General features: G+C 46.9%; 48 protein-coding genes, 1 tRNA gene, 2 pseudogenes and 2 other annotated features (1 of these 53 running past the window's edge). Of the genes and pseudogenes, 9 read left to right on the forward strand and 42 right to left on the reverse strand.

What is annotated here, in order from left to right:
* Positions 1 to 596: pseudogene (locus J2S00_RS02900) on the reverse strand (DDE-type integrase/transposase/recombinase); the annotation flags it as partial.
* Between the two features lie 188 nt (positions 597 to 784).
* Between J2S00_RS02900 and J2S00_RS02905 the strand changes: the two are divergent.
* Positions 785 to 2917, forward strand: a complete 2133-nt coding sequence (locus J2S00_RS02905; RefSeq protein ID WP_307335235.1) for a sigma 54-interacting transcriptional regulator — start codon at positions 785 to 787, stop codon at positions 2915 to 2917.
* A gap of 125 nt (positions 2918 to 3042) precedes the next feature.
* On the opposite strand, the gene nhaC is transcribed toward J2S00_RS02905, so the two are convergent.
* From nhaC to J2S00_RS02925, 4 genes are all read right to left on the reverse strand, one after another.
* Complete coding sequence (gene nhaC / locus J2S00_RS02910; protein WP_307335237.1) at positions 3043 to 4494, reverse strand: Na+/H+ antiporter NhaC; 1452 nt, start codon at positions 4492 to 4494, stop codon at positions 3043 to 3045.
* 20 nt (positions 4495 to 4514) lie between these two features.
* Complete coding sequence (locus tag J2S00_RS02915; RefSeq protein WP_307335239.1) at positions 4515 to 5900, reverse strand: aminotransferase family protein; 1386 nt, start codon at positions 5898 to 5900, stop codon at positions 4515 to 4517.
* 92 nt (positions 5901 to 5992) lie between these two features.
* Positions 5993 to 7537 carry a bifunctional GNAT family N-acetyltransferase/carbon-nitrogen hydrolase family protein gene (locus tag J2S00_RS02920; protein ID WP_307335240.1) on the reverse strand — a complete coding sequence of 515 codons (1545 nt, stop codon included), beginning with the start codon at positions 7535 to 7537 and terminating at the stop codon, positions 5993 to 5995.
* A complete protein-coding gene (locus J2S00_RS02925) occupies positions 7524 to 8624 on the reverse strand; it encodes a C45 family autoproteolytic acyltransferase/hydrolase (RefSeq protein ID WP_307335242.1) in 1101 nt (366 codons plus the stop codon). The genes J2S00_RS02920 and J2S00_RS02925 overlap by 14 nt, the downstream gene beginning before the upstream one ends.
* A gap of 335 nt (positions 8625 to 8959) precedes the next feature.
* Between J2S00_RS02925 and J2S00_RS02930 the strand changes: the two genes are divergently transcribed.
* Positions 8960 to 9706: an arginase family protein gene (locus J2S00_RS02930; protein ID WP_307335243.1), complete on the forward strand. Its 747-nt coding sequence runs from the start codon at positions 8960 to 8962 to the stop codon at positions 9704 to 9706.
* A gap of 155 nt (positions 9707 to 9861) precedes the next feature.
* Here the strand turns inward: J2S00_RS02930 and rplT are convergent, their stop codons facing one another.
* The 17 genes from rplT to J2S00_RS03015 all read right to left on the reverse strand — a co-directional run bounded on the left by rplT (position 9862) and on the right by J2S00_RS03015 (position 29183).
* Positions 9862 to 10212, reverse strand: a complete 351-nt coding sequence (rplT, locus tag J2S00_RS02935; protein ID WP_307335245.1) for a 50S ribosomal protein L20 — start codon at positions 10210 to 10212, stop codon at positions 9862 to 9864.
* A 110-nt stretch (positions 10213 to 10322) separates the two neighbouring features.
* A complete protein-coding gene (rpmI, locus tag J2S00_RS02940; RefSeq protein ID WP_307335247.1) occupies positions 10323 to 10520 on the reverse strand; it encodes a 50S ribosomal protein L35 in 198 nt (65 codons plus the stop codon).
* 16 nt (positions 10521 to 10536) lie between these two features.
* Positions 10537 to 11100 (reverse strand): translation initiation factor IF-3, encoded by a 564-nt coding sequence (infC, locus tag J2S00_RS02945; RefSeq protein WP_307336015.1) that lies wholly within the window; start codon positions 11098 to 11100, stop codon positions 10537 to 10539.
* Positions 11101 to 11224 (reverse strand) — a sequence feature (ribosomal protein L20 leader region).
* A gap of 66 nt (positions 11225 to 11290) precedes the next feature.
* Positions 11291 to 13228, reverse strand: coding sequence for a threonine--tRNA ligase (gene thrS / locus J2S00_RS02950; RefSeq protein ID WP_307335249.1), 1938 nt, complete (start codon positions 13226 to 13228; stop codon positions 11291 to 11293).
* Between the two features lie 470 nt (positions 13229 to 13698).
* On the reverse strand, positions 13699 to 14628 hold the full coding sequence (gene ytxC, locus J2S00_RS02955; RefSeq protein ID WP_307335250.1) for a putative sporulation protein YtxC: 930 nt from the start codon (positions 14626 to 14628) through the stop codon (positions 13699 to 13701).
* Positions 14629 to 14695: 67 nt separating this feature from the next.
* Positions 14696 to 15310 carry a 3-isopropylmalate dehydratase small subunit gene (gene leuD, locus J2S00_RS02960; RefSeq protein WP_307335252.1) on the reverse strand — a complete coding sequence of 205 codons (615 nt, stop codon included), beginning with the start codon at positions 15308 to 15310 and terminating at the stop codon, positions 14696 to 14698.
* Positions 15288 to 16727 carry a 3-isopropylmalate dehydratase large subunit gene (leuC, locus tag J2S00_RS02965; protein WP_307335253.1) on the reverse strand — a complete coding sequence of 480 codons (1440 nt, stop codon included), beginning with the start codon at positions 16725 to 16727 and terminating at the stop codon, positions 15288 to 15290. Before leuC ends, leuD begins: the two co-directional genes overlap by 23 nt.
* A gap of 76 nt (positions 16728 to 16803) precedes the next feature.
* A complete protein-coding gene (gene leuB, locus J2S00_RS02970) occupies positions 16804 to 17889 on the reverse strand; it encodes a 3-isopropylmalate dehydrogenase (protein ID WP_370875824.1) in 1086 nt (361 codons plus the stop codon).
* On the reverse strand, positions 17889 to 19457 hold the full coding sequence (locus tag J2S00_RS02975; RefSeq protein WP_307335257.1) for a 2-isopropylmalate synthase: 1569 nt from the start codon (positions 19455 to 19457) through the stop codon (positions 17889 to 17891). Before J2S00_RS02975 ends, leuB begins: the two co-directional genes overlap by 1 nt.
* Positions 19444 to 20472 carry a ketol-acid reductoisomerase gene (ilvC, locus tag J2S00_RS02980; protein WP_307335259.1) on the reverse strand — a complete coding sequence of 343 codons (1029 nt, stop codon included), beginning with the start codon at positions 20470 to 20472 and terminating at the stop codon, positions 19444 to 19446. The genes J2S00_RS02975 and ilvC overlap by 14 nt, the downstream gene beginning before the upstream one ends.
* A gap of 66 nt (positions 20473 to 20538) precedes the next feature.
* Positions 20539 to 21069: an acetolactate synthase small subunit gene (ilvN, locus tag J2S00_RS02985; RefSeq protein ID WP_307335261.1), complete on the reverse strand. Its 531-nt coding sequence runs from the start codon at positions 21067 to 21069 to the stop codon at positions 20539 to 20541.
* Positions 21066 to 22790, reverse strand: coding sequence for an acetolactate synthase large subunit (gene ilvB / locus J2S00_RS02990; RefSeq protein WP_307335262.1), 1725 nt, complete (start codon positions 22788 to 22790; stop codon positions 21066 to 21068). Before ilvB ends, ilvN begins: the two co-directional genes overlap by 4 nt.
* Before the next feature lie 72 nt (positions 22791 to 22862).
* Positions 22863 to 23119 (reverse strand) — a binding site (T-box leader).
* Between the two features lie 21 nt (positions 23120 to 23140).
* Complete coding sequence (gene ilvE, locus J2S00_RS02995; RefSeq protein ID WP_370875825.1) at positions 23141 to 24022, reverse strand: branched-chain-amino-acid transaminase; 882 nt, start codon at positions 24020 to 24022, stop codon at positions 23141 to 23143.
* 566 nt (positions 24023 to 24588) lie between these two features.
* On the reverse strand, positions 24589 to 25806 hold the full coding sequence (locus J2S00_RS03000; RefSeq protein ID WP_307335264.1) for a NupC/NupG family nucleoside CNT transporter: 1218 nt from the start codon (positions 25804 to 25806) through the stop codon (positions 24589 to 24591).
* A 183-nt stretch (positions 25807 to 25989) separates the two neighbouring features.
* Positions 25990 to 27060 carry an ABC transporter permease gene (locus J2S00_RS03005; protein ID WP_307335265.1) on the reverse strand — a complete coding sequence of 357 codons (1071 nt, stop codon included), beginning with the start codon at positions 27058 to 27060 and terminating at the stop codon, positions 25990 to 25992.
* Between the two features lie 14 nt (positions 27061 to 27074).
* Entirely contained in the window at positions 27075 to 27995 is a 921-nt protein-coding gene (locus J2S00_RS03010; protein ID WP_307335266.1) for an ABC transporter ATP-binding protein, read from the reverse strand.
* A gap of 3 nt (positions 27996 to 27998) precedes the next feature.
* The gene (locus J2S00_RS03015) at positions 27999 to 29183 is read right to left on the reverse strand and encodes a COG1470 family protein (protein ID WP_307335267.1); all 1185 of its coding nucleotides are present in this window, start codon (positions 29181 to 29183) and stop codon (positions 27999 to 28001) included.
* 168 nt (positions 29184 to 29351) lie between these two features.
* Here J2S00_RS03015 and J2S00_RS03020 point away from each other — a divergent pair, with 168 nt between their 5' ends.
* The 3 genes from J2S00_RS03020 (at position 29352) to J2S00_RS03030 (ending at position 32731) form a co-directional block, all read left to right on the forward strand.
* Positions 29352 to 29939 carry an RNA polymerase sigma factor gene (locus J2S00_RS03020; RefSeq protein ID WP_307335268.1) on the forward strand — a complete coding sequence of 196 codons (588 nt, stop codon included), beginning with the start codon at positions 29352 to 29354 and terminating at the stop codon, positions 29937 to 29939.
* The gene (locus J2S00_RS03025; protein WP_307335269.1) at positions 29936 to 30733 is read left to right on the forward strand and encodes an anti-sigma factor; all 798 of its coding nucleotides are present in this window, start codon (positions 29936 to 29938) and stop codon (positions 30731 to 30733) included. Before J2S00_RS03020 ends, J2S00_RS03025 begins: the two co-directional genes overlap by 4 nt.
* Before the next feature lie 99 nt (positions 30734 to 30832).
* Positions 30833 to 32731 carry a methyl-accepting chemotaxis protein gene (locus tag J2S00_RS03030; RefSeq protein ID WP_307335270.1) on the forward strand — a complete coding sequence of 633 codons (1899 nt, stop codon included), beginning with the start codon at positions 30833 to 30835 and terminating at the stop codon, positions 32729 to 32731.
* A 110-nt stretch (positions 32732 to 32841) separates the two neighbouring features.
* Here J2S00_RS03030 and J2S00_RS03035 read toward each other — a convergent pair whose 3' ends face one another.
* From J2S00_RS03035 to nrdR, 5 genes are all read right to left on the reverse strand, one after another.
* Positions 32842 to 34113, reverse strand: a complete 1272-nt coding sequence (locus J2S00_RS03035) for a Glu/Leu/Phe/Val family dehydrogenase (RefSeq protein WP_307335271.1) — start codon at positions 34111 to 34113, stop codon at positions 32842 to 32844.
* A 187-nt stretch (positions 34114 to 34300) separates the two neighbouring features.
* Positions 34301 to 34376 (reverse strand) — tRNA-Ala (locus tag J2S00_RS03040).
* 97 nt (positions 34377 to 34473) lie between these two features.
* Positions 34474 to 35409, reverse strand: coding sequence for a primosomal protein DnaI (gene dnaI, locus J2S00_RS03045; RefSeq protein WP_307335272.1), 936 nt, complete (start codon positions 35407 to 35409; stop codon positions 34474 to 34476).
* Between the two features lie 3 nt (positions 35410 to 35412).
* Entirely contained in the window at positions 35413 to 36984 is a 1572-nt protein-coding gene (locus tag J2S00_RS03050; protein WP_307335273.1) for a replication initiation and membrane attachment family protein, read from the reverse strand.
* A 37-nt stretch (positions 36985 to 37021) separates the two neighbouring features.
* Complete coding sequence (gene nrdR / locus J2S00_RS03055; RefSeq protein WP_307335274.1) at positions 37022 to 37480, reverse strand: transcriptional regulator NrdR; 459 nt, start codon at positions 37478 to 37480, stop codon at positions 37022 to 37024.
* A gap of 156 nt (positions 37481 to 37636) precedes the next feature.
* Between nrdR and J2S00_RS03060 the strand changes: the two genes are divergently transcribed.
* Together J2S00_RS03060 and J2S00_RS03065 are read left to right on the forward strand one after the other, a co-directional pair.
* Positions 37637 to 39250, forward strand: a complete 1614-nt coding sequence (locus tag J2S00_RS03060; protein WP_307335275.1) for a Na/Pi cotransporter family protein — start codon at positions 37637 to 37639, stop codon at positions 39248 to 39250.
* Between the two features lie 183 nt (positions 39251 to 39433).
* Positions 39434 to 40291: a metallophosphoesterase gene (locus tag J2S00_RS03065; RefSeq protein ID WP_307335277.1), complete on the forward strand. Its 858-nt coding sequence runs from the start codon at positions 39434 to 39436 to the stop codon at positions 40289 to 40291.
* Positions 40292 to 40315: 24 nt separating this feature from the next.
* Here the strand turns inward: J2S00_RS03065 and J2S00_RS03070 are convergent, their stop codons facing one another.
* The 12 genes from J2S00_RS03070 to citZ form a co-directional block, all read right to left on the reverse strand.
* A complete protein-coding gene (locus J2S00_RS03070) occupies positions 40316 to 40708 on the reverse strand; it encodes a cytosolic protein (RefSeq protein WP_307335278.1) in 393 nt (130 codons plus the stop codon).
* A 169-nt stretch (positions 40709 to 40877) separates the two neighbouring features.
* Complete coding sequence (locus tag J2S00_RS03075; protein ID WP_307335280.1) at positions 40878 to 41915, reverse strand: glyceraldehyde-3-phosphate dehydrogenase; 1038 nt, start codon at positions 41913 to 41915, stop codon at positions 40878 to 40880.
* Between the two features lie 104 nt (positions 41916 to 42019).
* The gene (locus tag J2S00_RS03080) at positions 42020 to 42598 is read right to left on the reverse strand and encodes a lytic transglycosylase domain-containing protein (RefSeq protein WP_307335281.1); all 579 of its coding nucleotides are present in this window, start codon (positions 42596 to 42598) and stop codon (positions 42020 to 42022) included.
* A complete protein-coding gene (gene coaE, locus J2S00_RS03085) occupies positions 42595 to 43197 on the reverse strand; it encodes a dephospho-CoA kinase (protein ID WP_307335283.1) in 603 nt (200 codons plus the stop codon). The genes J2S00_RS03080 and coaE overlap by 4 nt, the downstream gene beginning before the upstream one ends.
* Positions 43198 to 43240: 43 nt before the next feature.
* A complete protein-coding gene (gene ytaF, locus J2S00_RS03090) occupies positions 43241 to 43897 on the reverse strand; it encodes a sporulation membrane protein YtaF (protein WP_307335285.1) in 657 nt (218 codons plus the stop codon).
* A 74-nt stretch (positions 43898 to 43971) separates the two neighbouring features.
* Positions 43972 to 44820, reverse strand: coding sequence for a DNA-formamidopyrimidine glycosylase (gene mutM / locus J2S00_RS03095; protein ID WP_307335287.1), 849 nt, complete (start codon positions 44818 to 44820; stop codon positions 43972 to 43974).
* An 11-nt stretch (positions 44821 to 44831) separates the two neighbouring features.
* Positions 44832 to 47465 (reverse strand): DNA polymerase I, encoded by a 2634-nt coding sequence (polA, locus tag J2S00_RS03100; RefSeq protein WP_307336017.1) that lies wholly within the window; start codon positions 47463 to 47465, stop codon positions 44832 to 44834.
* A 33-nt stretch (positions 47466 to 47498) separates the two neighbouring features.
* Positions 47499 to 48914 (reverse strand): two-component system histidine kinase PnpS, encoded by a 1416-nt coding sequence (pnpS, locus tag J2S00_RS03105; RefSeq protein WP_307335289.1) that lies wholly within the window; start codon positions 48912 to 48914, stop codon positions 47499 to 47501.
* Entirely contained in the window at positions 48907 to 49602 is a 696-nt protein-coding gene (locus J2S00_RS03110) for a response regulator transcription factor (protein WP_307335290.1), read from the reverse strand. Before J2S00_RS03110 ends, pnpS begins: the two co-directional genes overlap by 8 nt.
* 166 nt (positions 49603 to 49768) lie before the next feature.
* A complete protein-coding gene (gene mdh / locus J2S00_RS03115) occupies positions 49769 to 50710 on the reverse strand; it encodes a malate dehydrogenase (protein ID WP_307335292.1) in 942 nt (313 codons plus the stop codon).
* 14 nt (positions 50711 to 50724) lie between these two features.
* Positions 50725 to 52026, reverse strand: a complete 1302-nt coding sequence (gene icd, locus J2S00_RS03120) for an NADP-dependent isocitrate dehydrogenase (RefSeq protein WP_307335294.1) — start codon at positions 52024 to 52026, stop codon at positions 50725 to 50727.
* Between the two features lie 82 nt (positions 52027 to 52108).
* Positions 52109 to 53218: a citrate synthase gene (gene citZ, locus J2S00_RS03125; RefSeq protein ID WP_307335296.1), complete on the reverse strand. Its 1110-nt coding sequence runs from the start codon at positions 53216 to 53218 to the stop codon at positions 52109 to 52111.
* Between the two features lie 306 nt (positions 53219 to 53524).
* On the opposite strand from citZ, the gene ytvI reads away from it, so the two are divergent.
* Complete coding sequence (ytvI, locus tag J2S00_RS03130; protein ID WP_307335298.1) at positions 53525 to 54637, forward strand: sporulation integral membrane protein YtvI; 1113 nt, start codon at positions 53525 to 53527, stop codon at positions 54635 to 54637.
* A 59-nt stretch (positions 54638 to 54696) separates the two neighbouring features.
* Here the strand turns inward: ytvI and J2S00_RS03135 are convergent, their stop codons facing one another.
* Positions 54697 to 54957, reverse strand: a complete 261-nt coding sequence (locus J2S00_RS03135; protein WP_307335299.1) for a hypothetical protein — start codon at positions 54955 to 54957, stop codon at positions 54697 to 54699.
* A gap of 214 nt (positions 54958 to 55171) precedes the next feature.
* Here J2S00_RS03135 and J2S00_RS03140 point away from each other — a divergent pair, with 214 nt between their 5' ends.
* Positions 55172 to 56128, forward strand: a complete 957-nt coding sequence (locus J2S00_RS03140) for a cache domain-containing protein (protein ID WP_503128582.1) — start codon at positions 55172 to 55174, stop codon at positions 56126 to 56128.
* On the opposite strand, the pseudogene J2S00_RS03145 reads toward J2S00_RS03140, so the two are convergent.
* Positions 56094 to 56450: pseudogene (locus J2S00_RS03145) on the reverse strand (S-methyl thiohydantoin desulfurase domain-containing protein); the annotation flags it as partial. The gene J2S00_RS03140 and the pseudogene J2S00_RS03145 sit on opposite strands and share 35 nt — an antisense overlap.
* 63 nt (positions 56451 to 56513) lie before the next feature.
* Positions 56514 to 57671: the 3' portion of a thiourocanate hydratase gene (gene ertB, locus J2S00_RS03150; protein WP_307335301.1), read on the reverse strand. Its footprint extends 483 nt past the window's final position; only the last 1158 of its 1641 coding nucleotides appear in the window; its start codon lies off the right edge, out of view; it ends in the stop codon at positions 56514 to 56516.

Below are 57671 nucleotides of genomic sequence, written 5' to 3' on the forward strand. Positions count from 1 at the left end.
TAGCCTGTGACAACATCCACAACCGTTAATGTGTAGGCGAAGTGACCGATGGCTGAACCTCCATTGTGTTCGACCAGATCGATTTCAAGGGCACCAGGCTTTTGTTCATCCCAGTGGTAGGTCTCTATTGGCACTTGTGAACGCAAGTGAGATAACGCCTTGGATTGAGAGAACGTTTTCTTCTTGGGCTTAGGCGAACGCCATATTTTAATTCGTCGGGCGAGTGTGGCACGGCTAATGCGTCTCAACTCTTCACGGATTTGATCAGAAAGCACCAGTTCACCATGTCGAGCCAGATGTTCTGCCGTGGCCAAAAGGACAGGGTGTAGTCGTTCGGCACACGGGTAATCTAGGGCTTCCCACACTTTTTGAATGATAGGCATGGACTGTTGATATTGTTTAGGGTTTGCCCGTTTGATGACCTTAGGATGGAACAAGGTGGTTTTACTGTTCAAGACTTGAAGGGCATGTTTGCGGTGATACCCTGTCATCTTGACCACTTCATCTAGAATCTGAGATTTTTCCTTTCGTGTTTTCGCTTTTAAATAGCGTTCTCGCATGTTAAACATATACTCTTTACGTGTAGCTAATGACATTCTAACATCAATCCCCTCAGTAAGATTTAGATGTGAGTGATCAAAAATCCTTTCGGTAATATTTTAACTGAGTGATTGCGCTATATTTACAAACTTTTTGCCGCAGTATATCATATTCCCAAACTTAGTTTAAATTAAAAAAATATATAACAGTGAGACAATATTGGAGGGAAGGGAGTGACAACACATTGTTTCCCATACCACCAGGCATTATCCGCCCAATTGTGAAACTATCCTTGGATCAACCAGAGATTGATTGGCAGGGTCAAAGGCCAAATATAAAAGAACCTTTAATTTTTCTAGAGGAAAAAGGAACCATTGTTGCCTACGTACATTTAAAAGACTTGCCAGTTTCACTTGTGGAAGAATCCCGGATTACAGTCAATCAACTAAAGAAACATGCACGTTCCATTGCAGAACTGTATATTCTGACTGAGACACTTCATTTCCCGGCTTTATTCCAAACACTAGGCAAAGAATTGGCCTTATTCAAAGATGAACGGGGTAAGATAACCGGTTACGTGTTGCGGGAAGATTTACTTTTGGAATTGTTTAAACAAGAAAATCGTGAAACAAACTTTTTAAGAGTGTTGCTTGCCTCTATCCCAATGGGAATATTTATCATAGACAGCCGGGGCACAATTGTTAATTATAATGAAACGGGGCTGAAGATGATTCGTGCCTCAGCTGCGCAAGTGTCGAATAAACCCGCAGACATGATCTTTGATGCTAAGCATTTGAACAAAGTCTTCTTAACTGGCGAACCGATCTTAAACCAGATCCATATCACAAACGATTTTGGCATTCTTGTCGACTACAGTCCCATTATTAATAACGGTAAAGATGTGGAAGGTTTAATTATTATTGTTCAGGATTTGCCTGCGGTAGAACAAATGGCTATGGAACTGGAGGCGGTTAAGAGCATTAATAAAGATCTGAACGCCGTGTTGTCAAGCATTTATGATGAAATTTTAGTCGTCGATGCAAAAGGGACTATTCTCCGTCACAGCGACAGCCTCATTCCCCGGTTTAGGGACGCTAACTTGAGCGGCAAACTCATTGGAAAAAATATTATTGATCTTGAAAACAAGGGGTTGTTGGCTCCCTCCGTAACAAAGGCTGTAATGGAGAAAAAGGAACGGGTGTCAGTCGTTCAGGAAACACCAAGCGGGAAAAAGGTGCTGGCTGTCGGTAATCCAATCATTGATGACAACGGAAATATCGAACGCATCATCATTGCTTCACGGGATATTACAGAGACGACACGCTTGCGCAGTGAACTGCGTGAGATGAAAAAGCTTTCTGCCCGCTACAAGCGGGAATTAGAGCAGATGAAAATGAGAGAACAGTTAAACAAAAAGCTGATCTACTGTAGTAAAAAGATGGAGGAAGTTGTCGCACAGGTTCAGAAAGTCGCAAAATTTTCATCTACTGTCCTTATCCAAGGGGAATCAGGGGTCGGCAAAGAAGTGATTGCCCAGGTCATCCATCAGCTTGGCCCACGAAAAGAAAAGCCGTTTTTAAAAATAAACTGCGGCGCCATCCCCGAGACGTTATTGGAGAGTGAGTTATTCGGCTATGTCAAGGGAGCGTTTACGGGTGCAGACCCCAAAGGAAAGGATGGCTATTTCAAGCAAGCTGACCAAGGGGTCTTATTCCTGGATGAAATTGGGGAGCTGCCTTTACACCTGCAGGTGAAATTGTTGCGCGTTTTGCAAGAGCGGGAAGTTACTCCCATTGGAAGTACGGAAACTTATCCAGTAGACGTTCAAATTATTGCCGCTACTAACACCGATTTAAAAGCGTTGGTAGCCAAAGGCAAGTTCCGTGAAGATCTGTTTTACAGACTGAATGTGATTCCAATTTACGTGCCGCCTCTCAGAGAACGCCTTGAGGATATTCCGCTGTTGGCATTTCACTTTTTACGCCAGTTAAATAAGCGGTATCATACCTATTATCACCTGACGCCGGACGCCCTCAATTTGTTGGAAGCATACACCTGGCCCGGAAATATACGTGAATTACAAAACATTATTGAAAGACTTGTCGTTACTGCTGACGATGAAGAAATTGACGCAGAAGTCGTCAGTCAGGTGTTGAAACTGAACGAGTCCGCAGTTAATGTTAAGCCCGTCATTACCAATATTATGCCTCTCAAAGAAGCGTTCGACGCGGTTGAAGAACAACTAATTACGCAGGCCATGAAATTATATAAAACGACAACAAAAGCAGCAAAAGTGCTGGGGATAAGCCAATCTTCCGTCAGCCGTAAGTACCAAAAAATATTGGAAAAAAGCTTTGTTGAAAGAAGCGGTGAATAAAGAGCAGACGATCACATTCCACGGTCATGCTACACTTGTAACGTTTGGAAAGTAGGAATATTGTCTAACCCCCTTTGGATGTGACAGGATTGTGTTCATCCCAAAGGGGAGATGTTGCATGTCATTTATTTCGCCTGAACCAGCTCATTACTGTCGGCCAGCACCGTTCCTTCTTCAGCCCCTGCTGGAAGCCGGTCAATTTTAATATTCAAATAGCCGTAAACAAGAGCAATCAGCGGACTAATGTAGGCCAGAAAAGCATAAGGTGCATAGGCAAAAGCGTGGACACCAAGCACGGCAAACATAAACATTCCACATGTGGTCCAAGGAATGAGAGGAGAGGTCATCGTCCCGGCGTCTTCTAACGTACGGGAAAGCACCTTCGGGTGCAGCCCTCTCTGTTTATACTCATTTAAATACATGCGCCCTGGAATGACAAGGGACATATACTGTTCACAGCCAACGCAATTGGATGCAAAACAAGTGGCTACTGTGGAAGCGATTAAACTACCCGTCTTTCGCACCCCTCTTAACACAAACTTCACAATCACTTCTAATATCTTGGCTTTCTCCAGAACCCCGCCGAATGACATGGCAATCAGCACGAGCGCAATGGTGCTCATCATGCTCTCTATTCCACCCTGATTTAACAGCTCATCTGTCATATCAAGTCCTGTCTGTATCGTGAAACCGGTGTGCATGGCGGCAATCGCTTCTTCCACGGGGATTCCCTGAACGAAGACAGCACAAAGGGCACCAACAATCGAACCCGCCATTAAACCGGGAATGGCCGGAATTTTGAAAACAAGCATGGCCACAACCAACAAGGGGGGAATTAACAAGAATGGCGATATGACAAATTCTTCTGAGAGAACACCCTGAATCAAGGCCACGTTAGATAAATCTGAACCTTGTCCGAAATACTTAAAGCCAAGAAACCAGTACAACAGGAGGGCTATTACCAGAGCCGGAACCGTTGTATAGACCATGTTGCGGATATGATCAAAGAGTTCTACTCCCACCACGGCTGGTGCTAAATTGGTTGTCTCGGAAAGGGGGGACATCTTGTCCCCAAAATAGACTCCAGAGATGATCGCTCCAGCCACCATGGGTAAGGGAATCCCCAAACCTTGCCCAATGCCCATCAATGCGATGCCGATCGTCCCGGCAGCAGACCATGCATTGCCAGCTGCCAAACTGACCACACAACTAATCACACAAGCAGCCAACAGATAGTATACGGGAGAAACAATCTCCAGTCCGTAATAGATCATGGTGGGAACGATTCCTCCGGCTATCCATGACCCTATGATGCTCCCGATAATCATGAGGATAAGGACCGCTTGAAGAGCTAAGCCGATGGTTTTGATCATGCTTGCTTCAATGGACTTCCAGCTGTGACCCAGTCTCACAGCTATAATGGCTGCCACGATAGTGCTTAACAAGAGCGGAACATGCGGATCGGCATCATAAACTGCGATACCAACGGCAAGGGATACAATCATAAATAGAACAGGAACCAACGCCATCCCTATGGACGGCTTTTTTACCCTTTCACTACTTCCCTTCTCGTTCATGACATGATTCCTCCCTTCCTTCACATCAAATCCTGTTTGCAGGCAGCGATCGAATCATCTATGATCTGAATCATGGTTTCGATTTCATCTTTGTTAATCGTCAGCGGCGGGGAAATGGCGATGATATTGTGGCCTTCATTTGCACGCAGTGCTCTGAGGATCAGCTTGCGGTTGAAACATTCTTCAACAACTTTCACCGCGGCCTTGACAGTTGGATCAAAAGGTGTCTCGCTGTCCCTGTCGGCAAAAAGCTCAAAACCAGCCAACAAACCAATGACCCTAGATTTGGCAACAATAGTGTGTTTATCTTCCAAATATTTCAACCCTTTTTTCAGCTCCTGCTCCATATTTTTTACATTCTGCACAATCTGCTCGCGTTCAAGAATCTCAATGTTTTTTAAACCCACTGCACAGGCGGTAGAATGGCCGCTGTAGGTAAACCCGTGGGCCAGAACATCATCATACTCGACTAGCGTATCCCTGATGCTTTGCTTGATCAGCACCCCTCCTAATTGGGCATAGCCACTGGTGACACCTTTGGCAAATGTCATCAGATCAGGAACAACGCCCCAGTGTTCGACACCAAACATGGTCCCGGTGCGTCCAAAACCGCATATCACTTCATCGGCAATGAAGAGAATATTGTATTCATCACACAGTTTGCACACAGCTTGTAAATATCCTTCCGGAGGAATATAAACACCACCCGAACCTTGAACGGGTTCCAAAATGACAGCGGCAATGGTATCAGCGCCTTCCTTTTCCACAATATACCGAATACATCCCTCATAGTTGGGATCGCTTCTCTCCCCTAATTCACAATGGGTCAAATGGGGCTTGGCGTGGAAAACACCAGAAATCTGTGAACCTGAGAACTCATGGAAGGCTGGCACGTTCGTCGCCGTCTGGGCAGCGATGGTGACACCGTGATAACTGCGTTCTAAGGCAATGATTTTTGTTTTTTCAGGTTTTCCTTTTAACTGCCAATAGAACCGGGCCAGTTTAAAAGCGGTATCATTTGATTCTGATCCGCCTGAAGTATAGAAGACTGCATTTAAATCACCGGGGGAGAGTGAAACAAGCTTTTCAGCCAACCGGATTGCGGGCTCATTGGAATAACTGACAAACGATGAGCTAAAGGCTAATTTGGACATTTGTTCTTTGGCGGCCTCAGCCAGTTCTTTTTGGCCATGCCCCAAATTAACATTCCAAAGCATAGAGATGCCGTCGATATATGACTCACCCCTGATATCAGTGACGTATATCCCATTTCCCTCGGAGAAAATTAGTTTCGGCCCTTGTTCCACATGCGTTTTTGGCACTGTTGTGGGATGAAGAAAATACTTTTTGTCCCATTCAACCAATTCTTGGTATATCGTTTGTTTAAGGGAAAATTGGTCAGTCATATGAAAAAGACCTCCTTAATAAAAAATGAAGTGTAGAAAGATGAAAAAATTTCCTTGTAACCGGCCAGACAAATCTCCCGCCACTTTTTTTCTCACCTGGTATAAACTTCATAAATTTGTATCCGCCGGTCTTTTAACGGTGTGACGGAGCCGATTTCACGGTTACGGCGCAGTATCTCCAAATCCACTTCCCCTGTGACCATTGTTTTTGTATTGGGCTCACATTCTGCGACAATACCTGTGCTGGGAAAGGAAAAATCACACGGTGAATAAATGCCAGATTGCCCGTATTGTTCTTGCACCTGAGGAATGTAGTTGAGATTCCCCACGGCTGCTGATGTGACAACAAATACTTGATTTTCTATGGCCCGTGCCTGAGCACAGTAGCGTATACGCCAATAACTTTGCTGATTATCGGCAGCAAAAGGAGTGAAGATCATTTGCGCTCCTTGTTCAGCAGCGATACGGCCCAACTCTGGAAAGTGAATATCATAACCGATTAAAATCGCTATTTTACCGCAATCCGTATCAAATACACGGGCATCATCTCCACCTTGAACCCCCTGCCATTTGCGTTCAGCTGACGGGATATGCAGTTTGTATTGTTTGTCAATTGTACCGTCGCGCCGGAAAAGAAAAGCCACATTATAAAGGGAATCTTTTTCTAAAAGATAATGGGAACCCCCGATAATATTGACACTAAACTTCACGGCCAGTTCTGAGAATAATGCGATATATGCCGCCGTATGCTCCGAAAGTCTCTCAACTTGCTTGCTCCAATTTTTTTCCTGCGAACAGGAAGCTAATTGCATGGTAAACCCCTCAGGAAAGACTATAAAATCAGAGCGAATATGAGAAGCGGCGCGAATATGATATTCACATTGTATTGCAAATTCATCAAACGAACTGACCGGCTTCATGAGGTATTGGACACTGGAAATGCGCACCGGCAAAGAACGTCTGTAATTTCCTGCTTGATAGGTTGACCGTGGCAGATAGTCCTCATTATGCCATTCCATCAAGGTCGCATTTTGACAAGATTCATGGTCAGCAGGCAAGTAGTTGGGCATCACTTTTCTAAATACAAAGCCGTTCATCAGTTGAAAGGTGATCACAGGGTCATATATTTTTTTCTTTATCACTTGTTCCACATATTCCTCTGGTGTCAATTTATCGGCATACTTATGGTAATTGGGCATACGCCCGCCAAACACAATGCTTTTCAAGTTCAATTTCCGGCAAAGTTTGCGGCGTGCTTCATAAAGACGACGACCGATTTTCATATGCCGGTACTCTGGGTGGACAACCACCTCAATTCCGTATAAATTGATTCCGTTGGGATTATGATTCCGAATAAAACCATCCCCTGAGATTTCTGCTAAGGTGTGATCCTCGCCATATTCATCAAAATTAACAATAAGGCTTGAACAGGAACCAACAATTTTTCCATCATACTCAACACAAAACTGCCCTTCAGGAAAAATGCGTACCTGGCTTTCATATTGCTCTTTTCTAAACGCTACACCCGGAATGCCATAGGCTAAGTTAGCAAGCTCCACAATCTCGTCCACATCGTCAAGTCTCATATTGCGGACAATGATTTTTTTCTCAAGCCTGGACAAGTCAATTTCCGTCATGCTGTGATACCTCCTTATAGCGGTCTATAGCTGGGTTACCGACACAAAGCAGCATTCTCTTCTTGGTGAGATTCATGATAATGGAAAAAACAGTTTGTGTACGGCGGTGCTCAGGGGCTCGTTCATTGGCATAGTGATTGATTGAGTTGGGATAATTGAACAGATCAGAAAACCAAACTTTAAAACATTCCTCATCAATCCTGTCTTTGTTTGTCAGAGTCATGCGAATGAGCTGCTCGGCACGGCTTTTACGAATCAGGGAATCTTCGTGCTTAAATTCATTCAGATCGGCCAGATGTTGTTTTAAAGTGGGTGTGCAAATGTGATTGGTATGGACAAGTGTTCCGTCAGGGTTTGTTATCACTTCAATGCCGAAAGGTGAGACTTCGATGTTGGCTGCCATTGTTTTTCCGCCGCCTTCATCGATAGCGATAAGGAAGTTTGCAGCAGAGGCCATTTGTCCGCCTTTAATGTTGGCTATTGCTTCATGCAATGACCAGGAATTTAACACAGCCCTTAATCCTAGGTGAATGGGAACTTGTTCAGATTTTTTGTCAGTGATAAGTGCATTTAAACACACACCAATCCCCGCCGAATTGCAGCCGATCTTGCCTATGATCCCCCCTTCCGTGACCATGGTAATGTCCGGCTTTCCTTCTTGCTTGATGTGAAGCAACAACAGACTCTCTTTCTGGCTGGATTTCCAGTCCCAATTCTGACCGAGCAGCGTTTGATCAGCAGCAGGCGGTGTGACGGCAACCGCTGTACATCCATCTGCAAAACTTAAATCTTTTCTTCCTGTCAGCGCAATTTCACTGCGTGCATTGAGCGCTAAAATGTCTTCAAAATCAACACCTGCCCCAATGGCCACTCCTTCCATTTCCTCCAGTAACTGCCGGTCATATTTTTCAATGGCAGCGAGATGAGCAAGGGCTCGCGCTCTTGCTTCCTGCCAACTGATACGGTGATAGCCGTAAAACAGTTTTTCATATGTTTGCAGACTTTGCTGAATTTGTTTGGCTCCTTCACGCCCATGCTTCTCCCCGATTTCCCGTGGAGTTCCTTTTAATTCCAAACGCTTAATCATAATTAATAAACGTCCTTTCTGATCATGTTTAATTTGTTTTTTGTGAGTTACTTGCATTTTTTGTGCCAACTTAATTCACCACGGCAATAAAAGAAAAAAGAGGAGATGAACCCCTCCCTGACCGAATAAATTATGCAAAAATTCATAAGTTATGCGACTATGAATAACATCACACTTCCATCTTTTTACATAGATAAATGACAGGGGTTAGTCTTCCTGTCCTCTTTTAAATTACTTCCCTCAAAAATCACTCTATTTTGACGATTAATCTTATTAGATACCAAAGACTTTATATAGGCTTCAGTGTTCAAATCTCACCAAAGGGAGCGTGAGTGATGATGAGGTTTGATGTGACCGTATTAAACTTTGATGGTACGTATCACGATCAACCTCATCTTCTACAAAACAAGCATCGTTGGATTGACTTAAGTGACCTTACACAAACCAACATGTATTGTCCACAAGAAACATTAGCAGAGATCGCTAAACGTATGGACCTAGAAAATCAGTCCTGTCTGACATTTATCGGTAGCGGCAATTATCATTATGTCACATACCTTTTCCTGCAAAACATGAAAGAGCCCTGTGACCTTGTTTTGTTTGACCATCACCCGGATACTGGCCGCCCCTACCCTCTCCTATCTTGTGGCTCATGGGTAAGCAAAGCACTGTCTCAACTTCCGCTATTGCAACGAGTAGTCATTATCGGCCTACATCCTAAGTACAGCACCTTTATCCCACCTCAATATTTTAACCGAGTGCGTGTCGTGTCTACCGCTAACCTCTTTAAGAGTTCTGAAGCCAAAATACTACAGTGGATTAAAACAGATAAAGTTTATATCAGCATTGACAAAGATGTTTTGGATCCGGCTTTTGCTGCAACCAATTGGGACCAGGGGAATATGAGCTTATCTTCCTTGCTCGAGATGCTGGAAACGATCAGTCGTTACAAACAGATCTTGGGTATCGATGTTTGCGGCGAACTGCCCTATAACCCACTGGGTGATATGGCCTATACACAGGCGGTACGCAAAAATGAACGAGCCAATCAAGCCATCATGGACATCGCCTCCAGCTTCTAAGCAATCTATTTTTTAAATTGACCAGCGCACTCTGGAGATGAAAAATAGAGTTGGTTGAGTTCAAAAAAGAACTGAACCGATTAAAAGACAAATAGCGCAACCCGATGATCATTCAGGTTGCGCTGTTAACACCTCTAAAGGGATTATGGTTGTTTTTACTCTCCTTTGGCCTTGCTGACCAGTTGGGCAAAGGCTTCCTTGTCGTTTACGGCAAGGTCAGCCAGCATTTTGCGGTTAATGTCAATGCCAGCCTGCTTCAGTCCATGCATAAAGCGGCTGTAAGACAAACCGTGTTGGCGAGCCGCCGCATTGATACGCGTAATCCACAATTTGCGGAAGTCACGCTTTCTTTGGCGACGGTCACGGTAAGCATACATTAAAGATTTCATCACTTGTTGGTTAGCTGTTCTAAATAAACGGTGTTTGGAACCGAAGTAACCTTTGGCTAATTTTAAGATCTTTTTACGACGACGACGGGTAGTATATCCACCTTTTACTCTTGGCATCGTCCATTCCCTCCTTAATTACACTCAAGTCTTATATACGAATCACGGGTTCTGACGTATATGCTTTGTGACTTATATTAAAGTGAATAAGATTGATCAACGCCGCTCTCCTACAGGTTGTAAAGCACATCTTTCAACCGTTTGTAGTCACCTTTGCTAACCAGGGCAGGTTTGCGCAGCTGGCGCTTGCGCTTCTGTGTTTTACTGGCAAAAAGGTGGCTGGTATAAGCGTGGGAACGCTTCAGTTTACCCGTTCCGGTTCTTTTAAAACGCTTGGCAGCGGCACGTTTGGTTTTCATTTTTGGCATGATAAAATCCTCCTTCTTATTTCTCAGTCTTGGGGGCCAAGAACATAATCATGTTGCGGCCATCCATGGAAGGCTTTTTCTCAACAACCCCCACATCGGCAATATCTTCAGCCAGGCGCTCCAACAGCTCGCGTCCCAGTTCCGCATGGGTAATTTGACGTCCGCGAAAGCGGATCGTACACTTCACTTTATCCCCTTTACTCAAGAACTTTTGTACATTGCGCATTTTGGTGTTGTAATCGTGTTCTTCAATATTGGGGCTAAAGCGTACCTCTTTAACATTGATCACCTTTTGTTTTTTACGCGCTTCCCGCTCCCGTTTTTGTTGTTCAAATTTATATTTGCCGTAATCCATAATCCGGCAGACAGGGGGCTTGGCCTGAGGCGCGACATTTACCAGATCAAGGTTGGCGTCCTGAGCCATTTGCAGTGCTTTTTTAATTGGTACAATCCCCACTTGATTCCCATCCACGTCAATGAGACGCACTTCACGCGCGCGAATGTTCTCATTCACTAAATGTTCCTTGCTAATAACCCTCACACCTCCATCAAGATTCAAGGACCAAACAGCTTGCTCCATGCCCATTAAAAAATGCGGGTACAAGTCACCCGCATTTAATCTTCTCAACGCTAATCGGTCGTTCATGAACCTGCCAACATTTCCAGTCGATCAGGTGAGAAGCGGGTCGCTTCTGCTTGTTGTGTCCATATATCGTTACAAATGAGATATTACCATGTTTGCCTGGCACCTGTCAAGGTTTTTGGCTGGTCTATCTTTTGTTCTTAATCTCGTCCGCCAGCATGTCAATCACTTCTTCAACAGGGCGGGCACCAATGTCCCCTTCGGCACGCTTGCGAACAGCCAACGTTTTGTTTTCAATTTCCCTGTCACCGATCACAAACATGTAGGGAATCTTTTGCAGCTGGGCTTCCCTGATTTTATAGCCGATCTTTTCGTCCCGGGCGTCCACTTCAGTGCGGATGCCTGCTTCCCTTAATTGCTCTGCCACTTTTTCAGCATAGTCCACGTGGAAAGAAGCAATAGGTAACAGTTTAGCCTGTACGGGAGCCAGCCACAAGGGGAAGGCCCCTTTATAATACTCCAGCAGAAAGGCCACAAAACGCTCCATTGTACCGACCACCCCACGGTGAATCACCACAGGGCGATGAGGCTGGCCATCCTCACCGATATACTCCAGTTCAAACCGGTTGGGGAGATGGAAGTCAAGCTGAATGGTGGATAATGTTTCATCTTTTCCTAAAGCTGTGCGTACCTGAACATCTAATTTGGGGCCGTAAAACGCAGCTTCCCCTTCAGCCTCCACATACTCATAACCCAGCTCGTCCATTGCTTCTTTCAGCATTTTTTGTGCCTTTTCCCACATTTCATCATTCTGAACATATTTTTCTTTGTTTTCCGGATCACGGTAGGAAAGGCGGAAATAATAGTCCTTTATGCCAAAGTCAGCATAAACCTGGTTCATGAGCTGAACGACCCGGGTAAACTCAGATTTGATCTGGTCGGGACGGCAGAAAATGTGGGCATCGTTCAGAGTCATGGAGCGAACCCGCTGCAAGCCCGTCAAAGCTCCTGACATTTCGTAGCGGTGCATGGTTCCCAGTTCGGCAATGCGCAACGGCAATTGACGATAACTGCGTAACTCCTCTTTGTACACCATCATGTGATGAGGACAGTTCATTGGTCTTAACACCAATTCCTCATGGTCCATCTGCATCGGCGGATACATATCTTCTTGATAGTGATCCCAATGGCCTGAAATCTTGTACAACTCCACATTGGCCAGGTGGGGAGTGTAGACATGCTTGTAACCCCATTTTTCTTCCAAGTCCACAATATAACGTTCAATAATGCGCCGAACCGTGGCACCATTAGGCAGCCATAAGGGCAACCCTTGTCCTACTTCCTGGGACATGGTAAAAATCTTCAACTGTTTACCTAATTTACGGTGATCCCGTTCTTTAGCCTCTTCAAGTTGTTTAAGGTACTCTTCCAATTGTGTTTGTTTAGGCCAGGCCGTGCCATAAACCCGCTGCAGCATGGGATTATCGGCATCTCCACGCCAGTAAGCGCCCGAAACACTTAACAGCTTAAAAACCTTCAACTTGCCGGTAGAAGGCACGTGCGGTCCCCGGCACAGGTCAAAAAATTCCCCTTGCTCGTAAATAGTGATTTCCTCATCCTCGGGAAGATCCCGGATCAGCTCCAGCTTATACTGATCGCCAATCTGTTCATACAAACGCAAAGCTTCTTCCCGGGACACGACGCGCCGCTTGACAGGGAGGTCTTCCTGTACAATTTTCTTCATTTCGGCTTCAATTTTGGCAAAATCATCCTGTGAGAGAGATTCTGGGAGATCCATATCATAGTAAAAACCGTTGTCAATCACAGGACCGACACCCAGTTTAACCCTGTCGGATCCGTAGAGGCGCTTCACTGCTTGAGCCATCAGGTGAGCCGTGCTGTGCCGCAAGACTTCCAATCCCTCTTCAGAGTCAACGGTAACAACTTCAACTTGATCCCCCTCTTGAACTGGGGTGTACAGATCAACCAGCTTGCCGTTCACTTTGCCGGCAATGGCCTTCTTTTTTAAACCAGGGCTGATCGCAGCAGCCACATCTTCAATGGTGCTGCCCTGTTCCACTTCCTTTTGTGCACCATCTGGCAAAACGACAGATACTGCAGACACTACCCTTCACTCCTCACTTTAATTTGTTAGACTTGATCCGCTATGACCACAAATCCGGGTGCAAACAAAAAACTCGCCCCCTCTCAAAGGGACGAGTGCTGGTCGTGGTTCCACCCTAATTCCATGAAACAAGCCCAGCTTATGTACGACTGACCGCTGATCTGCCAAATCTTTACTAAGGCTGTGTTTCATGCTCTTCATCATAACGGGATGGCCCGGCTGCAGTTACTCTGACCCACTTAGGTCATTTCTCCACAGCAGCTCCGGAGGGGGTAAACCATTCTGTTCTCTTAGGAGCTTCCAGCCGTGGCTCCATTCTCTGGCAAGAGAGGGGAGAATGATTCATGTCCTCCTCATCGCTGTTCAGTTGATCAAACGCTGAGGCATAACGTTCAATTTAATTCAATATTATAAAGGTCCCTCAGGAGAACGTCAAGCTTTGGGCCTTGAATCATATTATAGGTCGTCAATTAACCCTGGGTGTAGCGTTGCGTCTCCCTTTTCCACCGTTCACACTGTTCACAACCTGTGCAGACCCTTATCCGCTCACCAAAAATGTGCTGTAAGGTGCGGATCACCGCTTGGTCAGGATGCAGGGTGTGCAAAACGATGCGACGGGGCAGATAACTCATAAGAGCACTGATAATTAATTCATCCTGGTTGGTAAAAGAGCCCGTCCATTCCGCCAGGCGCTCCATCAGCTCCTCCTGGGTTACGAGCTTCCCTTCGTCATCAAATACATGAAAGTGACGCTGGCCGGTATGCACCACATGTAACAGGGCACATTTGGGCATTTGGGAAGTCACAAACAAGCGCAACAATTGGATAAAGCGCTCATACTCCTGGTCAAGCACATATTCATCAATGGCGTATTCAACAGCTTCCTGCAATTGCTGGTGGTAGGCCTTCAATCTAAACTGGAAAAAGCCTTGCAGATGAAGTGTATCCGCCTCGCTCAGATAGATATAGACCTGCTGGTAAATCAGTTGTTTGCGTTCCTCAACTTTGACTTCATGAGGCCATTCTAACTGTTCCTCTTCCTCAGCTGTATTTAACACTTGATCACAGTAGAGATAAAGACGGCTGAGCTCTTCCAACTGCCGATATCCGTATGTATGCTGAATAAGGTCTACAAGTAAGTAATCCTCCATTTTATCAACTAAAAAATCGGACACAAGAGAACTAAACACGTGCTGCCACACCCGGCGGGCTTCCTCAGCAGACAATGTCTCCGGCAACTTACAGCAATGTATGGTCAGATCTTGTTGCGTATAGTCAAACTGCACGTCAAACTCCAGCTGCTCCAACCACCTGACCGACTGGTACATATCCTCCACAAACAACATCCATTCCTTTTTCCAAAGGGATTGATGTCCGGATTCAAATCGGATTGAAAACACCAGTTCACCCCCTCACCAATACACTTGTTTCTACCTAGTGTATGGTTAGAGGGGGTGAACTATACATCTAAAGTCCGTGGATCAATTGGTAAGGTTTACGTTTGGTTTGTTCATAGTGTGCAATCTGTTCGGCATATAACTCCGTTACACCTATGTCATCCAATCCTTTTAGCAACATCTCGCGGCGGTAGGGATCTGTGGTGAACGAAGTTTTCCATCCCGCTTCATCGCTGATCTCCTGCTTCTCCAAGTCGACGGTCAAGGTGTAGCCTTCTGTGTCCAGTGCCCGCTTAAACAAAAGATCAACTTCCTGTTCATCCAAAGCAATAGGCAAAATCCCGTTTTTAAAGCAGTTGTTGTAGAAGATATCCGCAAAGGACGGTGCAATAATCACCTTAAACCCGTAGTCAAGGAGAGCCCAGGGAGCATGCTCCCGGGACGATCCGCAACCAAAATTGTGACGGGTCAGCAAAATGCTGGCCCCCTCATATCTCGGTTCATTCAAGGTGAAGTTGGGATTGGGCGATCCGTCATCCAAGTAGCGCCAATCATAGAACAGGAACTGGCCAAATCCGGTGCGTTCGATCCGTTTTAAAAATTGTTTCGGAATGATCTGGTCCGTATCCACATTCACTTTATCCAATGGTGCCACTAAACCCTTATGCCGAATGAGGGGCTCCATGGCGATCCCTCCTTCTTAAATCTAGTTCACGCACATCCACAAAATGGCCGAAAACAGCCGCTGCTGCCGCCATGGCCGGGCTGACCAAATGAGTTCGTGCCCCTCTTCCCTGGCGGCCCTCGAAATTACGGTTAGAGGTGGAGGCACACCGTTTGCCAGGTGGTACCACATCGGGGTTCATACTTAAGCACATGCTGCAGCCCGCTTCTCTCCACTCAAAACCGGCCTCGATAAAAATATGGTGCAATCCTTCTTCCTCTGCTTGCCGCTTCACTTTTTTGGAACCCGGGACGACCAGCGCCGTCACACCTGGTGCCACCTTGCGTCCTTTGACAATGTGGGCCGCTTCTCTTAAATCCTCAATACGGGAGTTGGTACACGAACCGATAAACACATAATCAATGGGGATCTCGGTGATTTTTGTTCCCGGCTGAAGCCCCATGTATTCTAAAGCCTGAGCGGCGGCCCGCTGCTGAACTTCACTCTCAAAATCGCTGGGATCAGGAACAACACCGCTGATCCCTGTGCCCATACCCGGGTTAGTGCCCCAGGTGACTTGCGGCTCAAGGTTACTCACATCAAAGGTCACTTCTTTGTCAAACACGGCTCCGTCGTCGGTGGCTAATGCTTTCCATTCCTCCACGGCTTGTTCAAAAGCCTCTCCTTTTGGTGCATACAAGCGTCCATGAAGATATTCAAAAGTGGTTTGATCAGGAGCGATCAAGCCGGCTCTGGCGCCAAATTCAATGGACATGTTACAGATGGTCATGCGCTCTTCCATGGTCATGTTTTCAATCACAGGCCCCGCGTATTCCACTACATAACCGGTGCCAAAGTCAACCCCATACCTGGCAATCAGTCCTAAAATGACATCCTTGGCCATCACACCCAGTCCCCGTTCGCCTGTAAAATTGATTCTCATCGTCTTGGGGCGCTTTTGCCACAAACATTGAGTGGCCAATACATGCTCCACTTCACTGGTACCAATGCCGAAAGCCAAGGCACCAAAAGCACCGTGGGTGGAGGTGTGGCTGTCCCCGCAGACAATGGTTTTACCCGGCAAGGTGAGGCCCAGCTCAGGTCCGATCACATGCACTATGCCTTGCTCTTCACTGTGCAAATCGGCCAAAGGAATGCCAAACTCCTTACAGTTCTCTGTTAATGTTTTCATTTGTTTAACAGCAATTTCATCCCTGGTGGAAAAGGGATCATCGGTCGGCACATTGTGGTCCATGGTGGCAAAAGTCTGCTCAGGCCGGCGTACGCGTCGCCCGGCCAGACGCAATCCTTCAAAGGCCTGGGGTGATGTCACTTCATGGATCAAATGCAAATCTATATAGATCAAACTGGGTTTATTCTCTTCTTCCACAACCACATGCTGTTCCCAAATTTTATCGATCATTGTTTTGGGACTCAACTCTGTTCACCTCTCTTGACAGTCATTTTCATCCGTTCCTTTTCGAACCGTTCCCTTCATCACGGATATATTTCTATCAGACCGAAATTTCCTGTTTCAGATAGGCACGCACTTTTTCGCCCATTTCAGTTGTGCTCAAGGCAGGCTCTCCTTCTTGAGCCAAATCACGGGTGCGGTAACCATCATCCAATACCTTGCGGATGGCCTGTTCGACAGCCTGAGCTTCCTTCTCCAAATGAAAAGAGTATTTTAACATCATCGCGACTGATAAAAAAGTTGCCAGCGGATTGGCCAGATTTTGCCCGGCGATGTCCGGAGCCGAGCCGTGTACCGGTTCGTACAAGCCCGGTCCATCTTCACTCAGACTGGCTGAAGGGAGCATGCCCAATGACCCGCTTAACATAGCCGCTTCATCACTTAAAATGTCTCCGAACATATTCTCTGTGACCACGGTGTCAAACTGGCTCGGTTTTCTGACCAGCTGCATGGCCGCATTATCAACCAGCATATGCTCCAGTTTAACATCGGGATATTCCTTTCCGATCCGATCGGCGGTTTCTCTCCACAAGCGACTGCTATCCAATACATTGGCTTTATCCACTGAGACCAAATGTTTCTTTCTGACACGGGCAATTTCAAATGCTTTTCTCAGCACACGTTCGATCTCAGCCTCGGTGTAATACAAGGTATCTACGACGGCCAGCCCCTGATCTGTTTGTTTGCGTCCTCTGGGCTGACCGAAATAGAGCCCTCCCGTTAATTCACGAATAATCATCAGGTCGACGCCTTCCAGCACTTCCGCTTTCAGGGATGAGGCATTGGCCAGAGCCGGGAAAACAATCACGGGGCGCAGATTGGCATATAACTGCAGTTCTTTGCGCAAACCCAACAGACCGGCTTCAGGTCTTTTCTCACCGGGGCCATGGTCCCACTTGGGTCCACCCACAGCACCAAGCAAGATGGCGTCACTTTCCCGGCAAAGTTGGAGTGTTTCTTCAGGCAGGGGCGTGCCCGTTTTATCCAGGGCACACCCTCCAATATCGGCATACTGGAAATGGAAAGTATGGCCGAACTGTATACCCACTTCTTCGAGAAGTTGAACAGCTTCCCCGGTCACTTCAGGTCCTATTCCGTCTCCTGGCAGAACGGCGATTTGCTTGATCAAAGGGCTTTCACTCCTTTTGTCTCTTCCCGTTGTTCAGTACGGTATTGCATATATTGTTCTTTGAACAGGATGCGGTTGACAGCATCCAGATAAGCTTTTGCTGAAGCTTCCAGCACATCGTGCGCAATACCCCGGCCGCTGGATGTTTGCCCATGATAATTCACTTTGACATATACTTCAGCCAGCGAATCGATGCCACTGGTCGTAGACTGGATGCGGTAATCTAGCAGCTTAACTTCATTGTCCAACACCCGTTCAATGGCATTGTACAGGGATTCAACGCTGCCTTTGCCTGTAGCTGACTCCTGCACGACCTCACCACTGGGCAATTTGATGCCTACCGTGGTGGTGGGTACCACATGAGAACCATAGGCCACTTGTAAAAATTGCAGCTCATATCTTTCTTCTTTGCCCTGTACATTGGTATTCATCACCAGGGTGAGGATATCGTCCTCAGTCACTTCTTTCTTTTTGGCCGTCAAATCTTTGAAGGCTTTAAACAGCTTCTGGAACGCTTCCTCGGACAATTGAAGCCCCATTTCCTTACACTTCTCTTTAAAAGCGTGACGGCCGGAGTGTTTGCCCAGCACCATCCGGTTGGAGGATAAACCGACCAATTCAGGTTCAATAATTTCATAGGTTAACTTATTCTTCAGCACACCATCCTGATGAATCCCCGACTCATGGGCAAAGGCATTGGCTCCAACCACTGCCTTGTTGGGCGGGACAGGCATACCGGTCAGTTTGCTGACCAGCTGGCTGGTGCGGATTGTTTGAGCCAGATCTAAGCTGGTCTCGGCTTGATAATGGTCTCGCCGGGTATACAAAGCAACGCCAATTTCTTCTAAAGAGGCATTACCAGCCCGTTCCCCAATGCCGTTGATCGTGCCTTCAATTTGCTGTACACCCTGTTCAATGGCGGCCAGCGAGTTGGCTACAGCCATACCAAGATCATCATGGCAGTGGGCAGACAACTTCACCCTGTCAATATTGGGTACATTGTCCCGAATATACCGGAACATAGCTCCGTACTCCTGGGGGTGCATGTAACCCACTGTATCCGGCAGATTGATCACACAGGCTCCAGCATCAATCACCTTAGTAATAATCTCAACCAAAAAGTCCCAATCACTGCGGGTGGCATCTTCGGCGGACCATTGCACTTTGGGGAAGAAGCGCTTGGCATACTTTACGGCCGAAACAGCTGTTTCGATCAATTCGTCCTCCGTCATGTTCAGTTTGTATTTCATATGGATGGGGGAAGTGGCAATAAAGACATGCAAGCGAGGATCCACACCATCCTTCAGCGCTTCCCAGGCAGCATCAATGTCACTTTGAACAGAGCGGGCCAACCCTGTCACGGAACAATTTTTGATTTCCCTGGCAATATGCTGTACTGCTCGAAAATCTCCTTCGGAGGAGGCTGGATAACCAGCCTCCATAATATTGACACCATAACGTTCCAGCTGATAGGCAATCTCCAGTTTTTCATTAAAATGAAGATTGACTCCGGCAGACTGTTCACCGTCTCTCAATGTGGTGTCAAAAATATCAATTTTTCGCACTCGTCACCACATCCTTCAACACACCTTTTCCTTTAACAAAAGGCATTTTCTCCCTCAACTGGCGTCCCACCTGCTCAATAAGATGTTCATTTTCACGACGGGTTAAAGCATTAAACATGGGGCGGTTGGCCTGATTTTCAAGTACCCAGCCCTTGGCAAACTGACCAGACTGGATTTCTTCCAAAAGCTTTTTCATTTCCTGTTTGGTTTGCTCATTAATGATGCGCGGTCCGGCTGTCAAATCTCCCCACTGGGCGGTGTCAGAGACAGAGTAGCGCATCCCTGCCAACCCCTCTTCATATATCAGGTCAACGATCAATTTCATTTCATGCAAGCATTCGAAATAGACAACCTCGGGCTGATATCCTGCTTCTGTCAATGTTTCAAACCCAGCTTTGATGAGGGCCGCTAAACCTCCGCACAGCACGGCCTGCTCACCAAACAAATCGGTTTCTGTCTCTTCCCGGAAGGTGGTTTCAATCACCGCGGCCCGGGTACAGCCAATCCCTTTGCTGTAAGCCAAGGCAATCTCTTTCGCTTGACCGGTCACATCCTGATAAACGGCAATCAGACCGGGAACCCCGCCGCCTTCCTGGAACACGCGGCGCACCACGTGGCCGGGACCTTTAGGAGCAACCAAAAAGACATCCACATTGTCAGGCGGAACCACCTGATTAAAGTGAACATTAAATCCATGAGCAAAAGCAAGCGCCTGATTTTCTCTTAAGTAAGGTTTGATCTCCTGTTCGTAAACCTGAGGCTGGCTTTCATCAGGCAGAAGCAGCATGACAATATCGGCTTGTTGGGTTGCTTCAGAGACGGAATAAACTTGGAAGCCATCTTCTTCCGCCTTTTCCCAAGATTTACCTCTGCGCAAACCAATGACCACATTGATCCCATTATCCCTCAAGTTTTGAGCGTGGGCATGCCCCTGGGAACCATAGCCAATAACGGCTACTGTTTTTCCTTGTAATACATCCAATTGAACATCTTGATCATAATACATCTTTGCCATTTGTCATCTCTCCTTTTTGTTCATTTTTCCTCTTCAAACATGTATGTGAATGAAGTAATAGAACCACTAAATCAGGGAAAGGGCATCATGCTTGATGCGGGTCACTTCCCGCTCCCGTTCTCCGCCCCGTTTAAAGGCGGTCACCCCAGTGCGGGCCAGTTCCTTAATGCCATAGGGTCGCAATAACTCGATCAATGCTTCGATTTTTTCCGGGTTGCCTGTGGCCTGGATGGTCACACTTTCCAGGCTGACATCGATGATCGAAGCGCGGAACGGTTCGATTAGGTTGGTCAGCTCAGTTCTTTTCTGCAAAGGACTGAGCACCTTGATCATGACCAATTCCCGCTCCACAGAAGGTTCATTGGTAATGTCGATCACTTTAATCACATCAATTTGCTTGTGCAATTGCTTGATGATTTGTTCATTTGTGCGTTCATCTTCCACATTGACCACAATGGTCATCCGGGATAGTCCTTCTGTCTCCGTCTTGCCCACGGTAATACTGTCAATGTTAAAACCGCGGCGTAAAAACAAGCCTGTAATCCGGTTCAACACACCCAAATGATCATTGACAATGACACTTAAAATGCGTCTCATGGCTTAATCCCCTCCATTTCATGGATCCCTTTGCCCGGTGCTATCATGGGATATACATTTTCATCAGGTGTCACCCGGCAATCAACCAACACAGGACCAGGAGTGTTCAAAGCCTCTTCAATGGCTGCCCTGGCTTCTGCTTCCGTTTCAGCTCTAAGCCCTTTGATCTGATAAGATTCGGCCAGCTTCACATAGTCAGGCTGATTGGGGATAAGTGACTCAGAGTAACGTTCCTTGTAGAAAAGTTGCTGCCATTGTCTGACCATTCCTAAAGCGTAATTGTTGACAATGATCACTTTGACAGGCAGATCATAATCGGTGAGGACGGAGAGCTCTTGCAAGGTCATCTGAAAACCGGCATCACCAACCACGGCCAAAACAGTTTTATCACGCATCCCCAGCTGTGCGCCGATCGCTGCTGGAAAACCAAAGCCCATGGTGCCCAGTCCGCCTGAAGTAACCCAGCGATGGGGCTCCTTGAAGGTGTAGTATTGAGCCGTCCACATCTGATGCTGGCCCACATCTGTGGTCACCACCGCCTCGCCTCCGGTCAGTTCATGAATCATTTCTATTAACCGCTGGGGTTTTAATGTTTTATGGTCTTCGGTATACCATAAGGGATATTCTTTTTTCATTTGGTTCAGATGCTGCCACCACTGGGCGGTGTCTCCGGGGGCCAAATCTTCCTCTAGTAGCATCTTAAGGGTTTCCCTGGCATCCCCTACTACCGGAATATCGGTCTCAACCACCTTGCCGATTTCGGCCGGGTCAATATCCACATGGGCCACTTTGGCAAACTTGGCAAAATGTTTCGGATTGCCTGTTAAGCGGTCGTCAAAGCGGGCTCCGAAATTGATAATCAAATCGGCTTCATACAAAGCCATATTGGCCACGTAAGTGCCATGCATGCCGCCCATCCCCAGGAACAAGGGATGATCGCCCGGGAAAGATCCTAGTCCTAAGAGTGTATTGACAACCGGCATGTTAACCCGTTCGGCAAAACTTCTCAGCTCTTGATGAGCCTTGGCATGAAGAACGCCAGCCCCAGCCAGGATAACTGGTTTTTTAGCCTGCTTGATGGCCGCCACAATTTTTTGAATCTGCAGCCGGTTAGGGCTTACTGTCGGTTGATACCCTCTGAGAGACACCTCTTCGGGATAGTTAAACAGCCCTTCCTGATTGGAGATGTCCTTGGGGATATCAATGAGCACTGGTCCCGGCCGTCCCGTGCCGGCGATATGAAAAGCTTCCTTGATGATCCGCGGCAGGTCATCAATCGATTTCACTTGGTAATTATGCTTAGTAATCGGCATGGTAATCCCAACAGTCGGTGCTTCCTGAAAAGCATCTGTACCCATTACAGTAGTGTTGACCTGCCCGGCAATCACCACAATAGGCAGTGAGTCCATCATGGCATCGGTCAAACCAGTGACCATATTGGTAATTCCAGGACCGGAGGTAGCAATGACCACAGCCGTTTTACCAGTTACCCGGGCATATCCTTCGGCAGCATGAATAGCACCCTGCTCATGCCGGGTCAAAATATGACGGATTCCCGCATCATACAAGGCGTCATAAATGGTTAAGACGGCCCCTCCGGGATAACCAAAAATAACCTCCACTCCCTCTTTTTTTAAGGCCTCAACCAGCATAAGTGCCCCTGACATCCTCTTTTGGCTGCTATGAGCAGCCGCCTCTTCCGCTTGCAACTTTACGCTCATATTCATCCCCTCTAATCTGTTTTTGACGAATAAAAAAACCTTTTCCTCCCCACAGCAAGACCATACGGTCAGGCAAGGGATGAAAAGATTTCCTTTCCATGGTACCACCCTTCTTCACATTGCCCTTGCGGACAATGCCTCATGAACGGAAGATCCAATTGCTCCGTCCCTTTTAGTAACGAGTGCAGTGCACCCGGCCTCACCTACTCTCTGTTCAGTGAGACGCTCAGAGGTGAGTTCATCCTAAGTGTGTACCACCGGTTTTCAGCTGCCCCGGCTCTCTGTAGATACACGGCCTTAAGACTACTTTTCCCCTTCAACGCTTTACATTATAAAGTTATCATAAGTGTTTATCCTACCTGGTATTTTTGCTGTGGATAAACCTTAACGCCATCAGTGACCACTAACTCACGGAAGGCTTGCAACAGGGTCTGAGTATGTGGCCCAGGCTGACCATCTCCAATGACCCGGCCATCAACCTTGACAACTGCAATCACCTCAGCTGCGGTTCCGGTCAAGAAAACTTCATCAGCGGTATAAACATCATACTGGGTAAAAGGCTCTTCCTTAACCACATAGCCTTTTTCCCTGGCCAACTCAATGATGGCATTGCGGGTAATTCCTTCTAATGCCCCCAGATAGGTTGGCGGTGTGTACAGCACCCCATTTTTGACCAAAAAGATGTTGTCACCGGAACACTCCACCACATACCCTTCTGTATTGAGCATCATCGCTTCTTTGACCCCGGCCAGATGAGCTTCAATTTTAACGAGAATGTTGTTTAAATAGTTGAGTGACTTTATCTTGGGGCTTAAAACATCGGGACGGTTGCGGCGGGTAGCCACTGTCACAATTTCCAGTCCTTTTTCATAATATTCCTTAGGATATAAAGCCAACGCTTCAGCAATGACAATGACCTGGGGCCTGCCACAGGTGAAAGGGTCCAAACCGAGATTGCCTTTCCCCCTGGAGACAACAAGGCGTATATAAGCATCCTCCAGTTGGTTTTTGCGTAACGTTTCGCAGATGATCTGCTCCATCTCTTCCATGGTGTAGGGAATCTCCAGCATAATCACCTTAGCCGAATTGTACAAACGCTCAAGATGCTCCTTCAGCTTAAACACATTGCCAGAGTAGGCTCTTATTCCTTCAAACACACCATCGCCATATAAAAAAGCATGATCATAAACCGATACCTTAGCGTCTTCTTTGGTGACAAACTCACCGTCCATAAAGATCCACTGACCCACTTTTGGCACACTCCCTTTGAGGAAATTTTTTGAACTGTCATGTTGTATAAAGATTGCTGCAACGACGTTTCAAAAAAAGACAAAAACCCTGCAAATAAGTCATAACGTCCCTCCCGCTACGTCAGAACCTATCCGCAGAGGCTTTTGTCCTCACGGTGTACACCATGTTCCATGGTGCTGATATCGCTTGGACCAGACCTGTAAACTTATCTGACACATCGAGGCATCAGACAAACTTACAGCGGAACCCTAGATATCCTCCTGACCATTCTATATCAGTGCTTTGTTTTTTAATTTTGATAGCTATTTTAATACCAGGTGATAGTGGAGTCAAGACTATTTTTTTGACTTTTTCGATTTAATCAAAAACTTGAAAACGCTTACTCCTTTGTGGGGCTTGCGATTATGGAATTATAAACTTTTTGTAAAACATAAAAAAACTGATGCATCACCGCTCAACCACCGAGTGAATGGCCAACTAAAGCTATGTTAAAAAGGGCTGTCCCCTCTGTAGACAGCCCTTGTTCACTATGTTTCAGTTTAAATTACTATCCAATCAGCATGCCGGCAATAGCCCCGCTCAACAATGAAGCCAGCGTACCGGCCAAAATGGCCCTGAGCCCCAGACGGGCAATATCCGGACGACGGTTGGGAGCTAGTCCACCAATCCCGCCCAGCAAAATACCAAGCGAGCTCAGATTGGCAAATCCACATAAAGCAAAACTTAGAATGGCCACTGTTTTCGGTGTCAGTTCCGCCATCACTTCTGAAAAGCTGACGTAGGCGACAAATTCATTAAGCACAATTTTTTGTCCGAGAAATGAACCGGCTGATACCGCTTCAGCCCAAGGAACACCAATAGCAAAGGCAATGGGGGCAAAAACATAACCCAAGATCAGTTCCAAGGTAAGCACTGGAAAACCAACCCAACCGCCAATGGTCCCCAAGATCCCGTTAACTAAGGCAATTAAGGCAATGAAGGCCAACAGCATAGCCCCCACATTCAAAGCCAGTTTTAAACCAACAGAAGCTCCCCGGGCAGCCGCGTCAATCACATTGGCAGACTCCTTGTCTTTTTCCAAATCCACTTTATCGTCGGAAATCTGCTGCTTGTTCACTTCCGGCATCACCATTTTGGCCATGATCAGGCCCGCAGGCGCAGCCATGAAACTGGCCGCCAGCAAATATTCCAGGGGGATGCCCAAGGCGGCATAGCCGAACAGAACGGACCCGGCAACAGAGGCCAGTCCGCCGGTCATCACCGCAAACAGCTCAGATTGGGTCATTTTTTCAATATAGGGCCTAACCACCAGCGGTGCTTCCGTTTGTCCCACAAAAATATTAGCCGCCGCACACAGGGATTCGGGACGGCTGGTCCCCAGCACTTTGGCCAAAGCACCCCCGATAATTTTGATAAACCACTGCATGACACCCAGGTAATACAACACAGAGATTAAGGAAGAGAAGAAAATGATAATGGTCAGTACTTCAAAGGCAAAAACAAATCCGTTGTATTCGTTAAACAAGCCGCCAAACAAAAACTCCGATCCTTCCCGGGCAAAATCCATAATGTTGGAGACCCACTCCGTAATCCCCAAAAAGATTGCCCGGCCAAATTCCCATTTTAAGACAATAAAAGCAAATGAAATTTGGATGGCTAATCCACCCAAGATGGTGCGCAGGTTAATGCGCGTCCTGTTAGCAGAAAACAGGAAAGCGATTGCAAAAATAACAATAATACCAAGTAAACCCCAAATATAGTTCACACAAAACACCCTTTCGGTAATAATAAGTGGGACAACATTTATTTTTCCATATTTAGCATCAGTTATGCAATACTTTTTCTGCAATCATCGGGAAATTGCTCCACAGAAAAAGCGAAGACCCTGGCCAAGGTTCTTCGCCAAAGAGACTTTTTTGCTAATCTGCTATGGATGCCTTGCCACATGCTATCTAGCACGGATGTCTTGCCTCATAAATGAAACATACGAGAAGGCAAAGCAGAGCATGGTCACCGCGATCAATGCGGTCACCTGTGGCCAAACCAGCATTAAACTTTGCCCCAGCGGAAGGGGTGTGGGCAGGGCGCCGTACACTTGTTCCATGGTGAGCGGCCCCAGGCTGCGAATGGAAGGCACCAGCAGGGTCGTTGTTGCTTCACTAAACAGGTGATTGGGAGATAATCGTAACAAGGCTTGCACCAACTGAATTTGTTGGGCAGTAGCAGACGCCTCCGGTGCCAGGCCAGTGCTGCCCCGGGCTAAGCCGATCATATTGACAATCAGTTGGTAAAACACAGAGAAAAACAGCCATACGGCAATACTGGCCAAGGCAGAAGTGGCCGCCTGTCTGAAACGGATGGAAAACAGAATGGCCAAATTTAACCAGAAGGCCACATAGACCACACTGAGAATGAGGAAAGCAAGCATGCGTAAAAATTCCTCTGGTGTGGGCGGAATGCCAATCATCATTAATCCCAAGCCCATGACCAGGAAGCCCAGTCCGAAGAACAGAAGGCCAATCATCATTAACGCTCCGACAAATTTGGCATTAATGACATAATCTCTGGGAACCGGCTGAGCCAAAATGCGAATTAATGTCCGTTTGTTTAGCTCTGAATTGACCGCATCAAAGCCCAAGGTAATTCCTAGCAAGGGGCCTAAAAACCCAACAAAAGTAATAAACGGGGGCAATGTGCCATCAGAGACTGTGAACAATTTCAGAAAAACAAATCCCACATCAGAGCCTTCCCCGGATACCGCATCCCTGATGCTCATCAAAGCGGTATATAACGAACCCATGCAGGTTAACAAGAGAATCGCCAGTAAAATGACATACCTCCAGCTGCGCATATGATCTGTCACTTCTTTTTGAACCAATACCCAAAAGGGATGGGGCGTCTCTTTGTCAAGCTGCGGTTTTATACCCATTTCTTCTTTCTCTGTTTCGTTACCCCTTCTAAACGATTTTAAGAATATCATCTTATCAGCTAACCACTGTTTAAGGTTGGGGCGAGTCACTCGTATCCCCTCCCTTAAAAATAGCGGCGGTAAATCTCATCAAGGCCATAATCCTTGGTAAAGAGATGCTGCAGTCGGGCGCCGTTCTCCACAACAGTCCTGGCGATCTCAGCGCTGACATCCCGTTCACAGGTCACTTCCCACTGGTCTCCCTCCGTTTCTGCACTGATGACGCCTGGTACTGACAGCACCTCTTCCCGGAGCTGATCGGATGCTGGTGAACATCTGAGAAAGACAACCAGCGGTTCATCCTTAAACATCTCTCGAGCCAGTTGATCAATGGGACCAACCGCCATCAGGCGCCCGCCCACAAACAAGCCCACCCGGTCACAAATCTGCTGCACCTGATACAAATGGTGTGAGGACAAAAGGACCGTCATATTTTCATTCCGGCTTAAAGACTGGATTAAGGCCAGCAGTTCTTGCATCCCCTCCGGGTCAAGCCCCAATGTGGGCTCATCAAGCACAATCACTTCCGGTTTTTTCATTAACACATCGGCCAATCCCAGCCGCTGTCTCATTCCCCGGGAGTAAGTACCCGCTTTTTGATGGGCTGCGTGGGCCAACCCTACTCTGTCTAGCAGGATTTCCGCTCTTGAGCGGGCCTCCTTGAGCGGGATGCCGTTTAATTGGGCGGTGAGGAGCAGGTTTTCCAGCCCTGTCCGCTCATCGTAAAAGCCAAGATCATCGGGTAAGTAGCCCACTCGCTGTTTCACTTCCATGGGATAGCGGATTGAATCAATCTGACAGACACGTACGGAACCGGAAGTGGGTTCGATTAAACCCAGCATCATCAAAATAGTAGTCGTTTTTCCGGCTCCGTTTGGCCCCAAGAGGCCAAAGATTTCCCCCTGTTCCACAGACAGATCAATATGGTCAACAGCTGTATAATCGTCATATATTTTCGTCAATCCTTCAAGTTCAATCACACCCATGGGTTATCGCCTCCCGTATGTTTTAAACAGATAACCAATACCCCCGATAACCCCGGCTATAATTAAAATGCCAATCCAACCCCACAACAATGGTGTTTTAACCGTTGCCCTGAAGGATGCAGAGTTGGACACTTCCGGTGCGCTGGCATCAATATTTAGCACATAGTCCCCGGCCAAGGCATTTTGATCTGCTGTCACCGTTGCCCGCACCCGGGCTGACTCTCCTGGCGGCAACACATCAATGCGTTCCGGTTCAAAGCTGACCTCCCAGTTGACCGGAGCAGATGCCTCCAAGCTGATATCTCTCAAATCAGCCGTACCCTGGTTGGTCACTTCCAGTTCAATTGTTTTGCTTCTGCCAGCCGTGATATCAAAATTTAACCGTTCACTTGGCGTGCTGACCACCAGATCATATGTCCCCGTAATGACCACTTCCAATTCCAAAGTGGCTTTTGTGCCACTGGTGGCCGCCGTGATTGGAATAGTGTAAGTGCCATCTGTGATACCCTCAGGCGGATTCACCTCAATGTTAATATCTTGCACTCCATTGGGATCTACATTGACTGAGGTGACATGCTGGCCCCCTGACTCAAAGCGCACCTGCCATCCCCGGGGCGCGTCTGCCGATAAGGAATAAAGCTGCTCACTTGCCGTCCGGTTACGCAAGCTGGCTTTAAACGTAAAGTTGGAATCGGCATGTCCTTCCATATTAGGCTGCTCACTGGTTAGTTCTGTCCGATAAGTCCCTTCTTCGGTCACATCCACCGTAATGGGCAACACGGCTCGCACATTGCCGGAGCCTGAACCCACCAAACGGAATTCATACTCCCCCTTGTCAATTTGCAGCGGCACATCCACTTGCAAATAGACCGTTTCACTTTGACCGGGACGCACAGACAGTCGCTTAATATCCCGTCCGTCCGCGGTCAAATGATAGTTCCAATCATCAGCTAACCCTTCAATTCGGAAGGTCACAAACTGAATACCGGAGCCATTGTTAATCACCTCAATCTCATAGTTGAGCGACTCTCCAGGAGTCACCGACACCCCTGGGTAAGGCGTAAACAGTTCCAGTGCCGGCTGTGCCAAAGCACTCATCTGGCCCAGCCCAATCAGGCTCACCCCCAGCACCGTGATCAGCAACAAGCGTAAGCCACGTCTGTTATTCACTCTTCTCGCCCAATGCATCGTACGTTCCCCCCTGTGTCAATTTCATTTATCACTATAACTACGAACAAAACTGGCTAATGGATTTGTCTAAAAGCATATTTTCGTGAGAAAAAATGTTCTATTTTCAAACCACAGCAAATTTGGTACATAAAAAATAGAGAGGCTGAAAGCTTTGGGGGGAAGGACATGGGGAAAACAAAGCACGAACTGCTATTATTAATTAAGCGGGTCAACAGGGGCTCGGAAGAAGCATTTGATTTTCTATACGAAAAATACCTCCCGCTGATCTTTCGCATTGCCATGACCATGTTAAAAAACAGACATGAAGCTGAAGATGTGTGCCATGATATATTTTTGGAACTTTTAAACCAACCTGAGCGCTACGATCCCTGTCGCGGCTCATTGGAAGCATGGCTCGCAGTGAAAACAAAGAGCAAGTGCCTGGACCGGTTGAGAGCCCAAAAGAAACACTTGACAGGGCTGGCAGAACAAGCGGAGATTGGCGGAGCTGCTAATGATGATCCGACTGTGCAGCACACCTTATCCAAAGAATTAAAAGAAACCCTGGCCAAAGCTTTACAACAGATTCCAGCCCCTCAGCGGCAAGTGCTTCAGCATGCCTATTTCAGGGAAGAGAGCCACCGTTCCATAGCCAGACAAATGAAGCGACCGCTAGGTACGGTCAAATCCATGATCCGTTACGGGTTAAAAAACATGAGAAAACAACTTGAAGAATGGCATTGGCAAGGTCCCGGAGGAGAGGATAGCCGGTGAGTCATGCAAACCGCTGCTTAAGTGATGAAATGATTGTTGATACGTTATTAAATCAATTGCCCGAGCAACAGATGGAACAGGTTGAAGCGCATCTCAAGCACTGCGCACACTGTCACAAGCGCTTGGAAGAATGGGCCGTACTTCTGGGGACACACTCCCACCCCGAATGTGAAAGGGAGATAGCCACCTCCTTTCCCCGGATAGAGAAGCGTTTAAAGAAAACGATCGGTTTTTCCAAACGACGTTCCAAGCCTCTGGGACCAAAACCAGCTGTGTTATCTCTGATTAGTGGCTTGCTCGTCTGTTTCAGTTTGGTCACCGGATGGTGGGCCAGCCAAGACAGTAATCACGAGCCCTCCCACATGCAGAGTGACCTCATCCAGGAATCCCAATTTTTGATTGACCCCCAAACCCTGCATTACCGCATTGGCTTGGCCAACAACCCCCATTCACAGCAATGGGGAGTATTGGCTTACAGTGTCAAAGGTAATCTATGGGTGAACCATGCCAGTCAGGAAGTGATTATCTTTCTGGAAGGACTAGAACCCCTCGACGATCGGGATTACCAGGTCTGGATTAATACCGGCCATGCGGAAAATAACGCGGGGGTCGTCCAAATGGAAACAGACAAGGCCTATTTGTATTGGAGTGGAGAGGAGACAACAGGCATTGAATTTATCCGGATCAGTGTTGAACCCAAAGGAGGCAGCCAGGTTCCCACAGGTCCTGAAGCGCTGTTTATCCGTTTAAATCAATCTTCTTTAAATTACAACCCAGTTGGTGAACACCCCTGAAGCATCTGTAACGCTTCAGGGGTATTTAAAACTATAGATATAGGACTTTGGTACTATTAATATATACCTGATAATGTCGAAAATTAATATAAAATCAGTATGAGCATAGACAAAGGAGGTTTTTTTTTGAGCAGGAAACTATTTGATTCAAATTATTTCTATCTTTTATCAAAAAAATTCACTCGAGGATTTAATAAACTGCTCTCGTTCCGGCCTCGCTTTAAGTTTAGGTCTGGTTCTAATGGTCAACATGAGCAACGCCAAAGTCTTCTTGGACGGTTAAAGCTCTCCCACAGGCTCTATCTTTCATTTTCTCTTATATTTATCGTACTGATACTTGTGGGCGGTATGGGGCTTTATACAGCTGACCAGCTTAAAGATTCTACTGAAGAAATATATGAGGAGCATTTGCTAGCTGTAGTCGATATGATGGAACTGGCCCGGTTGTTTGAATCCCTCAACAGCAATGTTGGCGCTGCCTTATTGGGCAGAGAAGAAGAAATGGAACAACAACTGGATGTCATTAGGGAAATCAGGCAGGATTTACAATCTCTCTTGGATGAGTTAATTGTTGTATGGGAAGCAGAAGGGAAAGAAGAAGTTGGTACATTTATCACTTTATGGGAATACTATTCTGAACGTTTGGACCGGATTATGATTTGGTTGGGTGGCGGAGGGGATATAAGATCAGACATAAGCCAACGGGATGTAGCCATTTCATATTACAACAGTACTCTCTTACCGCAAGTAAATTCTCTTAATAGATTTATTCAAAGTTGGGTAGAAGAGAGAAGTCAACTTGCCCAGCAAAGTTACATGGAAGCTTCACAATCGCAAGAACGGCTGTTTTTTGCTATGCTCGGTTTTATGGGAGGAGCTCTGGTTTTGATCATTAACTTGTCCGTCATGCTCCCGCGCTCTATCCGCATCCCCCTTTCAATACTGGCGAACCGCTTAAATCGTCTGGCCCAGGGGGATTTAACGGGAGATAAACTCATTGTCTCAAGCAATGACGAAATAGGTCAGCTGTCCCACTCATTTAATGAGATGAATGACTCCCTCGAAAAGCTGATTCGTGAAGTTTATGAGAGTGCGGAACAGGTTTCAGCTACTGCCCAGCAGCTGACAAACCATACCAGGGAAATTTCATCCGTGACAGAGGAAGTGACTCTGTCCATTCAACACATTGCAAGTGGAGCAGAAGCACAGGTGAGCGGTGCTGAAAAAAGTGCCGATGGTATGAGTCAGATCAGTTCAGGAATAGGAACGATCTCTCAAACAGTCACAGAAGTTGAACAAAGCGCCCGCAACATGGCGGACCGAGCCGAGCAAGGAGATGGATCAATCGAAAAGATAAGCCAGCAAATGTCCATGATTGGCCACTCTGTCCAGAACGCAGCAAAGGTGATAGAAGCGTTAACAAAAAGCGCAGCTCAAATCAGCCAAATCTCAGCAGCTATTTCGGATATATCCGATCAAACGAATCTCTTGGCACTTAATGCCTCGATTGAAGCAGCAAGAGCTGGGGAATACGGCCGTGGCTTTGCTGTTGTAGCTAATGAAGTGAAAAAGTTAGCCGATCAGTCAGCCCGTTCCGCTGAAGAAGTGACCCGCCTGATCACACATATGCAAGAGAATACTGATCAAGTTGTACGGGAAATGAATAAGGTAACGGAGGATTTTCAAGCTGGCCAATCAATCGTTGAAATGGCTCGCGAGCAGTTTAGTAACATACTGAACGCTGCCCGTTATGTCAGTCAACAAGTGGAGGACATTTCAAGAGCCACTCAGGAAATTGCCACAAATTCGACACACGTTGTTGAGCGAATTAAAGAAACTGAACATATTGCTAAAGAAGCTTCCAGCAATATCCAGAATGTGTCTGCATCATCCGAGGAGCAATTGGCCTTTATGCAAGAAATTCAGTCTTCGGCGGATGCGCTAAGCGAAATGGCTACAAACCTTTATCAATTGCTTGGCCGTTTCCGAACGTCTTAAACACGAATTAAGAGGGTGTCCCAAAAATTTAATATGGGACACCCTCTCTTTTACGCATATGATAACCTGGACCAAGGGCTGCCGCCAAAAGGTCGTTACATAAAAACCTTTTAGATCCAGCCCCGTGCTTCCATTGCTTCCTTGACACGCAAGATGGAGAGCATAAATGCCGCGGTGCGCATATCAGTTCCATACTCCTTTGCCATTCTACTGACTTTGGCATAGGAGCTGACCATGACCTGCTCCAATTTTGAATTAACTTCCTCTTCACTCCAATAATAATTCATCACGTTTTGAACCCCTTCAAAATAAGAGACCGTGACGCCCCCCGCATTGGCCAATATATCAGGAATAACCAGAATCCCCTTGCTCGCCAGTATGCGGTCCGCTTCAGGTGTCGTTGGGCCGTTGGCCGCTTCAGCAATGATGCTGGCCTGAACATCACCGGCGTTCTGGGCAGTAATCACATTCTCAAGGGCTGCAGGAATCAAAACATCCACGTTCAAAGCCAACAACTCATCTTGAGAGATCAGCGTGGCTCCATTATAGTGAACCAAAGAAGCTTCATCTTTTAAACGTTCTAGAAGGGAGACATCCAGACCATCTTGCTTATAGATGGCACATTTGGAATCAGAGACGGCTACAATCCTGCAGCCCATCTCACTGAGCAACCGGGCCGCAATCCGCCCTGCATTGCCAAACCCTTGTATGGCTACAGTAGCGCCAGCCAGTGGCTTGTGCATCTCTTTCATCGCTTCCCTGACTGTCAGCACACAACCGCGGGCAGTGGCTTCATGACGTCCTAAAGAGCCGCCAATAATAACAGGTTTGCCAGTAATAACTCCAGGAACAAAAGATTTATTCATACGGCAGTACGTATCCATCATCCAGCCCATAACCTGTGGATTGGTATAGACATCTGGAGCCGGAACATCTTTATCGGGGCCAACGAACTCTGCGATGGCCTCCATAAAGGCGCGGCTGATTCTCTCCAATTCACCTGCACTCAACTGCGTCGGATCACAGTTGACTCCACCTTTTCCTCCTCCCAGAGGAAGCCCCACAACACCGCACTTAAAAGTCATCCACATGGAGAGTGCTATCACTTCATCCCTGTTCACGCTGGGATGAAAACGAATTCCCCCTTTGGCAGGACCAATGGCGTCGTTATGCTGAGAACGATATCCCTCAAAAACTCGGACGGAACCGTCATCCATCTTAACAGGGAATGTAACCGTAATCACCCGTTTTGGTTTCTTCAGGATATTAATCACGTGCTCTCCTATGCTCAATTTCTTTGCTGCAGTTTCAATTTGGGTCTGCACAATTTCATACGGATTTAACTTTTCTTCGTTTTTTTGAACCACTTTGACTCTTTTCATATACACCCCTACCCTGTATACTATTCTTTGTTTTTTTAAAATTACACTAAAAATTTTGACACAGTAAAATAAAATTAGCAAGTGTATATTTAATCAAAAAATATTAAATTCTATTCTGGTGGAGTTGACATAACCTAAAAAGCACGATATCCGGTCAATGGATATCGTGCTTGGATTCGTTTATGTATGGTGGAGCATAGCGGGCTCGAACCGCTGACCTCCACGCTGCCAGCGTGGCGCTCTCCCAACTGAGCTAATGCCCCATGTCATCGCCGACAATGAGTATTATAGCAGGTCCATGTTGGCAATGCAAGGGGCGTTGTAAATTTTTTTCTAGAAAAATCATCCTGGTCTTTATGATCATGCTTGTTTGCGCCGGTTGGGCCCTTCCATAAAACAGGGCCGGGTATAGTGACGGATACGTTCCATAATACGCTTAGCCTTCATCTGTTCAATGCCCCCTTTTTGGGAATAGGCCAGATGTTCCTCCAACTGGTCATAGTCATAATTGGAGGTATATAAAGTGGGCAGTTTATGGGTGACCCGGTATTGTAAAATAGGCCCCAGCACTTCATCTCTGGCCCAGGCTGACATTGTTTCTGCACCGATATCATCTAAAATAAGCACTGGCACTGATTGTAAGGCTTCAATCTTCTCTTCCACTTTCTGTTCAGCAATGGCCCCTTTCACTTCTCTGAAGAATTCAGGCGTGTATACCATATATGAGGCGATGTCACGTTCCGCCAATTTGTTGGCCGCAGCACCTAGCAAATAACTTTTCCCCACTCCCAGTGGGCCATACAGATAAATGCCCATGGGGCTTTTTCCCGGCTGAGCACTCATGCAGAAATCGAGGACAGCCTGAAAAGCATCCAACCGCCCGCCATCTCCCTGGTCGAAGTGACGGAAGCTGCCTTGCAGGATATCGGCGGCAATGTGGTGACTCTTAATTAATTTTGCTCTTCTGGCTTGCTGGTCCGCCTGCTTTAGATAATGGCAGGGGGTGTAGGTGACATCTAGCATGCCGCTGTAGGCCAAAAGCCGGGCATAATGCCCTTTGAGCAAGTTGGGGCACTTGGCCAGCCCCTGGCACCTCCGGCAGTTTTCTTCCTCACGCACGTAGTGCTTCACTTTGATGGCAAAGCGTTCTAACTGCTCCTTTGTCCACTGTGGGTGACGGGCCAGCCACTCCTCAACCAATGGATGTTCCAGTACATCTGAAAGATTGATCTTTATTTTACCGTCCAGATTTCGCGCTTTAACAAAAGCCTCCAGTGACCGGTTGATGGCTTGCATCACCTATTCCTCCCACTCTCCCAATGCCTTTAACAGAGACTTAATGCGCTCTCGTTTCTGCTCTTCACTCAGTGCCTGTGTCTGAGTGGCTGCTGCTAGCTCTTGGTCTGTTTTGTTTTGTATAGACTTCCGGTTTGCCTGCGGGCTAGAGTGATACTTATCTTGTTCCGCCACCCAGGCGGGAATAACATCTTTACGCACGCCTGTCCTTTTGCCCCCGCGTGTCGCCTTGTTCAGCGGAGATCCCTGCCGTGCGCTTTGACCTTCCCCATGCTGTCGTTTTTCTTGCCATTTTTTATACTGCTGGTGCTCTTTTTTAGCCACTTCAAGGGCCTGTCTCATGTCAGTGATCTTTAATCTTTTCCAATGGGCCGCCACCTTGGTCACCAAGCTGCGAGGGAGCCTGAACTGATTAGTCAGCAGAATATACTCGATCAGCACATTGACCACACTGGGTTCCAGCTGATAATCAAAGATCAGTTCTTCCACCAGCTTAACATCGGCTTCAGCTACTTTTCCCCCATCTTGATAGGCACCCAAAAGCTGCAGCGGACTCATCGTTTGCAAAACCTGTAAATGACGCTCCTCGTCCGAAAGTATACGCCCCTCTTCTGCTGTACCACCGCTCCCTGCTTGCTGCTCTTTGGCTCTCCTTTTGGGTTCCCCTTCCTCTCCGTTTTCAGGGATGATCATGCGCACCCGGGGCGGATTCCCGTATTGGGCATGGTAATGCCATTTAGCCTGACGCCGTAACTCAGCCACATCAAGACAGTCGTCTATCGTCAAGCTGTCCTGGATCAGTTGGCTCAGGCGCCTTTCATCCAGCTGATAAAAAAAAGCCACCTTTTTGATCTCTTGGACATTTTCCGGTGTGAAAATTTGATCCCGGTCAAGCCCCTTCATCATAAAGCTTTTCACCAAATCAAGGTCCAGTTCATAATCGTCAAAGCGAAGGGCTTGTCCCTTTCGCCCGCTGTACTTAGGAAGCGGATAAGCTTGTGCCGCTTCCTGCAAATCTTGCTGGGTTTGGCTCCCTGCCTGAGTCGTCAATTCAGAGGGATGGATAGAAGTAAAGACCTCATGGAACGGCTTGGTCAGCTCTTCTGCCTGCTCAGGTTCCTCTGCTTCTCCCAAATAATGAGCAAAGCGGGCACGCAGCTGTTTAAAATGGACCGGTCCAACCTGATTATACAGCCAAATACTGAGCACATCGTCCGCAAAAAATTGTTCCGCTGAGAGCGGGGGATGCAGCTCATAGTGAAACAACGCACCTTCGCCTGTTTGTAAACGGTAGGTTCTTAATAAGCCGACCGCTTCCAGACGCAAGCGGGCATAATAAATCCGGTCCAGGGGAAGCGCCATCACCTTCATCAGCCACTGATGTTTTTTCTCATTGGAATAGTGGCGGTCCCCTTCTGTTTCACTAAACAAGGTAACATAAAGGGACAATGATTCTGCCCCGATCAACGGCTGATATAATTGATATAATATTTTTAGCTGAAAAAGACCAGGCTGTTCAGTCACCCTCACCTTATAACCGTCCATGGGGCGCACATATTTCCATGTTGTGGTCATATTACCACTCCGTCTTAAGCATAACATCTTGATGTGCTTAGCGTGATTTACGCAACAGATCGGTCAGCTCTTTGACAAATACATTAATATCTTTAAACTGACGATATACGGAAGCGAAGCGGACATAGGCCACTTCATCCACATGATACAGCTTATCCATCACTTTTTCACCAATTTCTTTGCTGGGGTATTCCTGTTTTCCCCCGTTACGCAACTCTGTTTCTATCTCGTTAACCATATTCTCCAGTGTTTCCATTGACACATGACGTTTCTCGCAGGCTCTGATTAGCCCACGCAGCACTTTCTCCCTGCTAAACTCTTCCCGTGTCCCATCCTTTTTGATCACCATAATGGGACTTTCTTCGACTATTTCAAAGGTGGTAAAGCGGCGCTGGCACTGTTCACATTCCCGTCTGCGCCGAATGGAACGGTGTTCATTGGAAGGTCGTGAGTCTAGGACCCGGGTTCCCAGATGAGAGCAGTATGGACAGCGCATCCCTATCATCTCCACTTTATTGTTACCTTTAGTGTGGCTTATTCTCCCCTATCCGTCAAGTAAGAGAAAAGTGGGTTCCCATTCATATACAGATTGGCTATAATGATGTCGAATGTGCAATTTTTTGTCGAACAGATAAGGGGGCGCACACATCACATGGAATGGCAGTACATTCTGTTTCATTTTATCGGGGGCTTAGGGCTGTTTTTATTTGGCATCAAATTTATGTCGGACGGCCTGCAAAAAACGGCAGGCAGCAAAATGCGCAAGTTACTAGAAAAATATACCTCAAATCCGGTCAAAGGGGTCTTGGTTGGCATTGTGGTGACGATCCTTTTAGCCACATCAACTGGAACCACCGTGATGGCCATCGGGCTGGTCAATGCCGGGCTGATGACGCTTAGACAAGCGATCGGAGTGATTATGGGGGCCAACATTGGCACAACGATGACAGCCTTTATTGTAGGGATCAAAATCGAAAACTATGCTCTGCCTATTATTGCTGCAGGGGCCTTTTTTCTTTTTTTCCTGAAGAAAAAAGTGTATCAGTACATTGGACAAGTGATCTTTGGTTTTGGCATGCTCTTTTTAGGGTTACGTACCATGAGTGACGCTTTAAAGCCTTTACGTGAAGTGCAGCTGTTTTATGATTTGACGGTGGAATTGTCCCACAATCCCGTGCTAGGTGTGCTGGTAGGCACCATCTTTACGGTAATCGTACAAAGTTCAAGTGCCACCATCGGTATCTTGCAATCCTTGGCTGATGAGGGGCTGATTCCGCTAAGAGCTGCCTTGCCTGTCTTGTTTGGCGACAACATTGGCACCACCATTACAGCGGTTTTGGCCTCTATCGGAGCCAGTGTCGCAGCCAAGCGGGCAGCCCTGGTGCACGTCATTTTTAATGTGGTAGGCACTATTATTTTCGTCATCGCTTTACCTCTGGTTTATCACGTGGTCTTATGGATGGGCTCAGACGTAAATATCCGCATGCAAATTGCCTATGCCCACGGTTTGTTCAACACCACCAACACGCTGCTTTTTTTACCGCTTGTTTCGGTTTTGGCCTTTATCGTTACCAAGCTGATCCCAGGCGAAATGAAAGAGCTGGAGTTTCGTCCTAAATATCTGGACTCCCGCCTGCTGAATACACCGTCTGTGGCCTTAGGACAAGCCAAACATGAAATTTTGCGCATGGGTGGTATTGCGCGGGAAATCTTAAACGATGCGGTCAACTTTTTCTTCTCCCGGGACGAAAAACTGGCCAACCTGGCCTTACAAAAGGAAGAGCTGGTTAATGAACTGGATAAAAAAATCACTGAGTACCTGGTCAAAATTCAACAAAATGCCCTAAATAGCCAGGACTCTGAAAAAGCTTCTATTTTGATGCAGACACTTAATGATCTGGAGCGCATCGGGGATCATGCTGAAAACCTTGTAGAGCTGGCCAACTACTCTATTTCCCATAAGGTGGTATTTTCCGAAGAGGCGTTAAATGAAATGAAACAGATGATCAGTCTGACTGATCAAGTGATTCATAAAGCAGTTACAGCGCTGGAAAAGGATGATGAAGAGCTGGCCCGGGAAGTGTTAACCTTAGAAAGCGAACTGGACCGCCTGGAGCACGAATATCGCAAAAACCATATTGCCCGACTCAACCATAACCTGTGCAACGGCAATGCCGGTGCTGTATTTCTGGATGTGCTCAGAAATCTGGAACGCATGGGAGACCATTCCAAAAATATTGCCCAATATGTACTCTATGGGGATTGAACAGCTTAAAGGATAACCTGCTTGCTGGACGGAGCCCATAAATTAACAGTGCGATTCTCTCCATTATCCGGTATGATGATAGATAGGTTTAATTTTCTGTTACGTTAAGACGATTGTCCCCCTCAACATGGGTTCCAAGCGGACGAACGATGGATAAGAGAGCCCAAAAGGAGAGAATCAAACATGTTGTTAACCAGTGCACTCACCCTGGGTGGATTATGCCTGCTGTCCAAAGGATACTGGAATACCTTTCACCCAAAGGTGAAACACATTCATTTGCAAACCAAACAAAACCTTGGTGCATGCCCGCTCTCCATTTTGCACCTGACTGATATACACATTGAAAAACTATCTGTCACGCCTGAAAAAGTCGTACAGATTGCCGGGTCAGACACTTATGATTTAATCGCCTTAACAGGGGATTATTTGGATAAAGTGAAAAGTATCGAACGCTTTGTCCACTTTCTTAAACGGATCTGTCGGCTTCGCTCCCGCTATGGGATTTATGCGGTGTGGGGCAACCATGACTGGGTCATTGGGCCACACCTTCCCCGTCTGAAAAAGGAAATGGAGGCCCTTGGTGTCAAGGTGTTATGTAATGAAACGGTGACGATTGGCCACGATGAAGGACAGGTGCACATTATTGGCATTGATGACCACCATTCAGGTCACAGTGACATTGAACAAGCATTTCAAGGTGTAAGCGAGGACGGCTTCCGGTTAGTCCTCACCCATGACCCTTTGATCGTTAAACACATGCCATACCGATTTGACTATTTGTTATGTGGTCATCTTCATTCCGGCCAAATCTACTATCCATTACCCATCCATTCTCTGACCTGGGGCATCAAGCCGTTCCGCAAGCATTTGTGCGGACTGCATTACTGTGAACAAGGCCCCTATTATATCAGTGGTGGATTAGGGCAGACAGGGGCCAATCTGCGAATTGGCTGCCGTCCGGAGATTACCATCCACCACATTGAGCAGGTATCTTCGGAAAAACAAGCTATCGAAGCCAGAAGGGCAGCCTGTGCAGGATGAACGTGCCTGTGCAAGATAAATGTTTTAGCTCTTTTTCTCCCCCAGCCCCGTTCCGGCAAACTCAAAGCGCTCATCTAATTTGCGGTAAAAAAATTGGACCTGTTTGCGGCTGAACCCAAAATCCGTGGGCCATACCGTCTGAGTGGAGATGGTCAAGTCAACGGCCGTGCGGTAAGGAAATACCATAATCACACTCACGACCACAAACGCTTTTTTGGGTTTAATGTATTCAGCCGTTATTTCAGCATGTTCTTCCGAATAACTGAGCAAACGCAGTCGGGGGTCCTGTTCAATCACGTCTCTTAAAAACTTCATCGCTTGCTGTCCTGTGGTTTTGTAATACCGCGTCTGTAAAGCCTGATTAGGATGTGTGTCACTCGTCTCTGCTCTGTTAGTAAAAAAGTCTCGCAAGCCCATTCTTTGCCCTCCTACTTTAAACGTCAAAAGGGAGACAGATTCACTGTCTCCCCTAAGTTTACCATATTCCAGAGGTTCGTCCTACTCTCCAGGTTAATTTAAATTAAAAACACTGCAAGCAAATCAGAGCGCTGTAGACACAGGACTTGGGTGAAGCCGGACAGCACTACTACAGTACGGCAGCAGAATAGTCCGGTTGAACCCCCAACGTCTGCCCCACATGTTTGACAAGATCAACCACGCGGCAAGAATAACCCCATTCATTATCATACCAGGCCAACACTTTTAATTGTTTGTTGCCCATCACCATCGTTGACAGACCGTCAACGATGGCTGAATGCTCATTGCCGACAAAATCAATGGATACCAGCGGTTCTTCCGTAAACTGGATAATGCCCCGTAACTCCCCTTCACTGGCCTCTTTCAAAGCCTGGTTCACCTTCTCCACACTGACAGTTTCCCGCACGTCAACCACCAGGTCTACAATAGAAACATTAGGCGTTGGCACACGCAGAGCCAGACCATTTAACTTGCCAGCCAGATGGGGAAGCACTTTACCTACTGCTTTGGCGGCACCTGTTGTAGTCGGGATAATGGACTGGGCACAAGCCCGGGCCCGGCGCAGATCTTTATGTGGGTTATCCAGATTGCGCTGGTCATTAGTATAAGAGTGAACAGTGGTCATCAGCCCCTGCTCAATGCCAAAATGCTGGTCGACCACTTTGGCAATAGGAGCCAGGCAGTTCGTCGTACATGAAGCATTGGAGATAAAATGATGCTCTTCAGGCCGATAAACCTGTTCATTAACGCCCATGACAATGGTCACATCTTCGTCTTTCCCAGGAGCAGTCAAGACCACTTTTCGGGCTCCGCTGGCAAAATGCTTTGCTGCTCCTTCCCGGTCTCTAAATTTTCCAGTGGCTTCAATAACGACATCAACCCCCAGTTCACCCCAGGGTAATTCCAGCGGATTACGGGAAGCCAAGAGCTGGACACGTTGGCCAGCCACGATCAGAGCTTTCTCTTCAATCTTTATGTCAACATTAAAAAATCCTTGGACTGAATCATATTTAATTAAGTGAGCCAGTGTTTCGGCAGGATAGGTGGCATTGATTGCCACAACGTCAATTTCGGGGTCCATAATGGCTTTTCTAAACACCATGCGTCCGATGCGTCCAAAGCCATTAATGCCTATTTTAGTTGTCATATTCGCGCCTCCTCAACAAATATGCCATACTATATCCTATTACTATTATATTCAGTATAACATATTTAGCAAGCGCATCAGGGTATTTTTTATATCACAATTATTTAAAAGTGTTCCTCATAAATCTTTTTATAGCGGTCATAGTAAAACAAGGCGCGTTTGACATAATGCCGTGTTTCCCCGAAAGGCACTTGATCAATGGTATATTCCCGCCCGTCCCACACCCCTTCTGCCAGCCAGCGGTCCACATTGCCTTGTCCGGCATTATAAGCGACCAGTGTTTTGACATAGTCCCCCTGATACTTGTCCAACAGATAAGATAGGTACCACGTCCCCAGCAGGATATTGTCCCGGGGATCATGACGGTAAGCATGAGGGGCTTTATTTAAACCGCTTTTTTCATTAATCCACTCAGCGGTTTCGGGCATGAGCTGCATCAAGCCTTCGGCCCCTTTTTTAGAGGCCCGCTCCTGCTTAAAGCCGCTCTCGATTTTCATGACAGCCAAAATCAGAAACGGGTCCACATTGAAGTGTTCGGCTGCTTCCTGCACATCCTCTTCATACTGAATGGGATACATCAGCTTCCAAAAGGTATGGCTGTTGAGGGTGAGGAAAACAAGAAACAGCAAAAAGGCACACAGCCATTGCTTTTTTGTAAAACGTATGACAATCCCCACCTTCATCGCTTGCTGTTAATCCCCCACTCTTGTAAAATTCGCACCAGCTGGGCCCGAGTCTCATCCCTGCTGCCGGAGTTGTCAATATAGGCATGTCCCTTCTCTTTTTTGGTTTCCAGGGGCATTTGGCTGCCGATTTTTTGCAAGGCGTAATCCCGGTCAATTTGATCCCGCTCCATCAGACGCTGAATTTGAACTTCTTGAGGCACATACACTACCAGGATTTTATCCACCATATGCTCCAGCTCACTTTCAAATAAGAGGGGAATATCCATCACAATCAGGTCTTGTCCCCTGTTTAACGCTGCTTCTTTTTCCTCCAGCATCTTTTTTCTGATCGCTGGATGCACAATCCCGTTCAGTCTCCGTCGCTGTTCCGGATCATGAAAGATGATCTTTGCCAATTTAGCCCGGTCGAGGCGTCCATCCGCTTTAAGCACTTCTTCTCCAAATACCTCTTTGATCTGTTGCCAGGCAGGTTGTCCAGGTTCCACCACTTTCCGTGCAATTTTATCCGCATCGATAAGCACAGCCCCGAGGTCGGCCAGCATCCTCGAGACTGTTGATTTGCCACTGGCAATGCCTCCTGTTAATCCGATAACCATAGCTACCCTTCCTTTTGCACCCAGTGTTGATTGTTCTAAGCATTTAAAGCAGTTTGATCAAACCAAACGAAATGAGAATAATGGCAGGCAGGTAGATTAAACGGTTAACCCATTTCAGATCAGCAAACAGGGTCCCGAATCTCATGCCCAAGAAGACAAACAAACTGCTCATCACCCCGATACAAACCGCCGTCAGCCAGGGGATATAGCCCATAAGGGCCGCGCCAAGTCCGGCACCGAAAGCATCCAGGGAAAGAGCAAAACCCAATATAAGGGCTTCACTACCTGATATGACACCAGAACGATCCATATCGGCCACCATCGGCTTGCGCAACACTTGAATAACAATGCCGATCTTGTTTAATTCCAGAGTCCAAATGGTCTTGTCATGTGGTTCTTCGCTGACCGTCACAAGGCTGTGTCCGTGGTCTTTTGACTTGGAAACATGATAGAGTGCCCACAACCCTAAGCCAATTAAAATGATGCCACCTAACCACTCGGCCCACCGGGGAGAGAGAAAGATCATGATCCCTTGAGCCACGCCCGTAGCCACAAAGATCATACTGAAAGAACACAAAGCAATAATCAAGATAGAACGAACGGGAATATGCACTTTGCGCAGCCCGTAAGTCATACCGACGCCAAAGCTGTCCAAGCTGACTGCAAATGCTAAGACGATTAAAGAGACGAACTGAACCACCGTTTTTCCTCCTCCATATCAATGCTTTGCTAGTATATGATATGGAAGAAGATCAAAAGGGTGACATCCGCCTATCAGATTGAGACAGGCTGGCAGATGGGACAGAAGTGGGAAGATCTCCCCGCCACCGTTTCCCTTTTGATAGGTGACCCGCAATTAAAACACGGTTCACCTTCACGGGCATACACTTTCAGCATTTGCTTAAATTCGCCTTTAACACCATTCCCATACGAGAAGTCGCGGAAGCTGTTGCCTCCCAGGCGAATGGAATGGTGAATCACGTCCAGCATTCTGCGGTACATCCCTTCCATTTCCCGTTCGTTCAACTCATTGCTCAGCCTGGCAGGATGAACCCCTTGTTCAGCGGGGAACCACAGCAGCTCATCACACAAATAGTTGCCCAGTCCGGCAATCACCGATTGATCCAGGAGCAAGGCTTTCACCTGGCGCTTTCTTGCTTGCAGGAGAGCACGAAAGCGCTCATAGGTAAACGCCCCATCCAAAGGGTCCACACCTGAGTGAAACAAACCTTTGATCACGCGATAATCCCCTTTGGGGACCAAAAAAAAGTCACCAAATTTCCGAACATCATGATAGGCCAGACCTTCTTTTTCCCCTTGAAAATGAAAGAAGAGATGAATATGTTTTTGGAAACGTTCCTCCCGCGGTAAAAGTATAAACTTTCCAGTCATGCGGAAATGAACCACCAGCTCATGATGCTCACCTATGGCGATAATCAAATATTTTCCTTTGCGGCCAATCTTCCCGATTTTCTGCCCCGCCAGAAGCAGCTTGAACTCATCCTGGTTCTCAGGGTAAGTAATGATCCGGGGCCAAAACACATCAACCTGTTCAATCACTTTCTGTGTAATTTCCTTGGTAATCGTTCGTCTGACAACTTCAACTTCCGGCAATTCAGGCATCGCTTCTCCCCCTATTTGGCATCGTACCAGGTGGGGCCGTAGGCCACATCCACCTTGAGGGGCACGGCAAGTGTAATGGTGGACTCCATGACCTGCGGCACCAGCTTCATCATCGTTTCCAGCTCATCTTGGGGCACTTCAAAAATTAATTCGTCATGGACCTGCAGGAGCAGCTTGGAAGACAGCTGTTCTTCCTTCAGCCGTTCGGCAATCTCAATCATCGCTTTCTTAATGATGTCTGCGGCTGTGCCCTGAATGGGGGTGTTCATGGCGGTCCGTTCCGCAAAACTGCGCAAGTTAAAGTTACGACTATTAATTTCCGGCAAGTAGCGGCGACGTTGGAGCAATGTGGTCACATAGCCGTCTTCCCGGGCCTTTTTAATAATATTGTCCATGTACGCTTTCACCCCGGGGAAAGATTCAAAATAACGTTCAATAAAGTCTTTCGCTTCTTTGCGGGTGATGTTTAAGTTTTGGCTCAATCCATAGTCACTAATCCCATAGATAATGCCAAAGTTAACTGCCTTGGCCTGGCGCCGCATGAGAGATGTCACTTCGTCACGGTCAACATGAAAGACATCCATCGCTGTTTTGGTATGAATGTCCTCTCCTTGGCGGAACGCTTCGACCAGCCCCTTATCTTCAGACAAATGAGCCAAAATCCTCAACTCAATTTGAGAGTAGTCAGCGGCCAAGATGACTTGATCGTCGCTGGAAGGGACAAATGCTTGGCGAATTTTGCGCCCTTCCTCCAAGCGAATAGGAATGTTTTGTAAGTTAGGTTCTGTTGAACTCAGCCTGCCAGTGGCTGTAATCGTTTGTTGGAAGGTGGTATGCACCTTGCCTGTATGCTTATTGATCTCCTTCAATAAGCCCTCAATATAGGTGGTCTGCAGTTTAACCAACTGCCGGTAATCCAAAATTTTACTGACGATTTCGTGCTGAGGTGCCAGTTTTTCCAGTACATCGGCACTGGTAGAATATCCTGTTTTGGTCTTTTTAATGACTGGCAGCCCCAATTTATCAAACAAGATCTCCCCTAATTGTTTGGGTGAGTTAATATTAAACTCTACTCCGCCGGCCAACTCATAAATTTCCCGGGTTAATGCTTCAATGCGCGCTTTCAAGTCTTCCCCCATCTTTTGCAATCGATTGGGGTCCACCTTAATGCCGTGTAGCTCCATATCTCCAAGGATGTGGCTTAAGGGCAGCTCCAAATCTTCAAACAAAGACAAGAGATGGTGCTTTGCCAACTCCTCCCTGAGCGCATGGCAGGAGTCATACACAGCTTTGGCCTTGGCCGCCAGGTGTTGGATCAGTGTCTCCTGGTCTGGGTCTTTCCGTTTGGCCCCTTTGCCGTATACCTGTTCATCACTCTGGATAGACAGATGGGCATACTTGTGGGCAATCTCCGCCAGACTGTGGTTGGACTCTGTTGGGTTGAGCAGATAGGAGGCCAGGAAGGCATCAAAACGAATACCATTCAGGTTAACATCGTGCCACATTAAGGCCACGCGGGTTCTTTTAGCTCCATACACCCATTTCTCCTGCCTGTCATCGGCCAACCAGGCCCGGAAAGCCTCTGTCTGGAAAGCTGTTTCTGTATCGATAAAAAACAGTCCGTTTGCATTGCACACGCTAAAGCCCTTAACAGGGGCTTGATGGTACCGTTCCCCTACTAGCTCCACAACCAGTGCACTGGGGGAGACAAGGGCCTCTTCCCACAACTGATCCTTAGTGCTGGTGATTGGAGTCACGCTCAGTTCCAGCTGATCTGATTCTGCCTTAGCCTCATCTTCACCCAATCGCTCCATCAGGGACTGAAACTGCAATTCTTTAAACAACGGGATCACCTGTTGCTTGTCAAACCCGTCGTAGGCAAGGTCATCAAGCTTGATCTCAAGGGGTGCCTCCTTGTGAATGGTGGCCAGTTCTTTGCTCAACAGGGCTTGTTCCTTGTGAAGAGTCAGCTTCTCTCTCAGCTTGTTGCCGCTCACCTCATCCAGATGGTCGTAGATCTTTTCAATGGAACCAAACTGGTGCAAAAGTTTTAAAGCTGTTTTCTCCCCTACTCCCGGCACACCGGGAATGTTATCGGAGCTGTCCCCCATTAAACCTTTCAGGTCAATAATTTGACCGGGCTGCAGTGCATATTTGTCACGCAGCTTATCCAAGTCATAGTATTCAACTTCACTGATCCCTTTGCGGGTGAGCATGACATGCACATGGTCAGTAATGAGTTGCAACAAGTCCTTGTCTCCTGTTACGATCCGGGTGGGCACGCCCTGCTGGTCAGCTTCTTTGGCCAGGGTGCCGATGATGTCATCCGCTTCATAGTTGGCCAATTCATAATGAGGGATGGAAAACGCATCAAGCAAACGGCGAATCAGCGGAAATTGTTCAGCCAGTTCATTGGGGGTTTTTTGCCGCTTGCCTTTGTATTCCTTGTATTCCTGATGGCGAAATGTTTCTTTGCCTGCGTCAAAAGCCACCAGCATATGGGTGGGCTGTTCTTCTTCCAACAGCCTTAGCAGCATGGTTGTAAAGCCGTATACGGCATTGGTGTAAATCCCATGGTCGTTATTTAAAAGTGGCAGGGCGTAAAAAGCCCGGTTAGCAATGCTGTTCCCATCGATTAAGATCATTTTAGTCAATGTCTCTCACCTGTCTTTATCATTTTACCTGTTTTTCTGTTTATTATCTTGTTTGTTTCTTTGGCGATGAAGATAAACACAAAAGGTACTTCCTTTCCCAGGTTCACTTTCCACTGTTATTTCACCCTGATGGGCTTCAACCAAGTGTTTGACAATGGCCAAACCCAGACCGGTTCCTCCGGAAGCCCGGCTGCGGGCCCGGTCTACCCGGTAGAAACGTTCAAAAATACGGGTGATTTCTTCTTTGTGTATGCCAATTCCCGTATCGCTTACACAAATACGGTACCCTTTTTCAGCCCATGGGTCAATGCTAAGCCGGACTTCTCCCTTTTCCGGGGTGTATTGAATGGCGTTACTCAACAGGTTGATCACTATTTGTTGCAAACGGTCAGGGTCTGCCTCAACAAACGTTGATTCTACAGGTGGAGTATACTCAAGCTTGATCTCTTTGGCTTCCGCTTTAGCTTCAATAACCCTCAAGCTGTTGTTCATTACTTCCGCCAGATTCACCTTTTGCCAATTGAGCTCAAATTGTCGCTGCTCAATTTGAGAGAGCTGCAGTAAATCCTCCACTAGCCGGTGCAGACGTTCAGCTTCCTGGCTGATAATAGATAAAAATTGTTTTAAATGTTCTTCCCGGTACATGGCCCCGTCCAGCAATGTTTCGGAAAAACCTTTGATGGATGTAATCGGTGTTTTTAATTCGTGGGACACATTGGCCACAAAATCCTGTCTTACCCTTTCCAACTTTTTCAGCTGTGTAATGTCGTGAAACACAATGACAATCCCCTTGTTATGTCCCTCCAAGTCAAGAACAGGAGCCACAAGCACATTGAGGTCGATGCGCCTGATCCCCACCTCAATGGTCACTTCTTGCTGCTGTTCCTTTTCAAAGGTGAAAGTGTTTTGAATCATCTCGATAACCGGTTCAGGAAGGGGTGACTCATAATAAAGCTCTTGGTGATGATGGTCGTTCCACTTGAGAAGCTCCAACAGTTTATTATTGGTCAGCACGATGCGTCCTTTTTCATTGATGAACAAGAGTCCACTGGCCATGTGCTTAATGATGGCCTGCAACCGATCAGCATGGACATGCTGGTGTTCGGTAACCGCCTGCAGCTGTTCTGCCAGCCGATTAGCGTAAACGGCCAGCTCTTTGACCATCCCGGAGGCAATAGGGGGGTATATGCGCCGCCAGTAATGTCCGTTGCTTAAATCTTTGACCATGGCCCGTATGTCATGCACAGGTTTGAGATGACGGCGCAAATAAGTGACAATCCACAAAGCCATCAGTAGGTAGATCACGGATAGGCCCATGGCCAGCGTTGCCATGTTGCTCGTCAGCTGGGGGAGTTGATATAAAAAGTAGCCAAAAATAAACATAATGAGCCCGGTCATGCCCAAAATGGGAAAGACAAAGCGGACAAACCATCTATTCATGACGATCAGGCCCATCCAGTTTGTAACCCAGTCCCCGGATTGTTTTGATGTATCCCGTTTTGATCTTATCCCTCAAATGGGAAATGTGCACGTCAACGATACGTGTATCACCGATATAATCATAATTCCAGATCGCATTTAACAGTTGTTCACGGGTCAGTACACGGCCTTTGTGCCGAGCCAGATACAGCAGTAATTCAAACTCTTTTGGCGTCAGTTCCACTTTTTTACCATTGACAACCACTTCAAACTGGTTAGGGTCAATCGTTAGATCTCCAATCACAATTTGCTGGTCTGGAGGAGAGTCTTTCTCCCTGTTCTGATCGGCTCGTCTTAAAATAGCTTTGACTCTGGCCACCACTTCACGGGGACTAAACGGTTTGGTCAAGTAATCGTCGGCCCCCAGTTCCAGCCCCAAAATTTTGTCCAACTCGTCATCTTTGGCCGTCAGCATTAGAATGGGGGTCATGTTGTTGCGGCCGCGCAAAGTTTTACATAGTTCCAATCCGTCTATATGGGGAAGCATCAAGTCCAAGATGATTAAATCAGGTGCTTCTTTTTGAGCCAAGTACAGAGCCGTTTTCCCATCCAATGCGGTGACAACAGTATAACCGGCTTGTTCCAGATTAAATTGGAGCAATGTGACAATTGATTGTTCATCGTCCACCACAAGAATTTTTTTGGTCATGTGCCAACCTCCACTCCAAGCTTCTTCTACCATTACTATACAACAAACACTACCCTTTAGTACAACTTAAGCATTCACGTTAGAAGCCAGACATCACTTGCACATAAGAAAAAGGGGGCTCTCTGCCCCCTTGGGATTGGTCTGTCTTTGGGTAATGATTGTCATTTTACACATCAAGCAAAGCCATCACATTGCGAACCGATTGTGCGGATTTATCCAGTGCCTGTTTTTCTTCTTCAGTCAGCTCAAGTTCGATCACTTTTTCCAGGCCATTGCCGCCCAGGATGGTTGGCACGCCAAGATACATATCAGAATAGCCGTACTCGCCTTCCAGATAAGCAATAGAAGGTAAGATGCGGCGCTTATCTTTCAGGATGGCCTCAACCATTTGGGTCAGTGAGGCAGCCGGTGCATAATAGGCACTGCCATTGCCCAGCAAGTTAACAATTTCACCACCGCCTTTGCGTGTACGCTCTACTATGGCATCCAGACGGTCTTGGGGAATCAGCTTGCTGAGCGGAATACCACCGGCATAGGAGTAGCGGATCAGCGGCACCATGTCATCGCCATGGCCACCCAACACAAAGCCGCTCACATCCTCAACGGAAACGTTTAATTCCTGAGCCACAAACGTGCGGAAACGAGCCGTATCTAGAACACCGGACTGGCCGATCACCCGCTCTTTGGGGAAACCGGACGTTTTATAAACCACATAAGTCATAGCATCAACCGGGTTAGTCAGCACGATAATAATGCTGTTGGGAGAGTATTTCACCACTTGCTCAGTGACTGACTTCATAATTTTGGCATTAGTTGCCACCAGGTCATCCCGGCTCATACCTGGTTTTCTAGCCATCCCGGCCGTTATGACCACAATGTCAGAATTGGCCGTGTCTTCATAGTTGCTGGTGCCCACGATGTTGGCATCAAAGCCTTGCACAGGGCTGGCTTCCAGCATGTCCAGCGCTTTCCCTTTGGTTGGATTTTCCAATTGAGGAAGGTCAACCAAGACCACATCTCCTAACTCTTTTTGAGCTACCATCAAAGCGGTGGTGGCACCTGTAAAACCGCTGCCGATGATTGAAATTTTACGCCGTTTAATTCCCACGATGGTTCCTCTCCTTATCCCATATTTTTAATTAAGGCATCTCCAAATTCGGAACATTTCACTTCGGTTGCCTCATCCATCAGACGGGCAAAGTCATAAGTGACCACTTTGGAAGCAATGGTTTTCTCCATGGCTTGAATAATCAGATCAGCTGCTTCATGCCAGCCAAGGTGACGGAGCATCATTTCACCTGACAAGATGACGGAGGACGGATTTACTTTGTCCAAGCCGGCATATTTAGGTGCTGTACCATGGGTGGCCTCAAAGATGGCATGACCGGTGCTAAAGTTAATGTTGGCGCCGGGTGCAATGCCAATTCCTCCCACCTGAGCAGCCAGGGCATCGGAGATATAGTCTCCGTTTAAGTTCATGGTGGCGACCACATCAAATTCAGACGGTCGGGTCAAAACTTGCTGCAAGAAAATATCTGCAATGGCATCTTTAATAATGATTTTGCCTTCTGCTTCAGCTTTGGCTTGGGCTTCATTGGCTGCTTCTTTGCCAGATTCTTCGGCAATGCGGTCATATTGGGCCCAAGTAAACACTTTATCCCCGTACTCACGCTCAGCCAATTCGTAGCCCCAGTTTTTAAAAGCCCCTTCGGTAAATTTCATAATGTTTCCTTTATGAACCAGCGTTACGCTTTTGCGGTTGTTTTCCAAGGCATACTCAATGGCGGCCCGGACATGGCGTTCTGTCCCTTCTTTGGAGATGGGCTTGATGCCGATGCCGGATGTTTCCGGGAAGCGGATTTTATGTACTCCCATTTCATTTTGTAAGAAATCAATAACCTTTTTCACTTCATCGGTACCAGCTTGCCATTCAATGCCCGCATAAATGTCTTCAGTGTTTTCCCGGAAAATGACCATATCTACCAGCTCAGGATGACGAACCGGAGAAGGCACCCCTGTAAACCAGCGAACCGGACGCAAACAGACATATAAGTCTAGTTCCTGACGAAGCGCAACGTTCAGGGAGCGGATCCCGCCTCCGACCGGTGTGGTTAAGGGGCCTTTAATGGCAATCAAATATTCCCGAATCGCTGCCAGTGTATCGTCAGGGAGCCATTCGCCGAATTTGTTGTAAGCTTTCTCCCCGGCATACACTTCGTACCAAGCAATCTTCTTTTCACCGTTGTATGCCTTTGCCACAGCACTATCCAACACGCGGGAGGCAGCAGCCCAGATATCAGGTCCTGTACCGTCTCCCTCAATAAACGGAATAATGGGGTTGTTAGGTACCTGTAATTTTCCATCTGAACCCATTGTCACTTTTTCACCAGTGGTTGGCGGGTCAATATGTTTGAAGTTTGCCATGTTTCATACCTCCACCTTTATTTTTTCTGGTTTGTCTTTCTCTGTCACGAAAAGAAGCGCCATCACAAACATATCATTCGGCTTAACGGGCTTCAAGGGGCACGTACTCCTGTTTCTGCGGTCCAACATATTCAGCACGCGGACGAATTAAACGGTTATTGGAATACTGTTCCAAAATGTGTGCAATCCATCCGGACGTCCTAGCAACAGCAAAGATGGGGGTAAACAGGTCACGTGGAATGCCCAGACTGTGATAAACCGATGCAGAGTAGAAGTCAACGTTGGGCAGCAACCCTTTTTCCCGCTGAACCACTTCATCAATTTTAACAGACATATCAAACCATTTGGGTTCACCGGTCAGCTGGGTCAATTGGCGGGACATCTCACGCAAGTGTTTAGCCCGGGGATCACCGTTTTTATAAACGCGATGACCAAAGCCCATAATTTTCTCTTTGTTGGCCAGCTTGTTTAATATATATGCTTCGGCCTTGTCCACCTCACCAATTTCTTCCAACATGGCCATCACTTGTTCGTTGGCACCCCCATGAAGAGGCCCTTTCAGAGCACCGATGGCAGACGTCAGACCAGAGTAGATATCAGACAGAGTAGCCACTGTTACACGGGCCGTAAACGTGGACGCATTAAATTCATGATCGGCATGCAAGACCAATGCTTTGTTAAAGGCCCTTTCTTGAATCTCGTCGGGCTCTTGACCTGTTAACATGTACAGGAAATTTGCGGCAAAACTTAAATCAGTACGGGGAGCAACAGGTTCTTTTCCTTCACGCAACCGTGCAAAAGCGGCAACGATGGTGCCGATCTTGGCCTGCAGACGCACAGCCTTGCGCAAGTTGGCTGCTTTGTCCATCACGTCCGCCTCGTCATCATACAGGCTGAGCGCAGACACGGCTGTACGCAGGGCAGCCATGGGATGGACCGTTTTGGGCATTAGACGCAGATGCTCAATCAATTCACCGGGGAGATGGGCATTTTCTGCCAGATCTTTTTTTAGTTGATCAAGCTCGGCCTGGTTAGGCAGTTTACCGTACCAGAGCAGGTAGATGACTTCTTCAAAACTGGCGTGATCGGCCAAGTCATCAATATTTATGCCCCGGTAAGTGAGGACTCCGTCAATGATGGAGCTGATGGATGACTCAGCTGCCACAACACCCTCCAATCCTCGCGTTGTCATGTGGCATCTCTCCTTTGTCTATAATTTAAAGAAAATATAAAAACCACAAAAATAGTGAAGCAACATAATCATCATATAATCATGAATATTAAACTCTACCAATAAGTATAAAGTATCTCCCTATGTTTGTGAACGATTACATAATCCTTCACTATTGTAGCATATATCCGCCAAGTTGTCTTTAATTCCATCTAGATTGTTATATTCCTTGACTGATTGGTCATACATTGTCCTAACGAATAAAAAAAGGTAAAATTTAGCTAAGAAGATCTTTGTTCACTATCTCAAATCTGGGGGGTTTCCTGTTTGGAACGTTCACTATTACTGGCTTCCGCCCGGGGCCTATTTGTCATTATCGCCATTATGACCTTGATTGTTGCCATTTACCTCATCTTTCCATTAATTTATCCATTCTTGTTCGGGTTACTTTTAGCCCTGGTGATGAACCCCGTGGTCAATTGGTTGGAGAAAAAGGCCCGCTTCCCAAGATGGCTGGCTGTTCTGTCTACTATTTTACTGCTCTTAGCGGTGCTGGCCGCTCTCATCACCTTGGTTGTGGTGGAAATTGTGTCTGAGCTGAACCGGCTGCAGGAGCACCTGCCTTATCTGTTTGAGGACTACATGGCGCAAGTGGAATTTTTCATTTTAAACCAGCTCTTTCCGGTTTATGACCGGATCATCTCCCTTTACGGCACCTTGGACGAAGAAGTTCAGCGCAACATTGAACATCAAGTGGAGAATTTCTCCAGCCAAATGGCCAGCGCCTTAACGGAAGCAGGAAGAGGTTTGATTAACGGTATTCTTTCCTTTCTCCGTTCTATTCCCATGATTGCAACCGCGTTTATTATTTCCCTTTTGGCCTTTTTCTTCCTTAGCAAAGACTGGCCAAAATGGCAGGCATTTTTCACACGTATCGTTCCTGAGCGGGTACAGATCAGCAGCCGCTCCGTGATCCAGGATTTAAAAAGCGCTTTAGTTGGTTTCGTTCGCGCCCAACTCACCCTGATGTCCATTACGTTTCTGATCGTGTTAATCGGCTTCTGGATTCTGCGGGTGGAATACGCCTTAACCATCGCCTTGTTTATTGGTTTGGTGGATCTGATTCCCTATCTGGGTCCCGGTCTGATCTTCGTTCCCTGGATTATTTATCTGTTTATCAGCGGTAATTATTTTCTGGTCATCGGCCTCTCCGTTTTGTACGGGATCGTCATTATCCAACGGCAAATGATTGAACCCAAAATATTGGGAGACAATGTGGGACTTGATCCTTTGGTGACCCTCTTTTCCCTGTTTGTGGGCTTCAAGCTGTTCGGCATGATCGGACTGATCATTGGTCCTGTCAGCATGGTGATCCTTGGTGCCTTGCACCGGGCCGGAATCTTCCGGGATTTATGGCACTATGTCAAAGGAACGGCTTAAAAAGAAAGTAATTGGCTTCAATGTTAAGAAAAACAGGAAAAGATACTAATCATGAGATCTTATAGGTGGCTGGTCAGTTTGGCATTCATTGACCAGTCATCTTCTTTTATAAATTTTATAGCATTACTAAAAAATAAGCCATATATGCCGAAATTATAAATATATGATAATAATTTATTATTATTTGCGAAAATAATATGTGGATACTTAGTGTCAAATATTTTGGAAAGGAAGGAATGTAAGGTGCAAAAGGCAAGCATAAAAACCAAATTAATATTAACCTTTTGTTTGGTAGCCTTAATACCTTTGATTGTTGTCACTGTTCTCCTTGACAGGTTCATCTTAACAAAGGTGGAAAATGACTATTTCATACGCAGTGAACGGGAATTGCTGCACATTGACTACGCCCTGACTTCCTATTTCAAATCGATCCATGAAGATGTCACGATGTTAGCAACCCATCCGGCCATTCTCACAGCGGATGATTCTATTACAAGTTATATGGAGTTTGAAGGGGAGGAAGAATATATTGAGATGACACCTTCCCAAAACGGGGGGATCGAAACTGAGATTTTCCATGTCTTCCGCCATTACGCGGAGTCCCATCACCATGCTGCCTATGTTTACATGGGCACGGAACATGGCGGGTATATCCAATACCCGGAAATGTTAACACTTGCCGGTTATGACCCCAGAGAACGCCCCTTTTATCAGTCAGCAGTCGAAAATCCTGGGGAAACTGTTATGACAGGTGCTTACCCTTATTCTGAAGGATCAAGCACGGTCATTGTCAGCTCAGTCAGATCCATTGAAGACAATGGCCAATTGATCGGCGTGGTCGGTGTGGATGTGAGTCTGGAAGGATTAACAGATATGATTGGTGAGGTTACCATTGGAGAGAACGGATATGTTATTCTTGTAGAAGATAATGGAACCATCCTTGCCCATCCAAGAAATCCTGAAGCCAATTTTAATCCCATTTCTTCTCTGGAACTTCCTAACTTAGAAGAACTGCGCCAGACAGCATTTTACAGCGCGGAAATCAATGATCAGCCCTACATTCTTCATACATATGTTTCACCAGAGTTAGACTGGCATTACATCGCAGTTATCGACAGAAATGAAATACTTCAGTCTGCTTTTCAAGTAAGAAAAGTCCTTTTAATTACAGGTGTTATCTTTGTCGCTTTTATCGGTCTGACAGCCTTCTTGCTGAGTTCGAGAGTAACCAAACGCCTCAACCGTATTAGCGCCTTAACAATATCCATGGCTCAAGGAGATCTAAGCCAAAAAGCTGAGATCAGCGGCGAAGACGAGATCGGACAAATGGCCAGCAACTTCAATAAAATGGCAAACGGATTAAAAGAAATGATCTCCCATATATCCAAAGAAGCCCCATGGACCCCATTTTTCCAGTGGGATGGGCCCTTATGTCCCCAGTGGCATCGACTACAACTAAGCCCAGTGCAGCTGCCGGGAGCCAGCCATTGATACTGCTGGACATGCCGTTCTGAGGGGTCATGAGTCCAGTCACTTTTCCATCATAGTGATCCATAAGCAGTTTAACAGCTTTAATATAATCATTGCCAAGCATTTGCCAATCCGTTGTTCCCGCAGGAGCCCCAATGGCGGTTGCTGTGACTATAATCGCATCATCTGGGAGTTCATCGACCGAAACCAGCTTTGGTTTGCCTAATGTAATAGCAGCAGTACCGATTTCCAAACCATGGTCGACCCATCCCCCCCCACCAGAGGCAAACACGGATCCTCCTTTAACTGCGGCAACAACATCCTGTTTCGTTAGTTCTCTCATGCTAATCCCCCTTACTTTGGTCAGTTTGTTTTCTTTGATTGACGCGATAAAAGCTGTGTAGGTTTATGTGGTTTGGATGCGCTTAATACCTTTCTTATCAACTTCATCCAAGGCCTCGCTATAACCCGCATCAGCATAACGCAATACACCAAGTCCTGTATCATTGTCCAAGGTATGTTTTAAGCGTAACTCGGTTTCTTGGGTACCATCAGCCACAACCGTTACACCTGCGCTGGTCATGTACCCTGTGTAACCGCCTCCCCCGGAGTGAATCGCAACCAAATCCGCCATGGAAGAACAGTTGAGCATGGCGTTTAAAAGGGGCCAGTCCGCAATGGCATCACTGCTGTCTTTCATTCTCTCTGTCATAATGTTGGGATGGGTCATGGCAGCTGCGTCCAAATGGTCGCGGGAGAAGGCGATGGGACCACTTAAGCTTCCTTCTCTGACCATCTGATTGACAGCCAGGGCCAATTTACTGCGCTCTCCATGCCCAAACCAGGCGATGCGGGCCGGCAAGCCTTCTACCGGAATATACCGGTGAGCCAAGCGGATCCAATTGGTGATAATCTCATTCTCTTTAAATTCATCCAGAATAAACTGGTCGATTTTCTTGATGTCTTCTACATCGCCTGAAAGCGCCACCCAGCGGAACGGCCCAATGGCCCGGCAAAACAAGGGTCTGAGGAAGGCCTCGGTAAAAATATCAATCTCAAAGGCCTCTTTTACCCCATGCTGATAGGCCTGGGTGCGAATATTATTTCCGTTGTCAAAAACAACAGATCCTTTTTGTTTAAATGCCAGCATCGCTTTAACTTCTTTGGCAATGGAAGCCCGGGCATCTTGCTCCAACTGTTTGGGATTGTTGATTCTGGCTTGCTTAACCTCTTCTAACGTGTATCCTTCTGGAACATAGCCGTAAACTAAATCATGGGCGGAAGTTTGATCGGTGACAATGTCAGGCACTATGCCCCTTTCCAGAATCTTGGTATAAATGTCAGCAGCATTACCGACCAGGCCAACAGAAATGCTTTCTTTTTTGGCCACCGCCTGTTCGATCCAATGCAAAGCTTCGTCCAAATCACGGGTTTTCTTTTGCAAATACCCCACTGACAGACGTTTGTCGACACGGGCCTCATCCACTTCAACACAGAGAATGGCAGCATTGGCCATGACACCAGCCAACGTTTGCGCGCCACCCATACCTCCAAGACCTGCCGT

Origin of the sequence: Caldalkalibacillus uzonensis, from assembly GCF_030814135.1 — a bacterium.
Lineage (GTDB): Bacteria > Bacillota > Bacilli > Caldalkalibacillales > Caldalkalibacillaceae > Caldalkalibacillus > Caldalkalibacillus uzonensis.

Excerpts from the sequence above, each read along its gene's own strand:
- nhaC (WP_307335237.1), bottom strand. The coding sequence starts at position 4,494 with ATGAACGAGAAGGGAAGTAGTGAAAGGGTAAAAAAGCCGTCCATAGGG.
- J2S00_RS02915 (WP_307335239.1), bottom strand. The coding sequence starts at position 5,900 with ATGACTGACCAATTTTCCCTTAAACAAACGATATACCAAGAATTGGTT.
- J2S00_RS02920 (WP_307335240.1), bottom strand. The coding sequence starts at position 7,537 with ATGACGGAAATTGACTTGTCCAGGCTTGAGAAAAAAATCATTGTCCGC.
- J2S00_RS02925 (WP_307335242.1), bottom strand. The coding sequence starts at position 8,624 with ATGATTAAGCGTTTGGAATTAAAAGGAACTCCACGGGAAATCGGGGAG.
- J2S00_RS02930 (WP_307335243.1), top strand. The coding sequence starts at position 8,960 with ATGATGAGGTTTGATGTGACCGTATTAAACTTTGATGGTACGTATCAC.
- rplT (WP_307335245.1), bottom strand. The coding sequence starts at position 10,212 with ATGCCAAGAGTAAAAGGTGGATATACTACCCGTCGTCGTCGTAAAAAG.
- rpmI (WP_307335247.1), bottom strand. The coding sequence starts at position 10,520 with ATGCCAAAAATGAAAACCAAACGTGCCGCTGCCAAGCGTTTTAAAAGA.
- infC (WP_307336015.1), bottom strand. The coding sequence starts at position 11,100 with ATGGAGCAAGCTGTTTGGTCCTTGAATCTTGATGGAGGTGTGAGGGTT.
- leuD (WP_307335252.1), bottom strand. The coding sequence starts at position 15,310 with ATGGAGCCCCTCATTCGGCATAAGGGTTTAGTGGCACCATTGGATAAA.
- ilvC (WP_307335259.1), bottom strand. The coding sequence starts at position 20,472 with ATGGCAAAGATGTATTATGATCAAGATGTTCAATTGGATGTATTACAA.
- ilvN (WP_307335261.1), bottom strand. The coding sequence starts at position 21,069 with ATGAGACGCATTTTAAGTGTCATTGTCAATGATCATTTGGGTGTGTTG.
- ilvB (WP_307335262.1), bottom strand. The coding sequence starts at position 22,790 with ATGAGCGTAAAGTTGCAAGCGGAAGAGGCGGCTGCTCATAGCAGCCAA.
- ilvE (WP_370875825.1), bottom strand. The coding sequence starts at position 24,022 with ATGGACGGTGAGTTTGTCACCAAAGAAGACGCTAAGGTATCGGTTTAT.
- J2S00_RS03010 (WP_307335266.1), bottom strand. The coding sequence starts at position 27,995 with ATGGGTGTGATTGAACTTGAAGGATTGACGAAAATATATGACGATTAT.
- J2S00_RS03015 (WP_307335267.1), bottom strand. The coding sequence starts at position 29,183 with ATGCATTGGGCGAGAAGAGTGAATAACAGACGTGGCTTACGCTTGTTG.
- J2S00_RS03020 (WP_307335268.1), top strand. The coding sequence starts at position 29,352 with ATGGGGAAAACAAAGCACGAACTGCTATTATTAATTAAGCGGGTCAAC.
- J2S00_RS03030 (WP_307335270.1), top strand. The coding sequence starts at position 30,833 with ATGAGCATAGACAAAGGAGGTTTTTTTTTGAGCAGGAAACTATTTGAT.
- J2S00_RS03035 (WP_307335271.1), bottom strand. The coding sequence starts at position 34,113 with ATGAAAAGAGTCAAAGTGGTTCAAAAAAACGAAGAAAAGTTAAATCCG.
- dnaI (WP_307335272.1), bottom strand. The coding sequence starts at position 35,409 with ATGCAAGCCATCAACCGGTCACTGGAGGCTTTTGTTAAAGCGCGAAAT.
- J2S00_RS03050 (WP_307335273.1), bottom strand. The coding sequence starts at position 36,984 with ATGACCACAACATGGAAATATGTGCGCCCCATGGACGGTTATAAGGTG.
- nrdR (WP_307335274.1), bottom strand. The coding sequence starts at position 37,480 with ATGCGCTGTCCATACTGCTCTCATCTGGGAACCCGGGTCCTAGACTCA.
- J2S00_RS03060 (WP_307335275.1), top strand. The coding sequence starts at position 37,637 with ATGGAATGGCAGTACATTCTGTTTCATTTTATCGGGGGCTTAGGGCTG.
- J2S00_RS03065 (WP_307335277.1), top strand. The coding sequence starts at position 39,434 with ATGTTGTTAACCAGTGCACTCACCCTGGGTGGATTATGCCTGCTGTCC.
- J2S00_RS03070 (WP_307335278.1), bottom strand. The coding sequence starts at position 40,708 with ATGGGCTTGCGAGACTTTTTTACTAACAGAGCAGAGACGAGTGACACA.
- J2S00_RS03075 (WP_307335280.1), bottom strand. The coding sequence starts at position 41,915 with ATGACAACTAAAATAGGCATTAATGGCTTTGGACGCATCGGACGCATG.
- J2S00_RS03080 (WP_307335281.1), bottom strand. The coding sequence starts at position 42,598 with ATGAAGGTGGGGATTGTCATACGTTTTACAAAAAAGCAATGGCTGTGT.
- coaE (WP_307335283.1), bottom strand. The coding sequence starts at position 43,197 with ATGGTTATCGGATTAACAGGAGGCATTGCCAGTGGCAAATCAACAGTC.
- mutM (WP_307335287.1), bottom strand. The coding sequence starts at position 44,820 with ATGCCTGAATTGCCGGAAGTTGAAGTTGTCAGACGAACGATTACCAAG.
- polA (WP_307336017.1), bottom strand. The coding sequence starts at position 47,465 with ATGATCTTAATCGATGGGAACAGCATTGCTAACCGGGCTTTTTACGCC.
- pnpS (WP_307335289.1), bottom strand. The coding sequence starts at position 48,914 with ATGAATAGATGGTTTGTCCGCTTTGTCTTTCCCATTTTGGGCATGACC.
- J2S00_RS03110 (WP_307335290.1), bottom strand. The coding sequence starts at position 49,602 with ATGACCAAAAAAATTCTTGTGGTGGACGATGAACAATCAATTGTCACA.
- icd (WP_307335294.1), bottom strand. The coding sequence starts at position 52,026 with ATGGCAAACTTCAAACATATTGACCCGCCAACCACTGGTGAAAAAGTG.
- citZ (WP_307335296.1), bottom strand. The coding sequence starts at position 53,218 with ATGACAACGCGAGGATTGGAGGGTGTTGTGGCAGCTGAGTCATCCATC.
- J2S00_RS03140 (WP_503128582.1), top strand. The coding sequence starts at position 55,172 with ATGACACCTTCCCAAAACGGGGGGATCGAAACTGAGATTTTCCATGTC.